The 56,525-nt window shown below is 65.4% G+C and carries 51 protein-coding genes (2 of these 51 cut by a window edge); 23 read left to right on the forward strand and 28 right to left on the reverse strand.

The window, feature by feature from the left end:
- The 3 genes in view from LXM55_RS23865 to LXM55_RS23875 are tightly spaced (at most 3 nt apart) and all read left to right on the forward strand, a layout consistent with a single transcriptional unit that may run on beyond the window.
- Positions 1–679, forward strand: the 3' portion of a protein-coding gene (locus LXM55_RS23865) for a circularly permuted type 2 ATP-grasp protein (RefSeq protein WP_233322627.1). The gene continues 731 nt to the left of window position 1, outside the view; 679 of the gene's 1,410 nt are visible here — the last part of the coding sequence; the start codon falls outside the window, past its left edge; the stop codon is at positions 677–679.
- A 3-nt stretch (positions 680–682) separates the two neighbouring features.
- On the forward strand, positions 683–1,633 hold the full coding sequence (locus LXM55_RS23870; protein ID WP_233322628.1) for an alpha-E domain-containing protein: 951 nt from the start codon (positions 683–685) through the stop codon (positions 1,631–1,633).
- A complete protein-coding gene (locus LXM55_RS23875) occupies positions 1,630–2,427 on the forward strand; it encodes a transglutaminase family protein (protein ID WP_233322629.1) in 798 nt (265 codons plus the stop codon). The genes LXM55_RS23870 and LXM55_RS23875 overlap by 4 nt, the downstream gene beginning before the upstream one ends.
- A gap of 14 nt (positions 2,428–2,441) precedes the next feature.
- On the opposite strand, the gene LXM55_RS23880 is transcribed toward LXM55_RS23875, so the two are convergent.
- Positions 2,442–3,239 (reverse strand): AraC family transcriptional regulator, encoded by a 798-nt coding sequence (locus LXM55_RS23880; RefSeq protein WP_060838838.1) that lies wholly within the window; start codon positions 3,237–3,239, stop codon positions 2,442–2,444.
- 111 nt (positions 3,240–3,350) lie between these two features.
- Between LXM55_RS23880 and LXM55_RS23885 the strand changes: the two genes are divergently transcribed.
- Together LXM55_RS23885 and LXM55_RS23890 are read left to right on the forward strand one after the other, a co-directional pair.
- On the forward strand, positions 3,351–4,322 hold the full coding sequence (locus tag LXM55_RS23885) for a DMT family transporter (RefSeq protein ID WP_233322630.1): 972 nt from the start codon (positions 3,351–3,353) through the stop codon (positions 4,320–4,322).
- A 192-nt stretch (positions 4,323–4,514) separates the two neighbouring features.
- Positions 4,515–5,681 (forward strand): DUF1624 domain-containing protein, encoded by a 1,167-nt coding sequence (locus LXM55_RS23890; RefSeq protein WP_233322631.1) that lies wholly within the window; start codon positions 4,515–4,517, stop codon positions 5,679–5,681.
- Between the two features lie 66 nt (positions 5,682–5,747).
- Here the strand turns inward: LXM55_RS23890 and LXM55_RS23895 are convergent, their stop codons facing one another.
- The gene (locus LXM55_RS23895) at positions 5,748–6,398 is read right to left on the reverse strand and encodes a sel1 repeat family protein (RefSeq protein ID WP_233322632.1); all 651 of its coding nucleotides are present in this window, start codon (positions 6,396–6,398) and stop codon (positions 5,748–5,750) included.
- 176 nt (positions 6,399–6,574) lie between these two features.
- Here LXM55_RS23895 and LXM55_RS23900 point away from each other — a divergent pair, with 176 nt between their 5' ends.
- Positions 6,575–7,795 (forward strand): putative DNA modification/repair radical SAM protein, encoded by a 1,221-nt coding sequence (locus LXM55_RS23900; protein WP_233322633.1) that lies wholly within the window; start codon positions 6,575–6,577, stop codon positions 7,793–7,795.
- A complete protein-coding gene (locus LXM55_RS23905; RefSeq protein ID WP_233322634.1) occupies positions 7,792–8,625 on the forward strand; it encodes a TIGR03915 family putative DNA repair protein in 834 nt (277 codons plus the stop codon). Before LXM55_RS23900 ends, LXM55_RS23905 begins: the two co-directional genes overlap by 4 nt.
- Positions 8,626–8,684: 59 nt before the next feature.
- Here LXM55_RS23905 and LXM55_RS23910 read toward each other — a convergent pair whose 3' ends face one another.
- The 5 genes from LXM55_RS23910 to LXM55_RS23930 form a co-directional block, all read right to left on the reverse strand.
- Positions 8,685–9,704: a branched-chain amino acid aminotransferase gene (locus LXM55_RS23910; protein ID WP_015635266.1), complete on the reverse strand. Its 1,020-nt coding sequence runs from the start codon at positions 9,702–9,704 to the stop codon at positions 8,685–8,687.
- Positions 9,705–9,901: 197 nt separating this feature from the next.
- Positions 9,902–11,293, reverse strand: coding sequence for a dihydrolipoyl dehydrogenase (lpdA, locus tag LXM55_RS23915; RefSeq protein WP_233322635.1), 1,392 nt, complete (start codon positions 11,291–11,293; stop codon positions 9,902–9,904).
- 17 nt (positions 11,294–11,310) lie between these two features.
- The gene (locus LXM55_RS23920; protein ID WP_233322636.1) at positions 11,311–12,609 is read right to left on the reverse strand and encodes a dihydrolipoamide acetyltransferase family protein; all 1,299 of its coding nucleotides are present in this window, start codon (positions 12,607–12,609) and stop codon (positions 11,311–11,313) included.
- The gene (locus LXM55_RS23925) at positions 12,610–13,668 is read right to left on the reverse strand and encodes an alpha-ketoacid dehydrogenase subunit beta (RefSeq protein ID WP_053157874.1); all 1,059 of its coding nucleotides are present in this window, start codon (positions 13,666–13,668) and stop codon (positions 12,610–12,612) included.
- Between the two features lies 1 nt (position 13,669).
- Complete coding sequence (locus tag LXM55_RS23930) at positions 13,670–14,905, reverse strand: 3-methyl-2-oxobutanoate dehydrogenase (2-methylpropanoyl-transferring) subunit alpha (protein ID WP_233322637.1); 1,236 nt, start codon at positions 14,903–14,905, stop codon at positions 13,670–13,672.
- 196 nt (positions 14,906–15,101) lie between these two features.
- Between LXM55_RS23930 and bkdR the strand changes: the two genes are divergently transcribed.
- The gene (bkdR, locus tag LXM55_RS23935; RefSeq protein ID WP_233322638.1) at positions 15,102–15,590 is read left to right on the forward strand and encodes a Bkd operon transcriptional regulator BkdR; all 489 of its coding nucleotides are present in this window, start codon (positions 15,102–15,104) and stop codon (positions 15,588–15,590) included.
- A gap of 3 nt (positions 15,591–15,593) precedes the next feature.
- Here bkdR and LXM55_RS23940 read toward each other — a convergent pair whose 3' ends face one another.
- Together LXM55_RS23940 and LXM55_RS23945 are read right to left on the reverse strand one after the other, a co-directional pair.
- Positions 15,594–16,802, reverse strand: a complete 1,209-nt coding sequence (locus LXM55_RS23940) for an HD-GYP domain-containing protein (protein ID WP_233322639.1) — start codon at positions 16,800–16,802, stop codon at positions 15,594–15,596.
- 124 nt (positions 16,803–16,926) lie between these two features.
- Positions 16,927–18,549, reverse strand: a complete 1,623-nt coding sequence (locus tag LXM55_RS23945) for a HAMP domain-containing methyl-accepting chemotaxis protein (protein ID WP_233322640.1) — start codon at positions 18,547–18,549, stop codon at positions 16,927–16,929.
- A 282-nt stretch (positions 18,550–18,831) separates the two neighbouring features.
- Between LXM55_RS23945 and LXM55_RS23950 the strand changes: the two genes are divergently transcribed.
- Positions 18,832–20,316, forward strand: a complete 1,485-nt coding sequence (locus tag LXM55_RS23950) for a DASS family sodium-coupled anion symporter (RefSeq protein WP_233322641.1) — start codon at positions 18,832–18,834, stop codon at positions 20,314–20,316.
- 15 nt (positions 20,317–20,331) lie between these two features.
- Here LXM55_RS23950 and dapF read toward each other — a convergent pair whose 3' ends face one another.
- Entirely contained in the window at positions 20,332–21,126 is a 795-nt protein-coding gene (dapF, locus tag LXM55_RS23955) for a diaminopimelate epimerase (protein WP_233322642.1), read from the reverse strand.
- A 207-nt stretch (positions 21,127–21,333) separates the two neighbouring features.
- On the opposite strand from dapF, the gene LXM55_RS23960 reads away from it, so the two are divergent.
- Both LXM55_RS23960 and LXM55_RS23965 read left to right on the forward strand, forming a co-directional pair.
- Positions 21,334–22,989: an MFS transporter gene (locus LXM55_RS23960; RefSeq protein WP_233322643.1), complete on the forward strand. Its 1,656-nt coding sequence runs from the start codon at positions 21,334–21,336 to the stop codon at positions 22,987–22,989.
- Positions 22,986–24,116, forward strand: coding sequence for an HlyD family secretion protein (locus LXM55_RS23965; RefSeq protein ID WP_233322644.1), 1,131 nt, complete (start codon positions 22,986–22,988; stop codon positions 24,114–24,116). Before LXM55_RS23960 ends, LXM55_RS23965 begins: the two co-directional genes overlap by 4 nt.
- 175 nt (positions 24,117–24,291) lie before the next feature.
- Here the strand turns inward: LXM55_RS23965 and copD are convergent, their stop codons facing one another.
- The 3 genes from copD to LXM55_RS23980 are packed head-to-tail and all read right to left on the reverse strand — an operon-like array spanning position 24,292 to position 26,006.
- Positions 24,292–25,167, reverse strand: a complete 876-nt coding sequence (gene copD / locus LXM55_RS23970) for a copper homeostasis membrane protein CopD (protein WP_233322645.1) — start codon at positions 25,165–25,167, stop codon at positions 24,292–24,294.
- Between the two features lie 3 nt (positions 25,168–25,170).
- Positions 25,171–25,539, reverse strand: coding sequence for a copper homeostasis periplasmic binding protein CopC (gene copC / locus LXM55_RS23975; RefSeq protein ID WP_233322646.1), 369 nt, complete (start codon positions 25,537–25,539; stop codon positions 25,171–25,173).
- A 32-nt stretch (positions 25,540–25,571) separates the two neighbouring features.
- Positions 25,572–26,006 carry a GNAT family N-acetyltransferase gene (locus tag LXM55_RS23980; protein ID WP_233322647.1) on the reverse strand — a complete coding sequence of 145 codons (435 nt, stop codon included), beginning with the start codon at positions 26,004–26,006 and terminating at the stop codon, positions 25,572–25,574.
- 264 nt (positions 26,007–26,270) lie between these two features.
- Here LXM55_RS23980 and LXM55_RS23985 point away from each other — a divergent pair, with 264 nt between their 5' ends.
- The gene (locus tag LXM55_RS23985; protein ID WP_233322648.1) at positions 26,271–26,891 is read left to right on the forward strand and encodes a TetR/AcrR family transcriptional regulator; all 621 of its coding nucleotides are present in this window, start codon (positions 26,271–26,273) and stop codon (positions 26,889–26,891) included.
- 83 nt (positions 26,892–26,974) lie between these two features.
- On the opposite strand, the gene preA is transcribed toward LXM55_RS23985, so the two are convergent.
- The 3 genes from preA to hydA form a co-directional block, all read right to left on the reverse strand.
- Entirely contained in the window at positions 26,975–28,264 is a 1,290-nt protein-coding gene (preA, locus tag LXM55_RS23990; RefSeq protein WP_233322649.1) for an NAD-dependent dihydropyrimidine dehydrogenase subunit PreA, read from the reverse strand.
- Positions 28,265–29,632: an NAD(P)-dependent oxidoreductase gene (locus LXM55_RS23995; protein ID WP_233322797.1), complete on the reverse strand. Its 1,368-nt coding sequence runs from the start codon at positions 29,630–29,632 to the stop codon at positions 28,265–28,267. It lies immediately after the preceding gene.
- A gap of 250 nt (positions 29,633–29,882) precedes the next feature.
- A complete protein-coding gene (gene hydA, locus LXM55_RS24000; protein WP_233322650.1) occupies positions 29,883–31,322 on the reverse strand; it encodes a dihydropyrimidinase in 1,440 nt (479 codons plus the stop codon).
- A 621-nt stretch (positions 31,323–31,943) separates the two neighbouring features.
- Here hydA and LXM55_RS24005 point away from each other — a divergent pair.
- The 7 genes from LXM55_RS24005 to msrA all read left to right on the forward strand — a co-directional run bounded on the left by LXM55_RS24005 (position 31,944) and on the right by msrA (position 40,375).
- Positions 31,944–33,434, forward strand: a complete 1,491-nt coding sequence (locus tag LXM55_RS24005) for an NCS1 family nucleobase:cation symporter-1 (protein WP_233322651.1) — start codon at positions 31,944–31,946, stop codon at positions 33,432–33,434.
- 174 nt (positions 33,435–33,608) lie between these two features.
- Positions 33,609–34,886 carry a Zn-dependent hydrolase gene (locus LXM55_RS24010; protein ID WP_233322652.1) on the forward strand — a complete coding sequence of 426 codons (1,278 nt, stop codon included), beginning with the start codon at positions 33,609–33,611 and terminating at the stop codon, positions 34,884–34,886.
- 121 nt (positions 34,887–35,007) lie between these two features.
- Positions 35,008–35,559, forward strand: coding sequence for a hypothetical protein (locus LXM55_RS24015; protein WP_233322653.1), 552 nt, complete (start codon positions 35,008–35,010; stop codon positions 35,557–35,559).
- A gap of 109 nt (positions 35,560–35,668) precedes the next feature.
- Entirely contained in the window at positions 35,669–36,637 is a 969-nt protein-coding gene (locus tag LXM55_RS24020; RefSeq protein WP_233322654.1) for an aliphatic sulfonate ABC transporter substrate-binding protein, read from the forward strand.
- A 149-nt stretch (positions 36,638–36,786) separates the two neighbouring features.
- Positions 36,787–38,862, forward strand: coding sequence for an ATP-binding cassette domain-containing protein (locus LXM55_RS24025; protein ID WP_233322655.1), 2,076 nt, complete (start codon positions 36,787–36,789; stop codon positions 38,860–38,862).
- Entirely contained in the window at positions 38,859–39,914 is a 1,056-nt protein-coding gene (locus LXM55_RS24030) for an ABC transporter substrate-binding protein (RefSeq protein ID WP_161758161.1), read from the forward strand. The genes LXM55_RS24025 and LXM55_RS24030 overlap by 4 nt, the downstream gene beginning before the upstream one ends.
- Complete coding sequence (msrA, locus tag LXM55_RS24035; protein ID WP_267924556.1) at positions 39,911–40,375, forward strand: peptide-methionine (S)-S-oxide reductase MsrA; 465 nt, start codon at positions 39,911–39,913, stop codon at positions 40,373–40,375. Before LXM55_RS24030 ends, msrA begins: the two co-directional genes overlap by 4 nt.
- Before the next feature lie 220 nt (positions 40,376–40,595).
- Here the strand turns inward: msrA and LXM55_RS24040 are convergent, their stop codons facing one another.
- The 6 genes from LXM55_RS24040 to LXM55_RS24065 all read right to left on the reverse strand — a co-directional run bounded on the left by LXM55_RS24040 (position 40,596) and on the right by LXM55_RS24065 (position 48,447).
- Positions 40,596–40,868, reverse strand: coding sequence for a hypothetical protein (locus tag LXM55_RS24040; RefSeq protein WP_232642397.1), 273 nt, complete (start codon positions 40,866–40,868; stop codon positions 40,596–40,598).
- Between the two features lie 1,037 nt (positions 40,869–41,905).
- Entirely contained in the window at positions 41,906–42,313 is a 408-nt protein-coding gene (locus LXM55_RS24045) for a type II toxin-antitoxin system HicB family antitoxin (protein WP_102864418.1), read from the reverse strand.
- Positions 42,314–42,356: 43 nt separating this feature from the next.
- Positions 42,357–42,536, reverse strand: a complete 180-nt coding sequence (locus tag LXM55_RS24050; protein WP_233322656.1) for a type II toxin-antitoxin system HicA family toxin — start codon at positions 42,534–42,536, stop codon at positions 42,357–42,359.
- A gap of 128 nt (positions 42,537–42,664) precedes the next feature.
- Complete coding sequence (locus tag LXM55_RS24055; RefSeq protein ID WP_233322657.1) at positions 42,665–44,086, reverse strand: efflux transporter outer membrane subunit; 1,422 nt, start codon at positions 44,084–44,086, stop codon at positions 42,665–42,667.
- Positions 44,070–45,236 carry an efflux RND transporter periplasmic adaptor subunit gene (locus LXM55_RS24060; RefSeq protein ID WP_233322658.1) on the reverse strand — a complete coding sequence of 389 codons (1,167 nt, stop codon included), beginning with the start codon at positions 45,234–45,236 and terminating at the stop codon, positions 44,070–44,072. Before LXM55_RS24060 ends, LXM55_RS24055 begins: the two co-directional genes overlap by 17 nt.
- Entirely contained in the window at positions 45,226–48,447 is a 3,222-nt protein-coding gene (locus tag LXM55_RS24065) for an efflux RND transporter permease subunit (protein WP_233322659.1), read from the reverse strand. Before LXM55_RS24065 ends, LXM55_RS24060 begins: the two co-directional genes overlap by 11 nt.
- A 230-nt stretch (positions 48,448–48,677) precedes the next feature.
- Between LXM55_RS24065 and LXM55_RS24070 the strand changes: the two genes are divergently transcribed.
- The 3 genes from LXM55_RS24070 to LXM55_RS24080 all read left to right on the forward strand — a co-directional run bounded on the left by LXM55_RS24070 (position 48,678) and on the right by LXM55_RS24080 (position 50,665).
- Positions 48,678–49,082 carry a PA0061/PA0062 family lipoprotein gene (locus LXM55_RS24070; RefSeq protein ID WP_233322660.1) on the forward strand — a complete coding sequence of 135 codons (405 nt, stop codon included), beginning with the start codon at positions 48,678–48,680 and terminating at the stop codon, positions 49,080–49,082.
- A 32-nt stretch (positions 49,083–49,114) separates the two neighbouring features.
- Positions 49,115–49,525, forward strand: a complete 411-nt coding sequence (locus LXM55_RS24075) for a PA0061/PA0062 family lipoprotein (RefSeq protein ID WP_233322661.1) — start codon at positions 49,115–49,117, stop codon at positions 49,523–49,525.
- Positions 49,526–49,648: 123 nt separating this feature from the next.
- A complete protein-coding gene (locus LXM55_RS24080; protein ID WP_233322662.1) occupies positions 49,649–50,665 on the forward strand; it encodes a PDDEXK nuclease domain-containing protein in 1,017 nt (338 codons plus the stop codon).
- A 73-nt stretch (positions 50,666–50,738) separates the two neighbouring features.
- Here LXM55_RS24080 and LXM55_RS24085 read toward each other — a convergent pair whose 3' ends face one another.
- The 6 genes from LXM55_RS24085 to LXM55_RS24110 all read right to left on the reverse strand — a co-directional run bounded on the left by LXM55_RS24085 (position 50,739) and on the right by LXM55_RS24110 (position 55,189).
- The gene (locus LXM55_RS24085) at positions 50,739–51,110 is read right to left on the reverse strand and encodes a YkvA family protein (protein WP_233322663.1); all 372 of its coding nucleotides are present in this window, start codon (positions 51,108–51,110) and stop codon (positions 50,739–50,741) included.
- Positions 51,111–51,180: 70 nt separating this feature from the next.
- A complete protein-coding gene (locus tag LXM55_RS24090; RefSeq protein WP_233322664.1) occupies positions 51,181–51,600 on the reverse strand; it encodes a DUF6691 family protein in 420 nt (139 codons plus the stop codon).
- Positions 51,597–52,037, reverse strand: a complete 441-nt coding sequence (locus LXM55_RS24095; protein ID WP_233322665.1) for a YeeE/YedE family protein — start codon at positions 52,035–52,037, stop codon at positions 51,597–51,599. Before LXM55_RS24095 ends, LXM55_RS24090 begins: the two co-directional genes overlap by 4 nt.
- Positions 52,038–52,172: 135 nt before the next feature.
- Entirely contained in the window at positions 52,173–53,000 is an 828-nt protein-coding gene (locus tag LXM55_RS24100; RefSeq protein WP_233322666.1) for a sulfite exporter TauE/SafE family protein, read from the reverse strand.
- On the reverse strand, positions 52,997–54,274 hold the full coding sequence (locus LXM55_RS24105; RefSeq protein ID WP_233322667.1) for an NAD(P)/FAD-dependent oxidoreductase: 1,278 nt from the start codon (positions 54,272–54,274) through the stop codon (positions 52,997–52,999). Before LXM55_RS24105 ends, LXM55_RS24100 begins: the two co-directional genes overlap by 4 nt.
- Before the next feature lie 30 nt (positions 54,275–54,304).
- Positions 54,305–55,189, reverse strand: coding sequence for an MBL fold metallo-hydrolase (locus LXM55_RS24110; protein WP_233322668.1), 885 nt, complete (start codon positions 55,187–55,189; stop codon positions 54,305–54,307).
- Between the two features lie 251 nt (positions 55,190–55,440).
- Here LXM55_RS24110 and LXM55_RS24115 point away from each other — a divergent pair, with 251 nt between their 5' ends.
- Positions 55,441–56,525 carry the 5' portion of a sigma-54 interaction domain-containing protein gene (locus LXM55_RS24115; protein ID WP_233322669.1) on the forward strand. 244 nt of this gene lie beyond the right edge of the window, so the window shows 1,085 of its 1,329 coding nt (coding positions 1–1,085); the start codon lies at positions 55,441–55,443; its stop codon lies off the right edge, out of view.

Here is a 56,525-nt window from a genome sequence, read left to right on the forward strand (position 1 = left end):
CGCCGACCTGTTCGTCCGTGACGACCGGGTGTACATGCGCACCACCGCCGGCGCCCAGGCGGTGGACGTGATCTACCGGCGCCTGGATGACGCCTACCTCGACCCGCTGTCGTTCAACCCCGATTCCATGCTCGGGGTGCCGGGGCTGATCGCCGCCTACCGCTGCGGCAACGTGGTGCTGGCCAACGCCGTGGGCACCGGGGTGGCCGACGACAAGTCGATCTACCCCTATGTGGACGAGATGATCCGCTTCTACCTGAGCGAAGAGCCGATCCTCAAGAACGTGCCTACCTGGCAGTGCCGCAAGCCCGCCGAGCTGTCCCATGTGCTGGCCAACCTGCCGGACCTGGTGGTCAAGGAGACCCAGGGCTCCGGCGGCTACGGCATGCTGGTGGGGCCGGCCGCCACGGCGGCGGAAATCGAGGACTTCCGCGCCCGGATCAAGGCCCGCCCGGAGGCCTATATCGCCCAGCCGACGCTGTCGCTGTCCACCTGCCCGACCTTTGTCGAAAGCGGCATCGCGCCGCGCCATATCGACCTGCGGCCGTTCGTGCTCTCGGGCCGGGAAACCCGCCTGGTGCCCGGCGGCCTGACCCGGGTCGCGTTGCGCGAAGGCTCGCTGGTGGTCAACTCGTCCCAGGGCGGCGGTACCAAAGACACATGGGTGGTGGAGGACTGAACCATGCTTTCAAGAACCGCAGCCGATCTGTACTGGATGTCCCGCTACCTGGAGCGCGCCGAGAACCTGGCGCGCATGCTCGAAGTCAGTTATTCGCTGTCGCTGATGCCCCAGGCCGGGCGCGGTGACGGCCAGGCCGAGCTGGCCATGTCGCTGCTGGCCGCCGGCACCCTGGACGACTATCAGCAGCGCCACGGCGCGCTCAACAGCGAGCGCATGCTGCATTTCTTCGCCCTCGACGAGAGCAACCCGGGCAGCATCTATTGCTGCCTGCGGGCGGCGCGCAGCAATGCCCACGCGGTGCGCGGGCGGATCACCGCCGACATGTGGGAAAACATCAACGCCACCTGGCTGGAGATGCGCAACATTGCCCGCAACGGCCTGGGGCGCTATGGCATCAGCCAGTTCTGCGAGTGGGTCAAGGAGCGCTCGCACCTGTTTCGCGGCGCCACCGCCGGCACCATCATGCGCAACGACGCCTACCGCTTCATTCGCCTGGGGACCTTTATCGAGCGCGCCGACAACACCCTGCGCCTGCTGGACGCGCGCTATGAAATGTTCGGCGAGGAATCCGAGGAAGTCAGCGACGACTCGGCCCGCGGCTACTACCAGTGGAGCGCCTTGCTCCGCGCCTTGTCGTCCTTCGAGGCGTTCAACGAGATCTATCGCAATGCCCCGGGAGCCGAACAGGTGTCCGAGATGCTGCTGTTGCGCGCCGATGTGCCGCGTTCGCTGCATGCCTGCGTCGAGGAACTGGACCAGATCCTCGGCGCACTGCCGGGGCACAACGGCCGCCCGGCGCAACGCCTGGCCGCCGAACTGAATGCACGGCTGCGCTACACCGGGATCAACGAGATTCTCGACTCCGGGCTGCACCAGTGGCTGACCGACTGCATCGGCCAGATCCGCCACCTGGGGCAGACCGTGCACGAATCCTATCTGGAGGTGGTATGAAACTGTCCATTCGTCACGACACGACCTACAGCTACGCCGATGAAGTCTGCACCAGCATCCAGTTCCTGCGCCTGACGCCCCAGGACAGCCCGCGTCAGCAGATTCTCCAATGGCGCCTGGAGCTGCCACGGCGGGTGCGCGCCCAGCGCGACCCCTACGGCAACATCCTCCACGTCATGACGCTGGACGAGCCCCACGGGGCGATTGTCCTCAGTGCCTTTGGCGAAGTGCAGATCGACCCGCAACGCGAAGTCGAGGGCGACAGCCAGTCACCCTTGCCGTTCCTGCGCAGCAGCCCCTTGAGCCAGGCCGACCCGGCGCTGAGCGACTTTGCCCGGCAGCACTGCGGCGCAGGCCGCGACCGCGCCGCGCTGACCGAGCTGATGCAGGCCCTGGCCGAGCACATGCCTTACCGCCCCGGCGCCACCGGGGTGGGCAGTACCGCCGCGCAGGCCTTTGCCGGCGGCGCCGGGGTCTGCCAGGACCATACCCACGCGTTCCTGGCCTGCGCCCGCAGCCTGGGGATTCCCGCGCGCTATGTGTCGGGCTACCTGTGCACCGAGGACGCCAGCCATCTGGCCAGTCATGCCTGGGCCGAAGCCTGGCTCGACGACGGCTGGTACAGCTTCGACGTGACCAACCGCCTGACCCGCCCCGAACGCCACCTGAAACTGGCGGTGGGCCTGGATTACCTGGATGCCTGCCCGGTGCGTGGCATGCGCCGCGGCGGCGGGGCGGAACAGATGCACGCGCAGGTGCAGGTCAGCTCCATGGTGCAGTTCCAGCATCAATAGGCGGCTGTCCGGGGTCAGTCGCGGCCCATGCACTGGCGACGGTATTCGTCCGGGGTGGTGCCCATCATTCGCCGGAACATGCTGATGAAGGCCGAGGCGCTGCTGTAGCCCAGGTCCAAGCCGATGCTTTCCACGGTCTGGCCCTGTTCCAGCAGGGCCAGGGCCTGCACCACCTTGAGCCGCTGGCGCCACTCGATCAGCGACATGCCCAGCTCGCGCTGGCTGCGGCGCATCAGCGTGCGTTCGCTGGTGTTGGCGGCGTGGGCCAGTTGCGGCAATGAGCGCGGGTCGCCGGGGTTGGCCTTGAGGGTACGCAGCACCGGTCCCAGCAACGGGTCGTCGGAAGAGGGCAGGTAGCTGCCGGCGCAGGAGGCGTGCCCCAGCTTGTCCACCAGCACTTGCAGCAGGCGCTGTTGTTCGGCGCTCTGGGGCAGCCCCGGCGGCGCCTGGCGCAGGTCGTCGAGCAAGGCCAGGACCAGCGGGCTGAGGCTCAGGGCGCAGTGCCGGGCGGGCAGGGCGGTGCACAGCTCGGGCGCCAGGTACAGCGAGCAGTGGCAGGCTTCGTGGCGGTTGAAGCCCATGTGCTCGACATCCGGTGGCAGCCAGATGCCGTACTGCGGCGGCGCCAGGTAATGGTGGTCGCCCAGCTCGATTTCCATCACCCCGCTGTAGGCATAGACGAACTCGCCCCAGGGGTGGCGGTGGCGCGGGTAGGTGGCATGGGCCGGCAGGTTGGCCGCGCGAAAGAAGATCGGCGCCGGCAGGGCTTCGCTGAACGGCGGCAGGTGCAGTTGTTGCGCGGCTTTGTTCACGGCAGGCACCGGTTGGCGGATAAGTGTTATGGGCTGGCGGAATAGAACTATATCTAGGAAAACTGTCAGGCGGACAATCCTTCATCACTTTTGCTCGATGAAGGATTCGCCATGGCCACTCGCCAACCCCTGGACGCCACCGCCGCTGGCCTGATGCTCGGCCTGTGCGCGATCTGGGGCCTGCAGCAGGTGGCGCTCAAGGCCACCGCCGAGGACATCGCGCCGATCCTGCAGATCGCCCTGCGTTCCGGCGGCGCGGCGTTGCTGGTGGGCCTGCTGATGCGCTGGCGTGGCGAACGCCTGGGGCTGGGCGATGGTCACTGGCGCCCGGGCCTGCTGGTGGGCGGGCTGTTTGCCCTGGAATTTCTTCTGGTGGGCGAAGGCCTGCGTCACACCACGGCCTCGCACATGGCGATCTTCCTCTACACCGCGCCGATCTTCGCCGCCCTCGGGCTGCACTGGCTCATGCCTTCCGAGCGCCTAAAGCCCGCGCAATGGCTGGGTATTGGCGTGGCCTTTGGCGGCATTGTCGTGGCCTTCAGCGGTCCATCCCCGGCCGGCCAAGGCGGCGGCAGCAATGTGCTGCTGGGGGATTTTCTCGGGGTGCTCGGCGGGGTTGCCTGGGGCGCCACCACGGTGGTGGTGCGCTGTTCGCGGCTGGCCTCCAGCCCCACCACCCGGACCCTGCAATATCAGCTGCTGGGGGCCTTTGTCTGGCTCGGCCTGGCGGCGTTGCTGTTCGGCCAGACCCGTATCCATTTCACCCCGTTGGTGATCGCCAGCCTGGGGTTCCAGGTGCTGGTGGTGTCGTTTGCCAGCTTCCTGATCTGGTTCACCCTGTTGCGTCGCTACCAGGCCTCGCGGCTCGGGGTGCTGTCGTTCATGACCCCGCTGTTCGGCATCGGCTTCGGCGTCTGGCTGTTGCATGAACCCCTGGAGGCGAACTTCATCGTTGGCGCGCTGCTGGTGCTGGCGGGCATCGTCATGGTCAGCGGCTACGAGTGGCTGCGCCAGCGGCTCAAGCGCAACGCCCAGGTCGCTGCCGCGCCGGCGAGCCTGCCCGGGAGCGGGCCACGCGCCTGAGGCTAGGCCCACTGGCCGCGGCTGGCGTCGGGTCGCCCGCGGTCTTGAGCGTGTCGTGCCCGTGGCAGTAGCTGCGAACAAGGTTTCGGACAAGGTTTCGGATCAAACATGGATGTTATAAGGTAACGTCCGATTGTCCCGCTTAGCCAAGCTGACGCCCACTCTCTGAACCTGACGCTGCGATCCCTCCCTATGACCTCTTCAGCCCATCCTCCCGTGCGCCTCGGCGCGCGCTTGCTGAGCATCGATGCGCTGCGCGGCCTGGTGATGCTGTTCATGCTCCTGGACCACGTCCGCGAAACCTTCTTCCTTCACCGGCAGGTCAGCGACCCCATGGACGTGGCCACCACCGAGCCCGGGCTGTTTTTCAGCCGTACCCTGGCGCACCTGTGCGCGCCGGTCTTCGTGCTGCTGACCGGGCTCTCGGCCAGCCTGTTCGCCCACAAGCACGGCCATCGGGGCGAGGCCAGCGCCTTTCTGTTCAAGCGCGGGCTGTTCCTGGTGCTGCTGGAACTGACCCTGGTGAACTTCGCCTGGACCGGGCAGATCCCGCCGAGCGTGATCTACCTGCAGGTGATCTGGGTCATCGGCCTGAGCATGCTGGCGCTGTCGGCGCTGCTGTGGTTGCCGCGCGCGGTGCTGCTGGTGCTGAGCCTGCTGCTGATCGGCGGGCACAACCTGCTCGATGGCGTGCATTTCGCCGCGGGTGAGGCGCTGCACGTGCCTTGGGCGATCCTGCATGACCGGGGCTGGATCGAGTTCGGCGATGCCTTGCGCCTGCGCACCTCCTATCCGCTGTTGCCGTGGATCGGCGTCATTGGCCTGGGCTATGGGCTGGGGCCGTGGTTCATCGCCGAGGCCGATAGCGAGCGGCGCCAGCGGCGGTTGCTGCTGTGCGGGCTGGCGGCGCTGGCGGGGTTTGTCCTGCTGCGCCTGCTCAATGGATACGGCGAGCGGCCCTGGGCCAGTGGCGACAGCGGCCTGCAAACGCTGATGAGCTTTTTCAACATCACCAAGTACCCACCGTCGCTGCTGTTCATCGCCCTGACGCTGGGCGTGGGGCTGTTGGTGCTGCGCGCCCTGGAGCGTTGCCAGGCACGCCGCTGGGTCGCGGTGCTCGGGGTGTTTGGTGGCGCGCCGATGTTCTTCTACCTGCTGCACCTGTATGTGCTCAAGGGCCTGTACCTGCTGGCCGTGGCGCTGCTGGGACGCAACCAGGGGGCCTATTTCGGCTTCGACTCGCTGGGCTGGCTGTGGCTGATCACGCCGCTGCTGGCGGTGCTGCTCTACCCGCCGGTGCGGGCCTTTGCCCGGCTCAAGGCACGGCGTCGCGACCTGGGGTGGCTGAAGTACTTTTGAGGGAGGGTTCGCCGGCACGCGTTGCGCAGCAGCCGGCTGGCCGGCGAAAGCATCCCCCGAACGCTGTCAGGGCCGCGCCGCGCGAATGGCCTCGCGGATTTCTTCCTGCAACTGGCGAGCGCCGCTGCAGGCCGGGTCGGTGGGGCCGTACTTGCAGGATTTATCCAGCACCTTCAGCGCCAGGTCGGCGTCGGGCGCTACGCCGATGCCCCGGCTCAGGTGGAAGCCGTACAGGGTGCAGGCCCAGGGATCATTCAGCTCACAGGCCTTGTTGAAGGTCTGCACCGCACAGTGCCGGATGGCCTGGTTGTCGGCGTCGGCGGTGAGCATGCCGGCGGCGCGGTTGGTGCAGCCGGAGACCAGGCCCAGGCTGCAAGCGCGCTGGTACAGCGGTTCATAGCCTGCGGCGGGCCCTTTGGCCTGTTGCAGGGTGGTTGCCAGCCAGTAGCAATCGTTGCCGTCGCCGGCTTCGCAGCGCTGCAGGCAGGCCCCCAGCTGCTCCGGGGTTTCGCAGCGGTTGGCCTGCGTGGCCCGTGTCGCGGTCCTGGCCGGCATGTTGTCGCTGGGGCATTGCCTGGCCTGGGCCTGCCAGTCCTGCCGGGCCTGGACTTTGGCGTACAGGGCGTCGATCAGTTCCTGGTCGGTGGGCGCGGCATTGGCGGCAAGGCTCGACAGCAGGGCCATGCCGAACAGGCAGAAACGGTAGAGACGAGGCATGGAGCAGAGTCCTTTCCAGAGGTCATGGGCGCGGGCGTATCTTAAGGATTTTCACCAATAGCTCCAGGCTGCCGATGGGGTGGCGAGAGGTTTTTTTCATTTTGCCTCTGGCCACTCTCTTGTGGTTCCGGGGTTTTACTCTGTACTGTATATAAAAACAGTATTCGGGCCTCGCCATGCAATTGATCGACAAGCTGAGCATCCTCGCCGACGCCGCCAAGTACGACGCTTCCTGCGCCAGCAGCGGCGCGCCCAAGCGCAGCTCGGAAGGCAGAAGCGGGCTGGGTTCGAGCAATGGCATGGGCATCTGCCACAGCTATACGCCGGACGGGCGCTGTGTCTCGTTGCTCAAGGTGCTGCTGACCAATTTCTGCCTCTATGACTGCCAGTACTGCGTCAACCGCCGCTCCAGCGATGTGCCCCGGGCACGCTTCAGCCCCGAGGAAGTGGTGCGCCTGACCCTGGATTTCTACCGGCGCAATTGCGTCAGCGGGCTGTTCCTCAGCTCCGGCATCATCCGCTCGGCGGACTACACCATGGAGCAACTGGTGCGGGTGGCCCGGCTGCTGCGCGAGGAGCACGAGTTCCGCGGCTACATCCACCTCAAGACCATCCCCGACGCCGACCCGCTGCTGATCGAGGAAGCCGGGCGCTATGCCGACCGCCTCAGCGTCAATGTCGAATTGCCCACCGATCAGGGCCTGCAGGCCCTGGCCCCGGAAAAACACCTGGGCTCGATCAAGCAGGCCATGCGCACCATCTATACCGGCGAGCAGACCGTGCTCAACGAACCCCGGGCGCCGCGTTTCGCCCCGGCCGGGCAGAGCACCCAGATGATTGTCGGTGCCGACGACACCGATGACAGCACCATCCTCCACAGTGCCGAGTCGCTGTACGGCAATTTCCGCCTGCGCCGGGTCTATTACTCGGCGTTCAGCCCGATTCCCGACAGCCCGAAAAGCGTTCCCCTGGCCGCGCCGCCGCTGATGCGCGAGCACCGCCTGTACCAGGCCGATTTCCTCTTGCGCAGCTACGGCTTCAGTGCCAACGAACTCTTCAAGGGGCCGGGGCACCTGGCCCTGGATATCGACCCCAAACTGGCCTGGGCGCTGGACAACCGCAGCCTGTTTCCGCTGGACCTGAACCGCGCCGAACCGGCGCTGATCTCGCGTATTCCGGGGATCGGCCTGCGCACCACCCAGCGCCTGGTGGAGCTGCGCCGCGAGCGGCGCATCCGCTTCGAGGACCTGGCGCGCATGCGTTGCGTGCTGAGCAAGGCCAAGCCGTTTTTCATCACCAGCGACTATCACCCGCAGCAGGCGGAAACCAGCAGCGCGCTGCTCTATCAGCAACTGCGGGACCGGCCGCAACCGCAGCAGATGGGGCTCTGGGGATGATCAGCCTGGATTGCGACGACCTGTTCGACACTTGGCGCCAGCAGGCGCGCTGGCTGCTCAGCCATTCCATCGATCCGAGCCGGGTCAGCTGGGCCGGGGGGCGGGAAGCCGACCTGTTCGCCAGCGACGAGAACTGCCCCGAACAGCCCGGCCCCTTTCGCGCGCGCATTCCCCAGGCCCTGCTGGAGCTGTTGCAGCGAGCCGCCTGCTATCGCGGCGAGCAGCGCTGGAGCCTGCTCTACGAGGTGCTGTGGCGGGTCAGCCATGGCGACCGCACGGCCATGCTCAGCGGCGATCAACTGGGCAGCGAGTTGCAGCGGCGGATCAAGCAAGTCGACCGCGAGGCCCATCACCTGCATGCCTTTGTGCGTTTCGTCAGGCTGCCCGAGGGCCGCTCACGCCTGGCCGAGCAACCTGAATACGTGGCCTGGCACGAGCCGGCCCACGACATCCTGGCCCACGCCAGCCGGCATTTCATCGGGCGCATGGGGCGCCACCGCTGGATGATCGCCACGCCCCGGGACGGGGTGTATTTCGACGGCGAGCAACTGCACCACCAGCGCCAGTGCCCCCTTGGCTGGCAACAACTGGCCCAGGCCGGCGACGACCCCGGGGGCGAGCTGTGGCTGGCCTATTACAGCCACATCTTCAACCCGGCGCGGCTCAACCCCAAGGTCATGCAGGGGCATTTGCCGGCGCGGTTCTGGAAGCACCTGCCGGAGGGGCCGCTGATTCCGGCGCTGATCAGCGAAGCGCGCCACGGCAAGCAGCGCGACGGCCAGGCCAGCCAGGTGGCCGCGCGGCCAGGCAAGCGGATTGCCGGAGGCTGAGCAATGAAAAAGCCCGCCCCTGGCAAGCAGGGGCGGGCTTGGGTGCAGCTAATGGCGAATCAGACCTTGACGATCCAGCCCGCTGGCGCTTCAACGTCGCCGGTCTGCACGCCGGTCAGCTCTTTGTAGAGCTTCTGGGTGATCGGGCCGACGTCTTTTTCGCTGTAGAACACGTGCAGCTTGTCCTGGTACTGGATGCCGCCGATCGGCGTGATCACCGCGGCGGTGCCGCAGGCGCCGGCTTCCTTGAAGTCCGAGAGCTTGTCGATGAACACGTCGCCTTCGACCACTTCCAGGCCCAGGCGGGTCTTGGCCAGCTCGATCAGCGACAGGCGGGTGATACCCGGCAGCACCGAGGGCGAGTTGGGGGTGACGAATTTGTCATCGTGAGTGATGCCGAAGAAGTTCGCCGAACCGACTTCCTCGATCTTGCTGTGGGTCAGCGGGTCGAGGTAGATGCAGTCGGCGAAGCTGGCTTTCTTGGCCTGGGAGCCGGGCATCAGGCTGGCGGCATAGTTGCCACCGACCTTGGCCGCGCCGGTGCCTTGCGGGGCTGCGCGGTCGTAGCTGGAGATCAGGAAGTTGTGCGGGGTCAGGCCGCCCTTGAAGTAGGCGCCGACCGGGATGGCGAAGATCGAGAAGATGAACTCCGGCGCGGTACGCACGCCGATGTTGTCGCCGACGCCGATCACGAACGGACGCAGGTACAGCGCACCACCGGTGCCGTACGGCGGAATGAAGCGCTCGTTGGCCTTGACCACGGCCTTGCAGGCTTCGATGAACTGTTCGGTGGACACCTGCGGCATCAGCAGGCGGGCGCAGCTGCGCTGCATGCGCGCGGCGTTCTGGTCTGGGCGGAACAGGTTGATCGAGCCGTCCTTGCAGCGGTAGGCCTTCAGGCCTTCGAAGCATTGCTGACCGTAGTGCAGGGCGGTGGAGCCCTCGCTGATGTGCAGCACGTTGTCTTCAGTCAGGGTGCCTGCGTCCCACTCGCCGTTACGCCAGTGCGACAGATAGCGCTTGTCTGTCTTGATGTAGTCAAAACCCAGCTTGTCCCAATTGATGCTTTCGTTACCCATGACACCCTCTATCACTTGACCACCGCCGGAACGGCTCAAGGTTTCTGACGTTTTTTTGGATGGGCACAACAATACTGCATTCCGGGGGCGGATCGCATCCCGGACTAAGGGCGGGTGAGCAAAAAAACTTAGCCAGCTCATGAAACGCTCTCGATACAGCCATGTGCACCTACTGTGGCTTCTATAACTGGGGGCTTCTATAAATGCAGGGCGTGGCCCAGTGCCCGCAGCGCCGCTTCCTGGACCGCTTCACCCAGGGTCGGGTGGGCGTGGATGGTGCCGCCGATGTCTTCCAGGCGCGCGCCCATTTCCAGGGATTGGCCAAACGCCGTGGACAATTCGGACACCCCGACCCCCACCGCCTGCCAGCCGACAATCAGGTGATTGTCCCGCCGCGCCACCACCCGCACGAAACCGCTTTTCGATTCCAGGGTCATGGCCCGGCCATTGGCCGCGAACGGGAAGCTGCTGACGATGCAATCCAGGCCGGCCGACTTGGCTTCGTCCGGGGTCTTGCCCACCACCACCAGTTCCGGGTCGGTGAAGCACACCGCCGGGATCGCCGCCGGGTTGAACTCGCGGTGCTTGCCGGCGATCAGTTCGGCGACCATCTCGCCCTGGGCCATGGCGCGGTGCGCGAGCATCGGTTCGCCGCTGAGGTCGCCGATGGCCCAGACGTTGCGCATGCTGGTCTGGCAGCGGTGGTCGATCTTGATCGCCGCGCCGTTCATGTCCAGGTTCAGGCTTTCCAGGTTCCAGCCCTGGGTGTTGGGCTTGCGGCCCACCGCCACCAGCACCTGGTCGGTGGCCAGGTTCAGGGTGTCGCCATTGGGCTCGCGCACCTGCAGGCTGCTGCTGGCGGCATCGAAGCCCAGCACGCTGTGCTTGAGGTAGAGCGTGATCCCCAGTTGTTTCACCGACTCCAGCACCGGCTGGGTCAGTTCCGCGTCATAGGCCGGCAGGATGCGTTCCTGGGCCTCGACCACGCTGACCTCGACCCCGAGCTTGCGGTAGGCAATGCCCAGTTCCAGGCCGATGTAGCCGCCGCCGACCACGGTCAGGCGCTTGGGCAGGGTCTTGGGCGCCAGGGCCTCGGTGGAGGAGATGATCGGCCCGCCGATGGGCAGCATCGGCAGGTTGACGCTTTTCGAACCGGTGGCCAGCAGCAGGTGCTCGCACTGGATGCGGGTCTCGGTGCCTTCGATCTCCACGGTCTTGCCGTCGATGATCTTGGCCCAGCCCTGAATCACCTGGACCTTGTTTTTCTTCAACAGCGCGGCGACCCCGGTGGTCAGGCGGTCGACGATGCCGTCCTTCCATTCCACGCTCTTGCCGATGTTCAGGGTCGGCGCCGCCACTTCGATGCCCAGGGCCGAGCCCTGGCTGTGGTGGCGGGTCTGGTGGAACTGCTCGGCGACATGAATCAGCGCCTTGGACGGGATGCAGCCGATGTTCAGGCAGGTGCCGCCCAGGGCCTGGCCTTCCACCAGGATGGTGGAAATGCCCAGCTGGCCGGCACGGATCGCCGCCACGTAACCGCCAGGCCCGCCGCCGATGATCAGCAGTTGGGTGTTGAGAGTCTGTTGCATGCCTGCTCCTCTGAAAGTCAGTCCACAAACAGCGTGGCGGGTTGTTCGAGCAGGCCGCGAATGGCCTGGATGAATTGCGCAGCGTCCATGCCATCGACCACTCGGTGATCGAAGGAGCTGGAGAGGTTCATCATCTTGCGGATCACGATCTGGCCCTTGATCACCATCGGCCGCTCGACGATGCGGTTGACCCCGACAATCGCCACTTCCGGCAGGTTCAGCACCGGGGTGCTGACGATCCCGCCCAGGGCGCCGAGGCTGGTGAGGGTGATGGTGGAACCGGACAGTTCATCGCGGGCCGCCTTGCCGCTGCGGGCGGCCTTGGCCAGGCGTGAGATTTCCTCGGCGTTGCCCCACAGGCTGCGGGCTTCGGCGTGACGCACCACCGGCACCATCAGGCCGACGTCGCTCTGGGTGGCGACCCCGACATGCACCGCGCCGAGGCGGGTGATGACCTGGGCTTCGTCGTCGTAGCGCGCGTTGATCTGCGGGAAGTCGCGCAGGGCGACGACCATGGCCCGCACCAGGAACGGCAGCAGGGTCAGCTTGCCGCGGGTGGCGCCGTGCTTTTCATTGAGGTGCAGGCGCAGCTCTTCCAGGGCGGTAACGTCCACTTCCTCGACATAGCTGAAGTGCGCGGCGCGGTGCTTGGATTCCTGCATGCGCTGGGCGATCTTGCGGCGCATGCCGATCACCTGGATCTGCTCTTCGTCGTGGCGTTCGGCATAACCGGCGCCCGGGGCCGAGTAGCCCTTGAGCGGCTGGCTGTCCTGGGCCAGGTAGGCCTCCAGGTCTTCGTGCAGGATGCGCCCGGCCGGGCCGCTGCCTTGCACCAGACGCAGCTGGATGCCCAGGTCCAGGGCGTGCTTGCGCACGGCGGGCGAGGCCAGGGGGCGTTCGTCGGCCTCCCGGGCCACGGGCGCCTGGGGCGCGGGGCGGCAGGCTGCTTGGCTGACGACGGGTTTTTCCGCCTTGGGTGCTTCGGCCACCGGCGCGGCAGCCGGCTTATTAATAGCGTCCGGCGCTTTTGCCGCCGGCGCGGCGGCCTGGGCGGACTCCTTGAGGTTGCCCGCGCCTTCGACTTCGATGCTGATGAGGATGCTGCCCACCGCCATCACTTCACCGGGTTCGCCACCCAGGGAAATGACCGTGCCGTGCACCGGGGAGGGGATGTCGACCATCGCCTTGTCGGTCATCACGTCTGCCAGGACCTGGTCTTCCACCACCTGGTCGCCGACTTTTACGTGCCACTGCGCCAGTTCCACTTCTGCGATGCCTTCGCCGATGTCCGGCATCTTGATAACGTGCGTGCCCATTCAGACCTCCATGACCCGTTGCAGCGCCGCGCCCACTCGGGACGGCCCTGGGAAATATGCCCACTCCTGCGCGTGGGGATACGGCGTATCCCAACCGGTGACGCGCTCGATCGGGGCTTCCAGGTGGTGGAAGCAGTGTTCCTGCACCAGCGACACCAGCTCGGCGCCGAACCCGCAGGTACGGGTGGCTTCGTGCACCACCACGCAACGGCCGGTCTTCTTCACCGACTTGACGATGGTGTCCAGGTCCAGGGGCCACAGGCTGCGCAGGTCGATGACCTCGGCGTCGATGCCGGTTTCCTCGGCCGCCACTTGCGACACATAGACGGTGGTGCCGTAGGTGAGCACGGTGACGTCCTTGCCCGGGCGGGTGATGGCCGCCACGTCCAGCGGCACCTTGTAGTAGCCGTCCGGCACCTGGGCCGCCGGGTGTTTCGACCACGGGGTCACCGGGCGGTCGTGATGGCCATCGAACGGGCCGTTATACAGGCGCTTGGGTTCGAGGAAGATCACCGGGTCATCGTTTTCGATGGAGGCGATCAGCAGGCCCTTGGCGTCGTAGGGGTTGGAGGGCATCACGGTGCGCAGGCCGCAGACCTGGGTGAACATCGCCTCGATGCTCTGGCTGTGGGTCTGGCCGCCATAGATGCCGCCGCCGCAAGGCATGCGCAGGGTCATCGGCGCGGTGAACTGGCCGGCGGAGCGATAACGCAGGCGCGCGGCTTCGGAAATGATCTGGTCGGAAGCCGGGTAGACGTAGTCGGCGAACTGGATTTCCGCCACCGGGCGCAGGCCGTAGGCGCCCATGCCGATGGCGGCGCCGACGATGCCGCTTTCCGAGATCGGCGCGTCGAACACCCGCGAGGTGCCGTACTTGGCCTGCAGGCCCTCGGTGCAGCGGAACACGCCGCCGAAGTAGCCGACGTCCTGGCCGAACACCACGACGTTGTCGTCACGCTCGAGCATCACATCCATGGCCGAGCGCAGGGCCTGGATCATGGTCATGGTGGTGGTGGTCATGGCGGTGTCCAGCTGGATATTGTTGTTGTGATCGTTCATTTCAGACCCCCAGTTCCTGGCGTTGGCGTTTCAAGTGCTCGGGCATGTCCTTGTAGACGTCCTCGAACATGGTCGCGGCGCTGGGGATCTGGCCGCCGGCGAGGGTGCCGTACTGCTCGGCTTCCTTCTGCGCGGCAATGACCTGGGCTTCGAGCTCGGCGCTGACCGCGGCGTGTTCCTCTTCGGACCACTGGCCGATCTTGATCAGGTGCTGCTTGAGGCGGGCAATCGGATCGCCCAGGGGGAAGTGGCTCCAGTCGTCGGCCGGACGGTACTTCGACGGGTCGTCGGAGGTGGAGTGCGGGCCGGCGCGGTAGGTGACCCACTCGATCAGGGTCGGCCCGAGGTTGCGGCGGGCGCGTTCGGCGGCCCAGCGCGAGGCGGCGTAGACCGCGATGAAGTCGTTGCCGTCGACCCGCAGGGAGGCGATGCCGCAACCCACGCCGCGTCCGGCGAAGGTGGTGGCCTCACCGCCAGCGATGGCCTGGAAGGTGGAGATCGCCCACTGGTTGTTGACCACGTTGAGGATCACCGGCGCGCGGTACACGTGGGCGAAGGTCAGCGCGGTGTGGAAGTCCGACTCGGCGGTGGCGCCGTCGCCGATCCAGGCCGAGGCGATCTTGGTATCGCCCTTGATCGCCGAGGCCATGCCCCAGCCCACGCCCTGCACGAACTGGGTCGCCAGGTTGCCGGAAATGGTGAAGAACCCGGATTCCTTCACCGAGTACATGATTGGCAACTGGCGCCCCTTGAGCGGATCGCGCTCGTTGGACAGCAGTTGGCAGATCATCTCCACCAGCGGCACTTCCCGGGCCATCAGGATGCTCTGCTGGCGGTAGGTGGGGAAGCACATGTCGTCGATGTTCAGGGCCAGGGCCTGGGCGCTGCCAATGGCTTCCTCGCCCAGGCTCTGCATGTAGAAGGACATCTTCTTCTGGCGTTGGGCGACCACCATGCGGTTGTCGAAGATCCGCGTCTTGAGCATGGCGCGCATGCCCTGGCGAAGGATCTCCAGCGGCACGTCCGCGGCCCAGTCGCCGAGGGCGTTGCCCTGGTCGTCGAGCACGCGAATCAGGCCTCGGGCCAGGTCGGCGCTGTCGGCGGGTTCGATATCGATAGGGGGTTTGCGGGCCAGCCCGGCATCGTTCAGACGCAGGTAGGTGAAGTCGGTCTTGCAGCCGGGACGGCCCGAGGGTTCGGGAACGTGCAGGCGTAGCGGTTCATACGCGGTGGTCATGGCTTTCTACGCTCGATCTTGTGGATTTCTTGTAATTGGGCGCGCTAGCTGACAGTCATTCCCTGGGTAAGGGAAATCTTGTCCTACAAACATCATAGGCCGGGCGTAGAAGAATATTTATCTCTGTTTCATTGCGCTGGAAGTTATTTGCAGATAAAAAAACTGCATAAACATAAAAAACAGGTTGTTTTATCTCATGCGCAAACTCGACCGTACCGACATCGGCATTCTCAACAGTCTTCAGGAGAATGCCCGCATCACCAACGCCGACCTGGCCCGTTCGGTGAATCTTTCGCCCACGCCGTGTTTCAACCGGGTCAAGGCCATGGAGGAGCTGGGGCTGATCCGCGAGCAGGTGACCCTGCTGGATGCCGACCTGTTGGGGCTGCACGTCAACGTGTTCATTCACGTCAGCCTGGAGAAGCAGGTGGAAGAGGCCTTGCAGCACTTCGAAGAGGCCATCGCCGATCGTCCGGAAGTCATGGAGTGCTACCTGATGGCCGGCGACCCGGACTACCTGATCCGCGTGCTGGTGCCGACCATCCAGGCCCTGGAGCGTTTCATGATGGACTTTCTGACCAAGGTGCCTGGGGTGGCCAATATCCGTTCCAGCTTTGCCCTCAAGCAGGTGCGCTACAAGACCGCCTTGCCGCTGCCGGCCAACGGCCTGACCCTGGGCGCCTGAGGTTCAGGCCGGGCCCCTGTTCCAGAGCCGCTCCAGGTTCTTGAATTCCCAGTCTTCCGGGGCTTCGCGGGCGACGATGCGATCCTGGCCCTGGACCTTGGCCAGGTCGACCACGTTCTGTTCCAGGGGCAGGTTGGAGCGGGTGGAGAAAAACACCCTGACCTTGGGCGTCAGCAACGATTTGGGGTTCTGTTCGATCACCACCGCCAGGCGCCCGCTTTCCAGGCGCACCAGCGCGCCCACCGGGTAGATGCCCACGCTCTTGACGAAGGCCTGGAACACCCGTTGGTCGAAGTGACCTTTCCAGGTGGACATGCGCTGGATCGCCTCGGCCGGGTCCCAGCCTCGGTTGTAGGGGCGGTTGGAGGTCACCGCGTCGTACACGTCGCACACCGCGCCCATCTGCGCGAACAGGCTGATCTGATTGCCCGCCAGCCGGTGCGGATAGCCCGAGCCGTCGGCCTTTTCGTGGTGGTGCAGGCACACGTCCAGCACCAGCGCATCCACGTCAGGACTTTGCCGCAGGATCACGCCGCCGGCTTCGGGGTGCAGCTTGACCTGTTCGAATTCGCTGTCCGAGAGCTTTTGCGGTTTGTTGAGGATGCTGTCGGGGATGGTCAGCTTGCCCACGTCATGCAGCAGCCCGGCAATCCCCGCCAGGCGGATGTAGTCCTCCGACAAGCCCAGTTGGCGGGCGGTGGCCAGCATCAGCGCGCAGACCGCCACCGAGTGCATGTAGGTGTAGTCATCGGCGCTCTTCAGGCGTGCCAGGCTGATCAGTGCATCGGGATGGCGCAGCAGCGACTGGCGCATCTGCAGCACCAGTTCCTCGGCTTGATGCATGTGCAGGGCCTGCCCCATGCGCACTTCCTGGAACATTGCCATCACCGCCTTGCGCGAGTCGGCGCAGAGCTTGAGGGCGCGTTGGACTTCTTCGTCCATGCTCACCCGGGGCGTGGTCGTGCTGGCTGGTTGTAGCGGTGGCGGTGGCGGGGCGCTTGGTGTTGGCGCCGGACTGGCTTCGGGCAGGTCGCGTCCCTTGGCGGTGTCGATCCACAGTGTGCTGAGGTTGGAGCGTTGCAGGCGTTGCAGGTCGTCACGGCTGTCGAGGACAAAGCCGGCCTTCCAGAACGAGTGGTCCAGCCAGGAACCACAGAATTGATGGATGTACATGCCCATTTGCAGCTGGTGGATGGAGATGTGTTTCAACATGGCCAGCACTCCATTTCAGGGCGGTGGAGCATCGCCGGCCAACCGGCTCCTTGCAGGAACCGGCTGGCCGGTGAACAGCGCCAGCGCGTGTTCTACCTGACGTCTATCCGGGCCTGGGCCCGGTTCACAGGGAGAAGCGGGCCACCAGCTTGTTCAGGCCCACCGCCAGGTTCGACAACTCGCTGCTGGCGATGGAGGTCTGGCTGGCGGCGGACGAGCTCTGCACCGACAGGTCGCGGATGCTCATCAGGTTCTGGTCCACCGAGCGCGCCACCTGGGCCTGTTCCTCCGAGGCCGTGGCGATCATCAGGTTGCGTTCATTGATGTGGCTGATGGCCTGGGTAATGTGGCCGATGGCCGAGCCGGCTTCATGGGCGATGGCCAGGGTCTGGCTGGCGTCCTCGCTGCTTTGTTGCATGGACAGCATGGCCTTGTTCGAACCGCTCTGGATGCCCTGGATCATCTGCTCGATTTCCTGGGTCGAGAGCTGGGTGCGGTGGGCCAGGGCGCGCACTTCATCGGCCACCACGGCAAAGCCGCGGCCTTGTTCGCCGGCGCGGGCGGCTTCGATGGCGGCGTTGAGCGCCAGCAGGTTGGTCTGTTCGGCAATGGCGCGAATCACATCCAGGACCTTGGTGATGTCCTGGGCCTGTTGCGCCAGCCCGGCCATTTCCACCCGGGTGTTTTCCACCGTGCCGGTGAGTTTCTCGATGGAGTGGATGGTCTGTTCGACCCGCTCCTTGCCCAGCCCGGCGGATCGCTCGGATTCCTGGGTCGATTGCGAGGCGGACACCGCGTTGCGCGCCACTTCTTCGACGGCGGCGGTCATTTCGTTGACGGCCGTGGCGGCCTGTTCGGTCTCCATGCTCTGCTGCTGGATGCCGGCGTTGGACTCGCGGGTGATGGCGCTCATTTCCTCGGCGGCCGACGCCAGTTGGGTGGAGGAATCGGCGATGTGGCGGATGGTCGACTTCAGGCTGTCGAGCATGGCCCGGGTGGCGGTCTGCAGCTCGGTGAGTTCGTCCTGGCCGCTGACTTCAACCTGGGTACGCAGGTCGCCCTCGGCGATTTTTCGCGTGGTCGCCAGCAGGGTCTGCACTGGCAGGATGATGCTGCGGGTGAAGAACACCGCGATCAGCGCGGTCAGCAGGATCGCCACGACAATGATCACGCCGGTCACGGTCAGCCCGGAGCTGAACTGGGCGCCAGCGTCCTTGCCTGATTGGGCGGCGCCACGCTCGTTGAGCTTGATCAGCTCATCGATGCTGGTTTGCAGCGTGTTGGCCAGGGGCACCGTGACCTGGTTGGCATAGTTGACCGCTTCCTCCGAACTGCTGGTCTTGCTGCTTTCCATCAGCACGGCGAACTTGTCCAGGTAGGCCTGGGCGCCACTGCGCACTTGATCGTAGATCGTTTGTTCCGACGGGCTGGAGACCAGTGGCGCATAGTCCTTGATGGCCTGGTTCAGGTTGTCCCTGAGGGTGTCGAGGCGGGTCCGCGAAGCGCCTTTTTCGCTGGTGTTCTCGGTAATGAAGTGCAGGGTCTCAAGGCGCAGGCGCAGGGTGTTGGATTCGATCAGGGTGGCTTGCCGCACGCTGGGCAGCCAGTTGGTTTGCAGGTCCACCGCGGCATCATGGATCTGCCCCATCTTCCACAGGGACAGTCCTCCCAGGCCTACCAATAAAACGCAGATCGAGCCGAAGCTGAGCAGCGCTCGTAAGGTCAATTTGATGTTTCTTGTCACCATAAGGCACCTGCTTGTTTGGAGTGGTACTGCTGAGACTTCGACTCCCTGTCGCCCTAATGCCAATTTGATCTCATTGAAGTGAAAAATCTGTAGAAATGTAAAAAAGTGTTTCTTTTTTTATTTTCTCAGGCAATCGATCAGGCCGGACGAGGTTATTGCGCAGGCGTCTTTGTCGCAGTCTAAAAGAGCCCCGGCCCGCCTGCCTTGACCTTCATCAAGGCCCTCGAATGGATCCCCTGGCATGCTAGGCACGCCTAACCGGAGAAGAAGGAATACCCCCACATGACCCCCCCTGTCAGTCAAGCCTCCGAGGCGCGGGCACGCTTGCCCATCGGGTTATTGATCGGCGTACTGGCGCTGGTCGCCGTACTGCTCCTGCCGTTGCCCGCCGACCTGCCGGTCGCGGGGCATCGGATGCTGGCGATCCTCGCCTTCGCGGTGGTGGTGTGGATCAGCGAAGCGGTGTCCTACGAGGCCAGCGCGATCATGATCACCGCGTTGATGGCGTTCCTGATCGGCACCGCGCCGACCCTGCAGGACCCGACCCAGCTCTATGGCAGCTCGGCGGCCATCAGCCTGGCCCTCACCGGGTTTTCCAACTCGGCCCTGGCCCTGGTGGCCGGCGCCTTGTTCATTGCCGCGGCCATGACCCACACCGGCCTCGACCGGCGCATCGCCCTGGTGACCCTGACCCGGGTCGGCACCAGCACCCGGCGCATCCTCCTCGGCGCCATCGCCGTGACCATTCTGCTCAGCCTGCTGGTGCCCAGCGCCACGGCGCGCAGCGCCTGCGTGGTGCCGATCATGATGGGGGTGATTGCCGCCTTCGGCGTCGACAAGCGCTCCAATATCGCCGCCGGGCTGATGATCGTCGTGGCCCAGGGCACCAGCATCTGGAACGTCGGGATCCAGACCGCCGCGGCGCAGAACCTGCTGACCGTGGGCTTCATGGACAAGATGCTCGGCCAGCGCGTGGCCTGGCTCGACTGGTTGATCGCCGGCGCGCCCTGGGCGGTGATCATGTCCCTGGTGCTGCTGTGGCTGGTGCTGAAACTGCTGCCGCCGGAAACCGACAGCATTCCCGGCGGCAAGGAAGCGGTGGCCCAGTCCCTGGCGGACATCGGGCCCATGACCGGGCCGCAGAAGCGCCTGCTGGCGGTGTCGGTGCTGCTGCTCCTGGCCTGGTCCACCGAAGGCAAGCTGCATCCCTTCGACACCACGACCACCACCTACGCCGGGCTGGTGATCCTGCTGCTGCCGCGGGTCGGCATCATGACCTGGAAGGACGTGCAGTCGCGCATTCCCTGGGGCACGGTGATTGTCTTCGGGGTCGGCATCAGCCTCGGCTCGGCGCTGCTCAGCACCCACGCCGGGCAATGGCTGGGCGGGCAGGTGGTGGCCCATACCGGCCTGGACCAGGTCGGGCCGTTGGCGGTGTTCGCCATTCTCGCGGCGTTCCTGATCCTCATTCACCTGGGGTTCGCCAGCGCCACGGCACTGACTTCGGCGCTGCTGCCGATCCTCATCGCCGTGCTGCAGACCCTGCCGGGCGAGTTCAGCCGCCTGGGCATGACCATGCTCCTGGGCTTTGTCGTCAGCTATGGCTTCATCCTGCCGATCAACGCGCCGCAGAACATGGTCTGCCTGGGCACCGAGACCTTCAATGCCCGGCAGTTCGCCAAGGTCGGGCTGCTGGTGACGCTGATCGGCTACCTGCTGATGCTGGTGTTCGCCATGACCTGGTGGAAATGGCTGGGCTGGATGTAGGAAAGGTTCATCCCTTCACCATGACCCGCTGAACACCCGGGTCACGCTGCCGGCCAGGTGCACCTGGCCCTGGCCGTCCCAGCTCACCGTCACCGGCCCGCCGTCGCACAGCACTCGCACCGGGCTGTCCAGCAAGCCACGGCGGATACCGTTGACCGCCGCCGCGCAGGAGCAGGAGCCGGAGCCCAGGGGGATTGCGCCGTGGCGCTCCCAGATGCGCAAGCGGATGGTCTGGCGGTCGATCACCTGAATGAAATGCACGTTGGTCCGCTGCGGGAACATGGGGTGCTTCTCGATCTGCGGGCCCAGCGTGGCAATGTCCAGCCGTTCCAGGTCGTCGACAAAAAGGCTGCAATGGGGATTGCCCATGCTGCACGCCGCCGGCTGCCCCGGCAGCGGCAGGCTCAGGCTGTCCAGGGCCTGGGCCAGGGGAATCGCCTGCCAGGCAAACGCCGGCAAGCCCATCTCCACCGACACCGACTGATCGTCCAGGCGCTGGCAGTGCAGCAGGCCCCGGGCGGTCCGCACCTGCACCGAGCGGGTCGCGCCTTCCTCCATCAGCAGGTCGGCGGCGCCACGGGTGGCGCTGCCGCAGGTAGCCAGACTGGAACCATCGGCGTTGTAGAAGGTCAGTAGCGCCGCGCTCTCGCGGCAATCGCCGAGGACCACCAACTGATTGAAACCAATGCCGCGCCGGCGATCGCCCAGGGCCCGGGCCCGTTCGGCGGTGATCGGGTTGTCGCGGCCACGGGCATCGATCAGCACGAAGTCGTCGCCATTGGCGTGCATCTTCAAAAAGTTCAGGGGCATTCGGGCTCCGACAGGCGAGGGCGGGAAACGACAGGTGCCAGCGAATCAGGATTCCGAAAAAAAGCCACCAGCGCCAGCGCCTTAAAATAAAATTCATCCTGCGGGCGGCGGTGCTGCCTGAAGGACGGGATTTTCCGGCACACTGCCGGACCACCGGGAACATCGCCCAGCGCTGCAACAGCGGTCGGCACAGCACAAGGTCACGGCATGGATCACTACGCCCCGCGCAACTGGCAGCCCCACGAAAAGCCCAGCTTGCCCGGTTCCCCCTCGACACCGCTGCACCCCGGCCACAAGCGCCTGGCCTATGCGCTGGTGGGCTTGCTGGTGGCGATTACCGGCGGCCTGGGCAACTCGCTGGTGATCGCCAACCTGCCGTACCTGCAAGGGGCGCTGGGCGCGACCACCGCGGAAATGGCCTGGCTGCCGGCGGCCTATGTGATGACCAACGTGTCGATGAACCTGTTGCTGGTGAAGTTTCGCCAGCAGTTCGGCCTGCGCGCCTTCACCGAAGTGTTCCTGGTGCTCTACGCCCTGGTGACCTTCGGCCACCTGTTCGTCAACGACCTGAGCTCGGCCATCGCCGTGCGCGCGGCCCATGGCATGGTCGGTGCGGCGCTGAGCTCCCTGGGCCTGTACTACATGGTCCAGGCCTTCCCGGCGAAATGGCGGCTCAAGGCCCTGGTGCTGGGGCTCGGCACTTCGCAGCTGGCCTTGCCCCTGGCCCGGCTGTTTTCCGAGGACCTGCTGCAGATCGCCGAATGGCGCGGCCTGTACCTGTTCGAACTGGGCCTGGCGCTGACCTCCCTGGGCTGCGTGTTCATGCTCAAGCTGCCGCCGGGGGACCGCTTTCGCACCTTCGAGAAACTCGACTTCCTGACCTTTGCCTTGCTGGCCAGCGGTGTCGCGCTGCTGTGCGCGGTGCTGTCCCTGGGGCGCATCGACTGGTGGCTGGAGGCACCGTGGATCGGCTACGCCAGTGCCGGCTCCATCGTGCTGATCCTGGCCGGGCTGTGCATTGAACATAACCGCAGCAACCCGATGCTGATGACCCGCTGGCTGGGCAGCGGGGCGATGATCCGCCTGGCCCTGGCAGTGATACTGATTCGCATGGTGCTGTCGGAACAGTCCACCGGCGCCGTAGGGTTTCTCCAGGCACTGAACATGAGCAGCCAGCAGATGCGCCTGCTCTACGGGGTGATGCTGCTGGGCAGCATTGCCGGGCTGGCCACCAGCGCGCTGACCATCAACCCGGCGCACCTGCTGATGCCGCTGGTGATTTCCCTGGCGCTGATGGCCGTGGGTTCGGTGATGGACAGCTTCTCGAGCAACCTCACGCGTCCGGCCAACATGTACCTGAGCCAGTTCCTGCTGGCCTTCGGCGGCACCTTCTTTCTCGGCCCGACCATGGTCCTGGGCACCCGCAACGTGTTGACCAACCCGCGCAACCTGGTGAGTTTCTCAGTGCTGTTCGGCATCTGCCAGAACCTCGGCGGGCTGATCGGCTCGGCCTTGCTCGGGACCTTCCAGATCGTGCGCGAGAAGTACCATTCCAGCCATATCGTCGAGCAGTTGACCCTGCTCGATCCCCAGGTCCTGGCCCGGGTGCAGAGCGGCGGCGCGGCCTACGGCAAGGTCATCGCCGACCCGGACCTGCGCACCCTGCAAGGCATTCGCAGCCTGGCCAGCGCCGCTACCCGCGAGGCCAATGTGCTGGCCTATAACGATGTATTCATGCTGATCGCGGTGATTGCCGTACTGACCATGCTCTGGATATTCATCCGCAGCCTGTGGCTGATGAGCACGACCCGAGCGGTCGCGCCCACGGCTCCCGTTCAACAAAGTGGTGCCCCAACTTCATGAGCGAAACCGTCAACCCCACCACCAACGCCATTGCCTCGACCCCGGAGCCCGGCGGCCCGCCGAGCATGCCCGCCACCGAGCCACGACCGCTGGCGGTGCGTATCCTCTCGTCCCTGGGCTTTGCCGCCATTGCCATCGTCGGCGTGCTGATCGTGCTCTATGCCTGGCAGTTGCCGCCGTTTTCCAGCGCCATCGAAAGCACCGAGAACGCACTGGTGCGCGGCCAGGTGACCATCATCGGCCCGCAGATGAGTGGTTATGTGTTCGAAGTGCCGGTGCAGGACTTCCAGCAGGTCAAGGCCGGCGACCTGCTGGTGCGCCTCGACGACCGCATCTATCGCCAGCGCCTGGACCAGTCCCTGGCGCAACTGGCGGTGCAGAAAGCCGCCCTGGCCAATGCCCTGCAACAGCGCAACAGCGCCGAAGCCACGATCAAGCTGCGCCAGGCCGCCCTGGTCGACAGCCAGGCCCAGGCGCGCAAGAGCACGGCCGACCTGCAACGCAACCAGGCGCTGATCGCCGACGGTTCGGTGTCCCAGCGTGAGCTGGACGTGACCCGCGCGGCCAATGCCCAGACCGTGGCCGCCGTGGCCCAGGCCCAGGCGCAACTGGACATTGCCCGCCAGGACCTGCAGAGCGTGATCGTCAACCGCGGCTCCCTGGAAGCGGCGGTGGCCAGCGCCGAAGCCGCGGTGGAGCTGGCGCGCATCGACCTGTCCAACACCCGCATCCTCGCCCCGCGGGACGGCCAGCTGGGGCAGATCGGCGTGCGCCTGGGGGCCTACGTCAACTCCGGCGCGCAACTGATGGCCCTGGTGCCGAACCAGCTGTGGGTGATTGCCAACATGAAGGAAACCCAGATGGACAATGTCCGGGTTGGGCAGCCGGTGAGCTTCACCGTGGACGCCCTGAACCACCGCAGATTCACCGGCAAGGTGCAGCGGATTTCCCCGGCCACCGGTTCCGAATTCGCCTTGCTGCAGGCCGACAACGCCACCGGCAACTTCGTCAAGATTGCCCAGCGGGTGCCGGTGCGGATCAGCGTCGACCCGGATCAGCCGGAGTTGGAGCGGTTGCGGCCGGGGCTGTCGGTGGTGGTCAGCATCGACACCTCCGTCACGCCTTGAAGCCTCTTGCCGCGGAGCCGCTGCCGCAGGCTGCGACCGGCTGCGTAGCAGACGCCAAGGATGGCGCCGCAGCGCAATGCTCAAGATCAGGGGGGGAGGCCTTGAGATCGCTGAAGGTCCTGCGGACCTTTTCGCAGCCTGCGGCAGCGGCTACAGGGGCGCGGTGCGCGGGAGGTTATGCCGCCTGCATCGGCGGCAAGGTGCCCAATAACGAGACGGCGGCCACTGCGGCCACGCCCAGCAGCCATTCCAGCTGCACGCTGTTGCGCAGGCTCGACAGGCGCTGGTCGCAGCCGCGGATTCGCAGGCGGTTGAACAGCGCCAGCCCGAGCATGCCGACCACCAGCAGTCCCTTGATCAGCAGGATCAGGGCAAAGCCGCTGAACAAGGGCGTCGGCCACCATTGCCCGGTGAGCACTCGCACGTTGATCAGGCCGGTTAGCAGCAAGCCGCTTACCAGGCCATAACCCACGCCGCTGAAGCGCTTCAACAAGGGCTCGACAGACAGCCCCGCGGGTTGCCGCAACACCAGCAACAACACCAGCAAGCCCCCCAACCAGATGGCGACACAGCTTAAGTGCACGATCTGATTGAGGATCAGCATCTGCCCCGCCAGCCCATCGAGCATGGCGCCGTGGCCCACGGGCGCCAGGGTCGCCAGCAGCAGGGCGCCCAGCCCCAGTTGCAAAGGCAGGCGCCGGCCCAGCGGGGTCAGCAGCAGCCCCAGCAACAGCAGGTTGAGCAGCAGGTGCCAGGTCCAGACCTGGCCGAAGAAGGTCTTGCCCAGCACCAACTGCACCGTCGCCGGGTCCAGCGCCGCCGACCAGGAGCCGGCCATGCTGGCGGTGATCAACAGTAGCCAGCACAGGCCGCTGCCCAGGCCGATCAGCGCCAGCCAGCGGCTGAGCCTATCGAGCTGTCGATGCACCGCGCCGTGGCCGTTCTGTGCTGAATCACGGCCCAGCAACAGCGGGCGAAACACCCAGGCACCCACCAGGGTCAGGAACACCGCAAAGTGCACGAAGCGGCACAGCACCAGCCATGACGCCATGGCTTACGGGCTCACCTTGAAGCTGTAGCTGCCTTCGCTCTTGTGGGTGTCCACCGACACCGCGTGCCATTGCACCTTGTATTCACCGGCGCGCAGCGGCGTGGCGGCCGGGATGACGATCAGGGTCTTCTTGTCCGCGCCTTCGGTGGCGAGGCTTTTCACGTCCAGGGGCGCACCGTCCTTGCTGATCTTCACTTGGGTGAAGGCCGCTTCCACGCCTTCGGTGAACACCAGGCGCAGTTCATTGGGCGCGACCACGCTGCTGTCGGCCGCCGGGGTCGAGCTTTTCAGGTGGGCGTGGGCGAAGACCGAGGAGGCCCCCAGCAGCGAGGCGAGCAAGGCGGTGGTGGTGAAGAGGCTTTTCAGTGACATGGGAGGGTTACCTTTAATCAAGAGGGCAGAGTTCAATGATCGTGCAACTGCAGGTGGATGATCGGAAACGGTCGGCCTTCGCCGTCGGTTTCCGAGCGGCCGCAATCGACGAAACCGTAGTGGCGATAGAAACCGTGGGCCTGGGGGTTCTGTTCATTGACGTCGACCTTGAGGCCGGGACGGCGAACGTGATCCAGAAGCGTTCGACCGATGCCCTGGCCGCGTTGGGCCGGCTCGATGAACAGCATCTGTACGGTGTCGTCGCTGGTGGCGATAAAGCCTGCGGGGCTGGCGTCGGGGTTCTCCCAGACCCAGGTCTCAAGGGCTGGCAGGTAGCTGTCGCGTACCAGCGGGTACAGGCGCTGGATGTCGTCTTCAGCAATAAAGTCATGGGTGGCGCGTACCGAACGCTCCCAGAGAGCGGTCAGCAGGGCGTCGTCCGCAGCGACGCGAGGGCGAATCGTCATGGGTGTGTTCCATCGGTAACAGGACAGATGGCCGGCGGTGGGGCAGGGCCGGCATTCGGGCAGAGACCTGTATGCCCGTGTCGCGAGTTAACGCCTGGACGGAGCACCGCAGTGGCTGCTGCAAATGAGCGGGAGGCCGATCCTACCCAATACCGCCGGGTGGCGAAAGACCCATGCAGGCCCGCAATGTCGCAGGCCTGACAGCTCCCCGCGGTGCGCGGGCGGATGCTAGTCTTGCCGCAGACTGTTTTCGTAGGAGCCCTCATGGGCAATCACAAGATCGAGATTCGTCGCAGCAACGTGGAAAAAATCCTCCTGGGTGCCGAGAAAATCTTCGCTGAAAAGGGTTATGCCGGCACCGCCATGGCCGACATCGCCGAAGAAGTGCAACTGCCGCGTTCCAACCTGCATTACTACTTCAGCACCAAGAACGAGCTGTACAGCGCCGTGCTCATGGACCTGCTGGACGTGTGGAAGCAGGACGCCCTGTGCTTCGAGATGTTCGACGACCCGCGCGTAGTGCTCAGCAGCTACATCCGCGCCAAGATGCAGCATTCGCGCAGCCGGCCCTATGGCTCCAAGGTCTGGGCCAACGAAATCATCCATGGCGCGCCGACCCTGGGCGCGGCGCTGGATGCCAGCCTGTACGACTGGGCGAAGATGAAGGAAGCGAAGATCCGCCAATGGGTCGAAGACGGGCGGATCCTGGCGGTGGAACCCTCCAGCCTGCTGTACATGATCTGGGCCTCGACCCAGCACTACGCCGACTTCGACCACCAGGTGATGATCCTCAACGACCACCAGCCGCTGTCGGACCTGCAATTCGAACGCGCGGTGCAGACCGTCACCCGCGTCATCCTGCGCGGCATTGGCCTCGAACCATAGAAGCAGCTGCAAGCTGCAAGCTGCAAGTAGAAGCAAGCAGAGGCAAGCTTCAAGCCAGGAGCTTGAAGCTTGCAACTTGCGGCTTAAAACTTGCCGCTTGCAGCTGCTTCTCCATAGGGATTGCGCGGGTCGTGCTGCCAGTCGAGGAACGGCTTGCCGGTGTCCTGGGGCATCATCTCGATGCAGTCCTGCACCGGGCAGGTGATCTGGCACAGGTTACAACCCACGCATTCGTCGTCGATCACCTCATATTTATGGGTGCCGTCGGCCTGGCGGATGCTGGCAATCGCCTGATGGGAAGTGTCTTCGCAGGCAATATGACAACGGCCGCAACCGATGCACGCCTCTTGGTCAATTTTCGCGATCACCTGGTAGTTGATGTCCAGGTACTTCCAGTCGGTGGTGTTGCCCACCGCGCGCCCGGAGAAGTCCTGCAGGCTGTGGTAGCCCTGGCTGTCCATCCACCGCGACAGGCCGTCCTTCATCTCGTCGACGATGCGAAAGCCATGCAGCATCGCCGCCGTGCACACCTGCACCGCGCCGCAGCCCAGAGCCACGAACTCGGCGGCGTCGCGCCAGTTGCCGATGCCGCCAATGCCGCAGATCGGCAGGCCGCGGGTCTGCGGGTCGCGGGCGATCTCGGCCACCATGTTCAGGGCAATCGGCTTGACCGCCGAACCGCAGTAGCCGCCGTGGGTGCTCTGGCTGCCCACCATCGGGTGGGCCACCATGCGCTCCAGGTCGACGCTGGTGATGGAGTTGATGGTGTTGATCAGCGATACCGCATCCGCGCCACCGCGATGGGCGGCGCGGGCCGCCATGCGGATATCGGTGATGTTCGGCGTCAGCTTGACGATCACTGGCAGCGAGCAGTAGGTCTTGCACCAGCGGGTCACCTGCTCGACGTATTCCGGCACTTGGCCCACCGCCGCGCCCATGCCGCGTTCCGGCATGCCGTGGGGGCAGCCGAAATTCAGCTCGATGCCGTCGGCGCCGGTGGCTTCCACCCGGGGCAGGATGGCTTTCCACGACTCTTCGACGCAGGGCACCATCAGCGACACGATCAGCGCCCGGTCCGGCCAGTCCTTCTTCACCTGGGTGATTTCCTGGAGGTTGATCTCCAGGGAGCGGTCGGTGATCAGCTCGATATTGTTGATGCCCATGACCTCGCGGTTGGGCCCGAAGTGCGCCGAATAGCGCGACGACACGTTGACCGCCGCCGGGTCTTCCCCGAGGGTTTTCCAGACCACGCCGCCCCAGCCGGCCTCGAAGGCGCGGACCACGTTGTAGGCCTTGTCGGTTGGCGGCGCGGAGGCCAGCCAGAAGGGGTTGGGGGCCTTGATACCGGCAAACACAATCGATAGATCGGCCATTTACGCAGCCTCCTGGTTGAGCATCAGTCGGGCATGCATGGCTTCTGCGGCCAGCTTGCCGTGTTGTACCGCCTGCACGGTCAGGTCCTGGCCGAGGCTGACGCAGTCGCCACCGGCGTAGACCCCGGGAATGCTGGTGCGCAGCTGTTCGTCCACCTGGATGCGCTCGCCGCAGCGTTGCAGCTCGCGGGCCAGCGGATCGCTCAGCGCGGCGCCGTCGAAGCCCTGGCCGATGGCCTTGAAGATCGCATCGGCGGCCAGTTCGAAGGTGTCGCCGGTGGTTTGCAGGCGGCCTTCCACCAGCCGGGTACGGGCAAAGCGCATGCCGCGCACCCGGCCCTGGTCATCCAGCAGCACCTGCTCGGGGGCGGCCCAGGTCAGCAGGCGCACCTGATTGGCCTTGGCGATCTCCTGTTCGTGCTCGGTGGCGCCCATGTCCTCGACGCCCCGGCGGTACACCAGGTTGACATCGCTGGCCCCCAGGCGCGCCATCTGCACCGCCATGTCGATGGCGGTGTTGCCGGCGCCGAGGACAATGCAGCGATTGGCCAGGGGCAACTGGCTGAGGTCGTCGGCCTGGCGCAGTTCACGGATGTAGTCGGTGGCGGCCAGCAGCCCGGGGGCTTGTTCATGCTCCAGCCCAAGCTGCTTGCTGGCGGCCAGCCCGAGGCCGAGGAACACCGCGTCGTACTCCTGATGCAGTTGGGTCAGGCTCAGGTTGTCGCCGAGCTTCTGCCCATGGCGGATCTCGATGCCGCCCACCCCGAGGAGAAATTCCAGCTCCTGCTGGGCGAAGTCGTCCACCAGCTTGTACTTGGCGATCCCGTATTCGTTGAGGCCGCCGGCCTTGTCCCGGGCTTCGAAAATCACCACCTCATGGCCATGCAGGGCGCAGCGGTGGGCGCAGGACAAACCCGCCGGGCCGGCACCGACCACGGCGATGCGCTTGCCGGTGGGCGCGGCGCGCTGGAACGGGTGCTGGGTGAAGTGCGCGTTGTCCAGGGCATAGCGCTGCAGCAGGCCGATCAGCACCGGCGCGCACTCCTGGGCGTTGTTGCGCACGCAGGCCTGCTGGCAGAGGATTTCCGTGGGGCAGACCCGGGCGCAGCTGCCGCCGAGGATATTGGCCGAGAGAATCTTCTGCGCCGCGCCCTGGACGTTGTCGGTGTGGATATTGCGGATGAACGAAGGAATATCGATCTCGCTGGGGCACGCATTGACGCAGGGCGCGTCGTAGCAATACAGGCAGCGCGAGGCTTCCAGGTGGGCCTGGCGGGCATTGAGCGGCGGCGCCAGATCGCTGAAATGGCCGGCGAGGGTGGCGCCGTCCAGGGTCGGGTGGGGCAAGTGGTTCAAGGTCTTGATCACGGTTTTGGCCTCACGGTTCTTCATCTGCCTCTGACGGGCATGGGTGTTCACGAAACTGCGAGCTGTCCTGCCGTCCTGCCGTCCTGTAGCCGCTGCCGAGCCTGCGAGGCTGCGAAAAGGCCCGCTGGGCCTTGCTTGACGGTCTCCCGCCAACCCTCTAGTGGCCGCAAGAACGCCGCGAGCGTGCCGCTCGTTCGCAGCCTGCGGCAGCGGCTACACAGAGCGTGGATTGCATTGGGGCATTCCGGGGTCAGCGTTTGACGGCGGTCGGCTTGTGCCGCTCGGCGCGCTTGCTCAAGAGGTCGAACACCGCCGGGTAGGCCGGGCGTTCGATGTAGCGCCCGGCGCCGCGTTCGGCCCGCAGGTCGCCGTCGGCCCACACCAGCTTGCCCTGGCTGATGGTGTGGCTGGGCACGCCGCGCACGGTCTTGCCTTCGAAGATGTTGAAGTCCACCTGCTGGTGGTGGGTCTTGGCGGAGATGGTGCGGCTGCCTTGCGGGTCCCAGAGCACCAGGTCGGCATCGGCGCCGACACGGATCGCGCCCTTGCGCGGGTAGAGGTTGAAGATCTTCGCGGTGTTGGTGGAGGTCAGGGCGACGAACGCCTGCATCGACAGGCGCCCGCTGTTCACCCCTTCATCCCACAGCACGGCCATGCGGTCTTCGATGCCGGCGGTGCCGTTGGGGATCTTGCTGAAATCGTCGCGGCCGGCGGCCTTCTGCTCGGCGCAGAAGCAGCAGTGGTCGGTGGCGGTGGTGTGCAGGTTGCCCGATTGCAGGCCGCGCCACAGCGCTTCCTGATGGCCGCGTGGGCGGAACGGCGGGCTCATCACGTAGCCGGCGGCGGTCTGCCAGTCCGGGTCGCGGTACACGCTGTCGTCCAGCAGCAGGTGCCCGGCCAGGACCTCGCCATACACCGGCTGGCCCTTGCCCCGGGCGTAGCTGATTTCGTCCAGGGCTTCCTGGGTCGACACGTGCACCAGGTACAGCGGCGTGCCCAGGGTTTCGGCGATACGGATCGCCCGGCTGGCGGCTTCGCCTTCCACTTGCGAGGGCCGTGACAGCGGGTGGGCCTCTGGCCCGGTGATGCCCTGGGCCAGCAGCTTGCGTTGCAGGTGATACACCAGCTCGCCGTTTTCCGCGTGCACCGTGGGCACCGCCCCCAGTTCCAGGCAGCGCTCGAAGCTGGCCACCAGGGTGTCGTCGGCGGCCATGATGGCGTTCTTGTAGGCCATGAAGTGCTTGAAGCTGTTGATGCCGTGGTGCTGCACCAGCTCGGCCATTTCCTCGCGCACCTGTTCGCTCCACCAGGTGATGGCCACGTGGAAACCGTAATCGCTGGCGGACTTTTCGGCCCAGCCGCGCCACTGGTGGAAGGCCTCCAGCAGCGACTGCTGCGGGTTGGGAATCACGAAATCGATGATCGAGGTGGTGCCGCCTGCGAGACCTGCCGCGGTGCCGCTGAAGAAGTCTTCGCTGGCCACGGTGCCCATGAAGGGCAGTTGCATGTGGGTATGGGGGTCGATGCCGCCGGGCATCAGGTATTGGCCGCTGCCATCGAGCACTTCACAGCCGGCGGGAATATCCAGATGGTTGCCGATGGCGCGAATCACGCCGTCTGCGCAGAGTACATCGGCTTTATAACTTTCATCATGGGTAATAACGGTGGCGCCACGGATCAACAGAGACATTCCGAGTTCCTCGCAGGCATGACCGGCTGTTGCCGGTTCTAACTTTTTTATTGAACGCACTGACAACTTAATAATCCTGCCAGTGGTGTCAGGAATAGAAGCTAGCCGCAGTTCAAAGAAACAGCAAGAATATTTTTTATAAGCATATATCTAATCTAAGCCATTGAAATTAAACGAATAAAAATCAAATTCCGCAAAATGGTGCGCGCCATCACCATTTTGACGCACTTGACAGGATCGAAAAATAGTCGAGATTTCCTATGTCAAATCAGCTGCTTGAGGAGGCGCTGCGAAGAGCGGAAGACAACTAATAAAATAACCGTGCACTGCTTTGGGTCCTGACCGAACGGACAACTTGCCAAACCCCCGGCCTGAGTGAACTGGCAACTAACCGAAGGCTTCAAAGTTGACTGAATAAAACTGAATCACATCAGTTGTTTACATGGATTCCGCACACCGTGCAGATGCGTATCCGGCAGTAGTTGGCATCGTTATTGAGTGCCGCCGCAGATCGCTGGCCAGGGGGGCGGAAGTCGTAAGTTCTCCGGCCATCGTCCGGCGCGCTGTTCCTGGGTGCGCTGGCCTGATGAGCAAAATAATCAAAAGAACAGTGGAGCGGCCATGCAACAGATCAGATCACAGGTGACCGAGCGCGCCGGCTTGTACGAGCTGGACGCCGGCAGCGACGTACTCGACAGCCCCCGTTACAACCACGACATCGCACCGACCCAGGTCCAGGAACGCACCTGGAACAAATGGCATATCACCGCACTGTGGATCGGCATGTCGATCTGCGTGCCCACCTACACCCTGGGCGGGGTGCTCACCGCTTACTTCGGCCTCAGCGTCGGCGAGGCGCTGCTGGCGATCCTCCTGGCCAATATCGTGGTGCTGATTCCCCTGACCCTCAACGCCTTCGCCGGCACCAAGTACGGCATTCCGTTCCCGGTATTGCTGCGCTCGTCGTTCGGCATCATCGGCTCCAACGTGCCGTGCCTGATCCGCGCCTTGGTGGCCTGCGGCTGGTTCGGCATCCAGACGATGTTCGGCGGGCTGGCGATCCACCTGTTCCTGGGTTCGATCTTCGAGGGCTGGAAGGCCCTGGGCGGCACCGGCGAAGTGATTGGTTTCATGATCTTCTGGACCCTCAACCTGTGGGTGGTGCTGCGCGGCGCCGAGTCGATCAAGTGGCTGGAAACCCTCTCCGCACCGCTGCTGGTGGCAGTGGGCATCGGCCTGCTGGTGTGGGCCTTGCCCAGCGTGTCGCTGACTGAGTTGCTGGCGATCCCGCCCAAGCGTCCTGAGGGCGCTAGCGTCACCGGTTACTTCATGGCCGGGCTCACCGCCATGGTCGGCTTCTGGGCCACCTTGTCGCTGAACATTCCCGACTTCAGCCGCTACGCGAAGAGCCAGAAGGACCAGATCCTCGGGCAGATCTTCGGCCTGCCGCTGACCATGTTCCTGTTCGCCGCCCTGGGGGTGGTGATGACCGCTGCCTCGGTGAAACTGGTGGGGGTCACGGTGTCCGACCCGGTGAGCCTGATCGGCCACATCCAGAGCCCGGGCTGGGTGGCCCTGGCCATGGCGCTGATCATCATCGCCACCTTGTCCACCAACACCGCGGCCAACATCGTCTCGCCCACCAACGACTTCCAGAACCTGGCGCCGAAGCTGATCGGCCGCACCACCGCAGTGATCCTCACCGGCCTGGTGGGGCTGGCGCTGATGGGCCACGAATTGCTGAAAAAGCTCGGCCTGTTGATTTCCGACGTCAGCCTGGAGACCGTGTATTCCAACTGGCTGCTGGGCTACTCCAGCCTGCTGGGGCCGATTGCCGGGATCATGGTGGTGGACTATTTCATCATCAAGAAACAGCGCCTGGACCTGGCCGGCCTGTACCGCGATGACGTCTACCCGGCGTGGAACTGGTACGGCTTCATCGCCTTCGGTGTCCCGGTGGCCCTGACCCTGATGTCCCTGGGCAGCAGCGCCTTCAACTGGTTCTACAGCTACGGCTGGTTCACCGGCTCGGCCCTGGGCGGCTTGATCTACTACGGCCTATGCAGCCTGCGCAGCCCGCAGAGCCTGGCCGCCAAGACCCCGACCCTGTAGGAGCGAGCTTGCTCGCGATGAACGTACAAACAACGCGGTCTCTCTGGGGATTGCGTAACGTCTGCTGGCTAATCGCGAGCAAGCTCGCTCCTACAGGTGAGCACCGAAAACCGCGACACTCAAGACGAGCCCGATCTCGTCAACCACAACCAGAAAAAGCCCGAGGGGATCACCATGAACGCTGCCGTCGAGGTTCTGCAATCCAGTCATCAGCACATCAACCGCGACCGCCTCTGGCAGTCGCTCATGGAGTTGGCCCGGCTCGGCGCCACGGTCAAGGGTGGGGTTTGTCGCCTGGCCCTGACCGACCTCGACCGCCAGGCCCGGGATCTGTTCGTGCAATGGTGCGAAGCGGCCGGCTGCACGGTCACGGTGGACGGCATCGGCAACATCTTCGCCCGCCGCCCCGGGCGCAATCCGCAGTTGCCGCCAGTGATGACCGGCAGCCACATTGACACCCAGCCCACCGGCGGCAAGTTCGACGGCTGCTTCGGCGTGCTGGCCGGAGTGGAAGTGCTGCGCACCCTCAATGACCTCAAGCTGGAGACCGAGGCGCCCCTGGAAGTGGTGGTGTGGACCAACGAAGAAGGCTCGCGCTTCCCGCCGTGCATGATGGGTTCCGGGGTGTTCGCCGAGAAGTTCACCCTGCAAGACACCCTGGCCAAGACCGACGCCGAGGGCGTCAGCGTCGGCGAGGCGCTGAACGCCATCGGCTATGCCGGCACGCGCCCGGTCAGTGGCCATCCGGTGGGCGCCTATTTCGAAGCGCATATCGAGCAGGGGCCGATCCTGGAAGACGAGCGCAAGACCATTGGCGTGGTGCTCGGCGCCCTGGGCCAGAAGTGGTTCGACCTCAAGCTGCGGGGCGTCGAAGCCCACGCCGGCCCGACCCCCATGCACCTGCGCAAGGACGCCCTGGTGGGCGCCGCCGCCGTGGTCGCGGCGGTCAACCGCGCCGCCCTCGGTCACCAGCCTCACGCCTGCGGCACCGTCGGCTGCCTGCAAGCCTATCCAGGATCGCGCAATGTGATCCCGGGGGAGGTGCGCATGACCCTGGACTTCCGCCACCTGGAGCCGGCGCGCCTGGACTCGATGATTACCGAGGTGCGCCAGGTGATCGACAACACCTGCGAAGAGCACGGCCTGAGCTTCGAACTGACCCCCACCGCGGACTTCCCGCCGCTGTACTTCGACCCGGTGTGCGTCGATGCGGTGCGCGGCGCCGCACAAGGGTTGGGCCTGTCCCACATGGACATCGTCAGCGGCGCCGGGCACGACGCGATCTTTGTCGCCGAGCTGGGCCCGGCGGGGATGATCTTCGTGCCCTGCGAAGGCGGCATCAGCCACAACGAAATCGAGAACGCCGACCCCGACGACCTGGCGGCCGGCTGCGCCGTGCTGCTGCGCGCCATGCTCGCCGCCTCCCAATCCATCGCCCAACGCCAACCGTAGGAGCCGGCCTGCCGGCGAAGGGGCCCGCCAGATGTGCGCCGCCGACACCTTCGCCGGCAAGGGGCATCGTCAGGTGCTTGGCTGGCGTACACTGGCGAACTTTTCGCACGGGATGCCGACTATGCACAGGATGGCGCTTTGTCTGGCCCTGGCTCTGAGCCTGGGTGGCTGTATCGATTACAAATGGGGCCACGACTGGAAGGCCGACAGCCTCGGCGGTTGGCAGGACGCCAGCCAGGGAAAATATGACCAGGGCACCGCGTTCAAGCTGGCCTGCGGGCCGGAACCGCTGTATGTGAAGCTGACCTCCGCGCCGTCCCACCATCTGATGTCGCTGCTGTTCATCCCCCTGGTCCCGGCGGCCACCGGCGATGACAACCATCTGAGCATCAACGCCCGCCACCCCAGCCTCTCGGCCTGTTCGGCGGCGCAGAACCCCCTGGTGATCAAGCTGGACAACCGGGTGATCAGCCATATCGGCTACTCAGCCGGCAACCAGGCGGGCAGTTGCGAGCTGCGGCTGGACGAGCGCGAGTTGCAGGGCGAGCGGGTGTCGATTGAGGTCAATCAGGCCGTGCTGCCTTGTGCCGTGGCGCCGCTGACCCTGAAGAAAAACGGCTTCTTCTGCCTGCGCAAAACCGAGTTCGGCGGTTCCAAGCCTTGTGACCGTTAGGGGCGGTCGCTCGCACGAACCTAAGCTAATTCCTAAAAAGTATTTATTTTCGATTTATTAGATCGATTAGCTTTTAGCGACTTTCCTGTCTCCGAGAAGGTTCGCTCCCATGCGCCTGCCCTTTGCTTTGCGTCGTAGCTTGTCGATCACCGCCCTGGCCGGTCTGGCGCTGGGCATGGCCCTCAATGCCCAGGCCGACACCGACCTGCGCATCGGCTACCAGAAATCCTCGACCCTGCTGGCCTTGCTCAAGGCCCAGGGCACCCTGGAAAAACAGCTGGCGGGGCAGGGGGTGAAGATCACCTGGCACGAATTCACCAGTGGCTTGCCGCTGGCGGAATCGTTGAATGTGGGCAATGTCGATATCAGCGCCGATGTCGCCGACACGGTGCCGGTCTTCGCCCAGGCCGCCGGGGCCAAGCTGACCTATTTCGCCACCGAAACCCCATCGCCCGCCGCCCAGTCCATCGTCATTGCCAAGGACTCGCCGCTCAAGTCCCTGGCCGACCTCAAGGGCAAGCGCATCGCCGTGACCAAGGCCGCCGGCAGCCATTACCTGCTGATCGCTGCCTTGCGCGAAGCGGGTTTGAGTTTTGCCGATATCCAGCCGGTGTACCTGACCCCGGCCGACGGCCGCGCGGCGCTGGAAACCGCCAAGGTCGATGCCTGGGTCACCTGGGAACCCTTCGTCGCCAGCGCCCAGCGCCAGCAGGGCGCGCGGGTGCTGCACGACGGCCAGGGGCTGGCCAGCTATCGCCGTTACTACCTGGCATCCGGCGACTACGCCAAGGCCCATCCCGAGGTGCTGAACCAGGTGTTTGCCGAGCTGCAGAAGACCGGCGCCTGGGTCAAGGCGCATCCGGCCGAGGCGGCGAAACTGCTGGGCCCGCTGTGGGGCAACCTGGATGTACCGACCGTGGAACTGGCCAACAGCCGCCGCACCTACCAGGTCGAAGCGGTCAAGCCGGACGCCCTGGGCGAGCAGCAGAAAATCGCCGATGCCTTCTACCAGGAAAAGCTCTTGCCCAAGCCAGTGGATGCCCGGGCGGTGCAGTTGTGGAGCCCCAAGAAGTTGTGATCGCTGGTTAGATTGCCTTCGCTGGCAAGCCAGCTCCTACATGCACCACGCGATGCCGTTGTAGGAGCCGGCTTGCCGGCGAACAGGCCCCCTCTTTTTTCTTGTTCACCGCCGGCTACGCCATCCCGCGCCCGGCGTCAGGAGTTCCCGTGTCTGCCGTTCACCCCCAAGAGGCCTTTGCCGTCCCAGCCTGGTCCAGCCCGCCCGCGGCTAACGCCGACGTGGTGCTGGAGTTGCGCCACCTGACCAAGCACTACGCCCGCCGCCGTGGCCAGTCCGCTCCGCCTGCGGTGCAGCAGGTCAGCCTCAAGGTGCGCCGTGGCGAAGTGCTGTGCCTGATGGGCACTTCCGGCAGTGGCAAATCCACCTTGCTGCGGCATATCAACCGGCTGATCGAGCCCAGCAGCGGCGAGGTGCTGATCGACGGTGCGGCCATCAGCCAACTCTCGGCCGAGGAACTGCGCACCCTGCGTTCCCGGCGCATCGGCATGGTGTTCCAGCATTTCGGCCTGTTGCCCCATCGCAGCGTGCGCGACAACGTCGCCTTGCCCTTGGAACTGCGTGGCGAGCCCGAGGCCCAGCGCCACGCCGCGGCCGATCTGCAACTGCAAGCCATGGGCCTGGACGGCTGGGGCGAGCATTACCCCCATGAACTGTCCGGCGGCATGCAGCAGCGGGTCGGCCTGGCCCGGGCCCTGGTCAGCGAACCGGACATCCTGCTGATGGACGAACCCTTCAGTGCCCTCGACCCGACCATCCGCCGCGACCTGCAAAGCCACTTTCTGCGGGTGGTGCGTGAGCGCGGCATCACCACTTTGCTGGTGACCCACGACCCGGCAGAAGCCTTGCGCCTGGCGGACCGCATCGCCGTGCTGCGCCACGGCCAACTGATCCAGCTGGGCACCCCCAGCGAGTTGCTGGAGCAACCGGCGGATGCCGAAGTGGCGGACTTCTTTCAGGACCACGGGGCCCGCAGCGACACGCCGGTGACGGTCTTGCCGACCCCGGTCAAGCGTGGGGTAGCGCCGGCTCCAGCCAGCCCTGGATTGTCCTTGGCCCAGACCCTGCTGCTGGGGCCGGCGGCCCTGGCTGCCAGCGGTCGTGGTGGCCTGTATTGGCTGTGCTTCGCCCTGGAGCTGGGCGCCGCCGCGGCCCTGGGCCAGGGGCTGGCCACGGCCAGCCTTGCCTGGGGCGTCCTGGCGCTGCTCGGCCTGCTGTGCAGCCGCCTGTTGAGCCTGACCCTGGCCCGGCGCCCCAGCCGCCAGGGCCGTTCCGACTGGCGCCTGCCGTGGCTGGTATTGCTGCTGTGCCAGGCCCTGGTGCTGTGGCGGGTACTGGCCGCCGATGCCTCTGGTCCCTGGCTGCAGTTTCCCGCCGACCGCCAAGTGCTGCTGGGCACCGCGGCGGCCATCGACCAGTTGATCGGCTGGTCCCAGGTCACCTTTGAGAGCACCTTCGTCGGCGTGATAGTGGCCGTGCGCACGGTGATCGAAAGCATCGAAAGCCTGCTGGGCTGGCTGCCCTGGCCGGTGCCGGCCCTGGCCCTGGTGCTGCTGGCCTGGCGCAGCGCCGGCGCCGCCCTGGCCCTGACCAGCGCCGCGGCCTTGGTTTACATCGGCCTGTTCGGCTTCTGGGAGCGGACCATCGCCACCTTGGCCCTGGTGGGTTCCTCGGTGTTGATCTCGCTGTTGATCGGCGTGCCCGCCGGCATCCTCCTGGCCAAGCGCGCCCTGGCCCGGCGCCTGATCACCCCCTTGCTGGACGTGATGCAGACCCTGCCGACCTTCGTGTACCTGATCCCGGCGGTGGCGTTCTTCTCGGTGGGCAAGACCCCGGCGGTGATCGCCACGGTGATCTTCGCCCTGGCGCCGATGATCCGCCTTACCGCCCTGGGGATTCAGGAAGTGCCCAAGACCGCCGTCGAAGCGGCCCTGGCCCACGGCGCCACACCGTGGCAGATCCTGACCAAGGTCGAGCTGCCCCTGGCCGCCGGCTCCTTGCTGCTGGGGATCAACCAGACCCTAGTGATGAGCCTGTCGATGGTGGTGGTGGCGGCGCTGATCGGCGCCGGCGGGCTGGGCTACGACGTGATGACCGCGCTGCGCAACATCAAGGGCGGCGAGGGCATGTTGGCCGGCGCCGCGATCGTGTTCTGCGCGTTGATTCCCGACCGCATCATTCAAGCGACCCTGCGCCAGCGGGATCGCACATTGCATCAATCATGAGGTGTCCCTTGAACAAGTCGTTTACCCGTACCCTTGGCGCCGCCGCGCTGTTGTTGGGTCTGTCCCTGCCGGTGCTGGCCAAGGACAAGATCGTTATCGGCGAACAGAACTGGACCGGCGCCATCGCCATCCAGAACATCCTCGGCGAAGTGATCAAGAGCCGCCTCGATGGCGACGTTTCCTACCTGGCCGGTGACGTGCCGGTGCTGTTTGCCGCCGCTGCCAAGGGCGATGGCTCGGTGGACGTGCTGACCGATATCTGGCTGCCCAACCAGTCTGCCGCCTGGGCCAAATATGTCACCGGCGGCACCCGCTCCCTGGTGCCCAACAAGCAGCCGTACCTCGGGGTGCAGGGCTTCTATATCCCCGGCTACCTGCAAGATAAATACGGCGTGAAATCGGTCTACGACCTGCAAAAGCCTGAAGTGGCGAAACTCTTCGAACCCCTGGGCGGCGGCAAGGCGCAACTGCTGGTGGGCCCGGCGGGCTGGGAGTCCACCTACATCGGCGAGATCAAGGCCAAGGACTTCGGCTTTGCCGACAAATTCGAATCGGTGTCCACCGAAGCCTCGGTGACCTACGCCAAGCTCGCCGCGGCCTACAAGGCCCAGCGCGGCGTGGTGTTCTACGCCTACACCCCGGACTGGATCTTCTCCGCCTTCGACCTGCGCCGCCTGGATGAACCGGCGTTCGACGGCTATGCCCAGGACAACAAGAAGGGCGACCCGCTGTACAAGGCCGATGGCTGCTGGAAATTCATCAGCCCGACAGTGGATGCCGACTGGCTGAGCAAGAGCAAGATCACCTGCGCCTACCCGGATGCCCGGGTGTATGTCCTGGCCTCCAGCGCCCTGCAAAAACGCGCACCGCGAATTGCCGCGTTCCTGGAGAACTTCAGCATCGAGCCTCAGGCCCTGAATGACCTGATCCTCAAGATTGAAAAAGAACAGCAACCGGCGGCGCAGGCGGCCAAGGAATGGGTCGCGGCGCACCCGCAGATCGTCGATGGCTGGCTGGGTGCCAGCGGTGAAAAAGTGGGAGTGGCGCAATGAGTGGGGCGCCGGTGAACAGCCTCGAACAGGCGACCTTTGGCGCCGGGTGTTTCTGGGGCGCGGAAGCCGCGTTCAGGGCCTTGCCTGGAGTAGTGGACAGCCGCGTCGGCTACGCCGTGGAAGCGGCGGACGAAGCCTTGCAGATAGAAGTGGTGCAGGTGGATTTTGACCCGCAGGTGTTGGCTTATACCCGCCTGATCGAGCACTTCTGGGGCCTGCACGATCCCACCTCGGTGGATCGCCAGGGCGAGCATGGCGGGGTGAAATATCGCTCGGCGATCTTCCACACCAACGCCGTGCAGGCCGAACAGGCGAGGGCGGCCAAGACCGCCCTACAAGACTCCGGACGCCTCAACAAACCCGTGGCCACGGTGATCGTGCCCCTGGGCCGCTTCGAACTGGCGGATGAAGCGCACCAGCGCTACCTGGAAAAGAATGGCCTGAGCACTTGCCACATCTAGAAGCTGCAAGCTGCAAGCTGCAAGCCGCAAGCCGCAAGCCGCAAGCCGCAAGCTTGGAGCTTGGAGTCTTAGTTGCTGCCTGCTCTTCGTGGCGAGGGAGCTTGCTCCCGCTGGGCTGCGCAGCGGCCCCAAACCCTGATGCACGCGGTGCATCAGGTGGCATGGAGTTGAGGCCCAATCGGGAGCAAGCTCCCTCGCCACAGGTCCGCGAACAAGGCTCCTACGCGACCCGCCACTGAATCACTTCCAACACCGCGCAGCCTTCTCGTGTCAGCAGGTGCACGCCACGGGTGATGCGGGTCAGATCGCAATCGCTGATGTCTTTCAGCTCCAAGGTGGACAGGCTGTCCATCAGGTCGCGGACCACGGTGAAACGGTGGGCGGCGCTGCTGGCCAGGTCGCTCAAGGGGGCTTGGGTGTCGAGGTAGAACACCGGGTGTTCGGTGTCGTGGGTGTCGATGGGGGTGAAGCGGGGGAGGTGATGGTCAGTCATCGGTGTAGCTCCTATAAATTGAGCTGCCACCTTCCGCGGCCAAGCGAATTAGGGTGGCAGCTGTACGCGGGTTGGCCGACCGGCTATAGGAAACCGGCACACCCGAAGGTGTCCCACGCACAGCCGCCATGAGACAAAATCACAGGCACAAAAAAAGCGCCTGCAATGATGTTTTGGACGCTGATGCGTTCCTATATTCGACCGGCCAAGGTCGCTCGCGGATTTTGCCGCGAGGGCGAACTATAGGGGGGATGCCAGAGCGGTGCAACCGAGCATTGAAGGCGATGTTTGAGTGGTTGTGTCGACTATTGGTTGCTGGTTTTGATGGAGTACATATCCATTGCTGCGGTCACGGCCACTTAGGGTTTCGCCCTTACGGCGACTCACTTTGGAAAAGCCGGAATGCCGGCCCAGCCCAAAGTAACCAAAGGGCTCCTGCCCCCGCATCCGGCGCCTCGCTCCGGCATTGCTCCGGGGGGCACGCCGCCACAGGCCATCCATGGCCTGATGGCGGCTAGCTCGGCATCCTTGCCGAGCTGCCCCCTGCGCAACGCCTGCGTTCGGCCTCCTGAAGGGGCAGGAAGATCAAGATCAAAAGCCAAAGCCCTGAGGCGCGGGCTGGCTCCTTGTAGCCGCTGCCGAAGGCTGCGAACGAGCGCTCGCGCTCGCAAAACCAGGCGGCGCGGCATGCCAGGAGCATTGGGGATGCAGGTTTAGCGTCTCCTACGACGGAGTGCCGCCCAGAGCGTTCGCAGCCTGCGGCAGCGGCTACAGAGTATGTGCGTTCTGTAGCCGCTGCTGAGCCTGCGAAGCTGCGAAGCTGCGAAAAGGTCCGCAGGACCTTCGACCATCCCAAGAGCAGCATCGCCCTGTGAAGGACAAATGAAACAAGGCCGGCCGGCAGGCCGCCGTCAGATGTTGATCTTGCTCTGGCTTTTGATCTTGATCTGCTTGCCCCTGCATCCGGCGCCTCGCTCCGGCCTCCTGAAGGGAGAGCAAAGCCAAAGCCTGGACCCTCAGCCTTTCAATCAAAATCCTCAAACGCCCTGCAAGACCCTCAACGCGGCCTGAGCCAAAAAGCCCGATCGGCTTTTCTGTTCTGGATGATGTTTCACATATTCATCAATTCGATTCAGCAAATAGCCCGGCAGCGTGATGTTGAGTTTTTCCGCCTTGCCCATGTAGCGAGTGATGTCGATATCAATCACGGCCCAAGTGCAGCCTTGATATTGGGGGTTAGCGGCGTGGAGGGTCACTGTGCGGGCTGTGGGAATGGCTGCTCCTTCTTCGGCCAGTAATTCCAGGTGGCCTTCGATGGCTTCGCGGGCCATGGCCATGGCGTCGTCGAGGTCGTCGCCAGCGGAGAAGCAGCCTGGAATATCGGGTACTTCCACACCCCATGCGTGTTGGTCGTCACCGGGAAGAATGGCAATGGGATAGAGCATGGACTGATCCTCCTTCGGACCTGGGAGCCTTGAGCCTGGGTGGTTAGAGCCGGGCTTGTTTCAATATGCTGCTTACCGTTTTGGCCAGTAGATCTTTTTTGGGATGGGGGATGGTGACCAGGCCTGGCTTAGACGGATGTTTGAAGTGGTGGTGACTGCCCTTGACCCTGACCAGATACCAACCATCTGCTTCGATTTGAGCGATGAGTTGCCGGCTATTCACATCACTTTCAACTCCCTGTTGTGGCGGTGGGTATGATAACTACTCTTTGCCGCTCAACACTATCAGCAACGGTTGGCGACTCATAGGGCGAGGCGGCAAACCTCAAGCTTTTAGCTTGCCGCTTGCCGCTACAAACTTGCCGCTGATTCTCCTCCTCCCAAGGCCACCACCAACCCCACGCTCGCCTGCAACTGCCTCGTCTGCAGTGCCTGCAACCCCCGCTGCGCCTGCAGCGCTGCAGTCTGCGCCGTCACCACATCCAGATAACTCACCGCCCCGGCCTGATAGCTGTTCATGGCCAAGGTCTGGGTGTGCTGCGCTGCATTCACCGCTGCCTGCTGATCCAGCGCTTCCTGGCGCAGATCCCGCAGTTGCCCCAGGTTGTCCTCCACCTCGCGCACCGCCCGCAGCACTTGCCCACGGTAATGGGCGGCGGCTTCTTCGAACTCGGCATGGGCCTGGCGTTCATTGGCGCTTAGCCGCCCGCCATCAAAGATCGGCAGGTTCATCAGGGGGCCCAAGGCCCAATAGCGATTGCCCGCCGCCAGCAGGTTGCCCACGCCCTGGGTCTGCCCACCGAGCATTCCGGTCAGGCTGAAATCCGGGTACCAGGCGGCGCGGGCCACGCCGATGCCGGCATTGGCGGCGTACACCCGGCGTTCGGCGGCGGCAATGTCCGGCCGGCGTTGCAGCAGGGTGCTGGGCAGTTGCTGGGGAATACTCGGCAGGCTCAGCAGTCGCGAAGAGGGCGCCAGGCTGAAGCGGCTGGCGGGTTCGCCCACCAGTTCGCCAATGGCGTGTTCGCTGAGGTTGCGCTGGGCCCGCACTTCGTCCAGTTCCGCCTCGGCGCTGGCCAGTTGGCTCTGGGCCCGGGTCAGGTCCAGTTCCGAGGCGATCTGCCCTTGATAACGGTCGCGGGTCAGTTGCAGGGCCTGGGCGTAATCCTCCAGGGAGTGGCTCAAGATCCGGCTCTGGGCATCCAGGCCAGTGAGTTGCACATACAGGCTCGCCAACTGTTTTTGCAGGCTCAGGCGCGCTGCTTCCAGGTCATCCCCGGAGGCTTGGGCCTGGGCGTCGCCGGCTGCCGCTTGATTGCGGATGCGCCCCCACAGGTCGAGGTCGAAACTCAGGGCAAAACCGGCGCTGTTGCTGTTGTAGATCGACGGTTGCGTGCTGCCCCGCAGCGGCCGGCTGTCCGACTGGCGCTGGCGCAAGGGCTGGGCGCTGGCGCTGATCTGCGGGAACAGCCCGGCGTGCAGTTGGCTGGCGTAGGCCTGGGCGCTGTCGTAGTGGGCCAGGGCTGCCGCCAGGTCGGGGTTGGCGCGGAGCAGGCGCTGTTGCAGGTCGTCCAGACGCGGGTCCTGGAACAGTAGCCACCAGTGCTCGGCGAGCCCCTGGGGCGTGGCGGCCGGGTGCCAGGGGCCATCGCTGCTCTGTTCGCGGTATTGCGCCGGCAGGTCGATGGCCGGCACCTGGTAGCGGGGCGCCAGGGAGCAGCCGTGCAGGGCCAGCACCAGCAGGGCGGCGAGGGGCTTAAGCCTTGGGCGCATGCTCACCTCCGGCGTCGGCCAGTTGCACCAGGTCACCTTCGCGCAGGGCGTCCGGTGGGTTGTCGATGACTTGATCCGTGGCTTGCAGGCCCTGGTCGATCACCAGTCGCTCGCCCAGGTCGAGGCCGATATGGATGCTGCGCAGGTGCACGTGCCGGGAGCCGTCGATCAATGCCACTTGGGTGCCCTGGGCACGGAAGATCAGGGCGCTGGCGGGGATGCTCACGCCGTGGGTGTCGGCAGGGATGGCCAGGGTGGCTTCGGCATAGTCGCCGGGCATCAGGGCGCTGTCGGGGTTGGCGGCGACGAACTGCGCCAGCAGGGTGCCGGAGCGCGGGTCGATGGCGGTGGAGTCGCCCACCAGTTGCGCGCTGAAGTGCTGGCCCGGGTGCTCGGGCACGGTCAGCTGCGCTTGCAGGCCGGGGCGGATGACGCTGGCGTAGTTCTGCGGAATCGGCACGTAGAGCCGCAGTTTGTGGGTGTCCGCCAGGTCGAACAGCTCGGGGTCGCTGTCGTTGTCGGCCTTGATCAACTGGCCGATGTCGGTGTGGCGGGCGGTGAGGGTGCCGGCGAATGGCGCGCGAATGGTCTTGTAGTCTTCCAGCGCCGTGAGCCGTGCGTAGTCGGCGGCGGCTGCCTGGGCATTGGCCTTGGCAGCGGCGGCGTTGGAGCTTTTTTCATCGGCTTCCTGGCGCGACACCGAGTGGCTGGCCAACAGGTGCTGCCAGCGCTCGGCGGTGGTCTGCGCCAGCCTTGCATTGGCCTGCTGCTGGATCATCCGCGCCCGGGCCTGGGCCACTTGCTGATCCAGGTCGGGGCTGTCGATATGGGCCAGTACCTGCCCGGCGGCCACCTTGGCGCCTATGTCCTGGCTCCAGTCCTTGAGGTAGCCGCTGACCCGGGCGTGGATCGGCGCCTTGCTCCAGGCTTCCAGGTGCGCCGGCAGGCGCAGGGTGTCGCCCAGTAGGTTGTGCTGCGGCTGGAACACCAGCACCTGCGGCACGGCGGCGGTTTCGGTCCAGGCGACCACGGCCCGTTCATGCCGGATGCGCGCCGCCAGGCCGCTGGCCACCAGCAAGGCGGCCAGGCTCAGACTGCCTATGCCCAGCAGCATCAGGCGTTTGCGCGAAGGGGTGTGATCAGGCGACATGGGTGTTTTCTCCAGCAACAGCGGATTGGGGACGGCGGCCGTGGACCAGGCTGAAGACCACGGGGACAAAAATCAGGGTGGCGACGGTGGCGAGCAGCAGCCCGCCGATCACCGCGCGGCCCAGGGGCGCGTTCTGTTCTTCGGACAGGGCCAGGGGCAGCATGCCGATGATCATCGCCAGGGCGGTCATGCACACTGGGCGAAAGCGTGTGTAGCCGGCCTCCAGCGCGGCCTTGAGGGCGTCGCCGTGCTCCGCCAGGCGCTCGCGGCAAAAACTCACCACCAGGATCGAGTTGGCGGTGGCCACCCCCATGCACAGGATGGCCCCGGTCAGCGCCGGCACCGACAGCGCGGTGCCACTCAAGAACAGCATCCAGACGATTCCGGCCAGGGCCGCCGGCAGGGCGGTGATGATCACGAACGGATCGACCCAGGACTGGAAGTTGACCACGATCAGCAGGTAGATCAGCACCACCGCCCCCAGCAGGCCCAGGCTCAGGCCGCTGAAGGCCTGGTGCAGGGCGTCGATCTGCCCGTGCAGGCTGACCGTGGCGCCCTTGGGCCGCAGGGCTGCGGCGTCGTCCAGGACCTTTTGCATGTCGTGGGCCACGGCGCCCAGATCGCGCCCCTGGACGTTGGCGTACAGGTCCAGGGTGGGCTGGATGTTGTAGTGGCTGACCACCGCCGGGCTCTCGACCCGGGAAATATCTGCCAGGCCGCCGAGGATCTGCGACTGGCCGTTGCTGCCGGTGACCGGCAGCGCTTCCAGGGCCGGCAGGCTGTCCAGGCGGTACTGCGGGGTGGCGGCGACGATGGAGTAGGACACGCCGTTCTTCGGGTTGAGCCAGAAGGTCGGCGCCACCTGGGAGCTGCCGGCCAGGGAGGCGACCATGCTGTTGGTCACGTCGCGCTCGGTGATCCCCAGGCCATTGGCCCGCAGGCGATCGACCTTGACCTGCAAGGACGGGTAGCCGGTGGACTGCTGGATGCGCAGGTCGGCGATGCCCGGCACATGCTGCAGGCGCCGTTGCAGTTCCAGGGCGAAGGCGCGGTTGGCTTCGGTGTCGGGCCCGGAGATTTTCACGTCCAGCGGGGCCGGGGCGCCGAAGTTGAGGATCTGGCTGCTGATGTCCGCCGGCAAAAAGGCGAACTGGCTGCCGGGGAAGCTTTCCGGCAGGGCTTGGCGCAGTTGCTTCACGTAGTCGGCGCTGGGGGCGTGGCCGGGTTTCAGGGTGACCTGGATATCGCCGTCCTGCGGGCCGATGGTGCCGCTGTTGCTGTAGGCCATGTCGATGCCGCTCAGGGGGATGCCGATGTTGTCGATGATGCTGTCCAGCTGCTCCGGCGGGATCACCTCGCGGATGCGCGCTTCGATGCGGTCGAAGGCCGCCGCGCTTTCCTCGATCCGCGTGCCCAGGGGCAGGCGCACATGCAGGGCCAGGGCGCCGGCGTCGGTGGCGGGGAAGAAGTCCTGGCCCAGGCTTGGCAGCAGGGCGAAGGACGCCAGCACGCAGGCGAGGAAGCCGAGGATGAAGCTCTTGCGCCGGCCCAGGGCCAGCTGCAGCAGGCCGTGGTAGGTGTCGCGAATGTTGGAAAAACGCGCCTCGAAACCTTGTTGGAAGGCCAGTAGCCCGCGCACTAGAGCGCTACGTGGCTGGGCGTGCTGTTCGCCTTCGTGGTGGTTGATGAAGGCATCTTCCGGGTGATGCCCGGGCCCGGCTTCCGGCGCGTGGGGCTTGAGCAGGTACATGGCCAGTGTGGGCACCAGGGTCCGCGAGAGGATAAACGAGCTGGCCATGGCAAAGATCACCGCCAGGGCCATGGGCCGGAACAGATAGCCGGCGATGCCCTGCAGCAGGAACATCGGCACGAAGACGATGCAGATGCACAGCAGCGAGACGAAGGCCGGGCCGACGATCTGTTTGGCGCCGTCGAGGATCGCGTCCTGCACCGCCTTGCCCTGTTCCAGGTGCCAGTTGATGTTCTCGATGGTCACCGTGGCGTCGTCCACCAGGATCCCCACCGCCAGGGCCAGGCCGCCCAGGGTCATGACGTTGAGGGTCTGGCCGCTGACCGCCAGCAGGGCAATCGCGGAAAGCACCGCCAGGGGAATCGAGGCGGCAATGATCAGGGTCGAGCGCCAACTGCCGAGGAACAGCAGGATCATCGCGCTGGTCAGCAGGGCGGCGATGATGCCCTCACGGGCCACGCTGCCCACCGACTGCTTGACGAACACCGAGGCGTCCCCCAGCAGCGAAGTCTTCAGCGCCGGCGGCAGGGTTTCGTTGATTCGCGGCAGCATCTGGCGGATGCCGTCGACGATGGACAGAGTGGAGATATTGCCGTTCTTCAGCGCCGGCATCAGCACCGCCCGGCGTCCGTCGACCCGCACGATATTGGTCTGCGGTGGCGAACCGTCGCGCACGTGGGCCACCTGGCCGATGGTGATCAGCGCGCCGTCCACGGTCTTGATCGGCAGGTCGTTGAGCTCCTCGATGGCGGTCGGGCTGTTGTTCAGCAGCACCGTGTATTCATCGCTGCCGAGCTTGGCGGTGCCCACCGGGATGATCTGGTTCTGCGCCGCCAGGGCATTGCCCACGTCCTGGGCCGACAGGCCCTTGGCGGCCAGGGCTTGCGGGTCCAGGTCGAGGGTGATTTGGCGCTGCTTGCCGCCCATGGGGGTGGGCATGGCCAGGCCGGGCAGGGCGCTCAGGGGCAGGCGGATGTTGTTCTGCACCAGGTCGCGAATCTTCGCCTCCGACAGGGTCGGGCTGGAGAAGGCCATCTGCAGGATTGGCACCGTCGAGGCGCTGTAGTTGAGGATCAGCGGCGGGGTGATGCCCGGCGGCATCTGCTTGAGCACGGTTTGTGAAACGGCGGTCACCTGGGCGTTGGCGGTGCGGATATCGACCCCGGGCTGGAAGAAGATCTTGACGATGCCCATGCCCGGCAGCGACTGCGATTCGATGTGCTCGATGTCGTTGACCGTGGTGCTCAGGGAGCGCTCGTAGGTGTAGATCACCCGCCCGGCCATGGCGTCCGGCGACAGGCCGTTGTACTGCCAGACCACCGCCACCACCGGAATGCCGATGTCGGGGAATACATCGGTGGGGGTACGCAGGGCCGTCAGGGGCCCGATGATGCAGATGAATATCGCCAGCACGATAAACGTGTAGGGCTTGAGCAGTGCGGTCTTGACCAGCCCGAGCATGCCGAAAACCTCCGAGGGAGTGGGATTGCAAACCTCGGCAGCCTGCAGCGACCCACCTAACACGCGGCTTTCAGCCAGGTGAAGGAAGTTTTAGCTAAGGCCTGTATTTCCTTTCATGTGGATTCATTTGTTCTCGCGCCGGGGCCTCTACAAGCTTGATGGCCATCGACGCAGCCGATTTTTTTCCGGCCGGCGTCGCACCTGTTTCTGTCACTTGCGAGGTTTTTTTCATGTCCCTCAAACCGCTGTTGCTGCTGCCGGGCCTGGGCCTGGCGTGCCTGCTCTCGGCCTGTGCCGGGCCCGTGCCCAAGGCCGATCCGCAGCAGGCCTGGATCGATCTTTCCGAAGAATCCCCCAACGACTTGCTGGCCGACAGCGTCGACGGCCAGCGCTTGAGCGACGGCCGTTATTTCCAGGTCAGCCCGGGCCAGCACCGCTTGCAGATGGCCCTGTTGCAAGGGGCCAACGGCAACTCGGCGCAGCCCGAGTGCCTGGGACGCCTGGACTACACAGGGTTCCAGGCGGGCGGGCATTACCGGTTGGTGGAGTCGAGCCAGGGCCAGGACGTGAGCGCGGCGCTGCTGGATGACCAGGGCCGGCCAGTGGCCCGGAGCCAGCCTTTCAATTGCCTGTAACCCCCTTTTTTTGACTGCCGAGGTACTGCGTCATGACATTTAAACCGCTGCTGCTGATTCCTGCCCTGGGCCTGGTGGCCCTGCTCTCTGCTTGTGCTGGCCCCATGCCCCAGCCCGACCCCGGCGAGGCCTGGATCGGCCTGCAGGAAGAGGCGCCCAACGACCTGATGGCCGAACGGGTGGACGGGCACAAGGTCGATGATGGGCGTTATTTCCAGGTCAAGCCCGGTGCTCACCGCCTGGACGTGACCCTGTTTGAAGAGAACGTCGGTGATGCCAACCAGCAAGATTGCAATGGCCATCTCAGCTACGGCGGCTTCAAGGCCGGTGAGCATTACAGACTGGTGGAGTCGAGCCTGGGGACCGCGGTATCGGCGCGTTTGTATGACGCCCAGGGCAGGCAGGTGGCCAGTACCCACGACTTCAATTGCATGCCCGGCTGACAGGCCTGTTTGCGTCGCTGAAATCAGGACATTTCGCTCAAGGGAAAGAGACCGGGCTGACTACAGGTTCAAGGTGAGCCACGGGATGATAGAGGCCTGTCTCCAGCCAACCGAGCGTTCTCTATGAAGCCTGATGCGCAAGCGGCAATCACCTCCACCGATGTGGCATTCAGCGAAGTGGCGCACATGATCAGCACTGCGCGCCAGCGGGCGGTGCGAGCGGTGAATAGCCAATTGGTGGAACTGTATTGGCAGGTCGGGGCCTATATCAGCCGCAAGATCGAGGCGGCGGAGTGGGGCGATGGCGTGGTCCAGCAATTGGCGGATTACCTGGCGCGGCAGCAGCCGGGGCTGCGGGGGTTTACCCGGCGTAACCTGTTCCGCATGCGTCAGTTCTATGAGGTCTATCGAGGGGAGGAGAAAGTGTCAGCAGTGCTGACACAATTACCCTGGACCCAGAACCTGATCATTCTTGCGCAAGGTAAATGCGCGCAAGAGCGCGAGTTTTATCTGCGCATGGCCATTCAGGAGCAGTGGTCGACCCGCGAGTTGGAACGGCAGATCAAATCCGCCCTGTTCGAACGCACGCTGACCCACCCGGCCAATGCCACGGCCACCTTGAAACAGGCCCGTCCCGAGGCCCTGAAGGTCTTCAAGGATGCCTACATGGTGGAGTTTCTCGACCTGCCCCCGGGGCATGACGAGGCCGACCTGCATCAGGGGCTGGTGCGTCAACTCAAGGATTTTCTGATCGAGATGGGCCGCGACTTCTGCTTTGTCGCTTCGGGCTACCCCTTGCAGGTTGGCGGGCGCGATTTCGTTCTGGATCTGCTGCTGTTCCATCGCGGGTTGAATTGCCTGGTGGCCGTTGAACTCAAGGTGGGGCGCTTCGAGCCGGAGTACCTGGGCAAGCTGGACTTCTACCTGGAGGCCCTGGATCGCCAGGTGCGCAAACCCCACGAAAACCCGGCCCTGGGCGTGTTGCTCTGTGCCAGCAAGGATGACGAGGTGGTGGAATATGCCCTCAACCGTTCACTGTCACCGGCGTTGATCGCCGAGTACCGGACCCAGTTGCCGGACAAGCAACTGCTGCAGGCCAAGCTGCAGGAGTTCTATGCCCTGGACACGCAGGCGCGGTGAGTCGGGCGGCCATTGTGTCCGGGGCTGCACCGCCCTGGTGAGTCGAATGCGCACTCAGGCGCGGCCCCCAGGCTTATTCCGGTTCGCTGCCGAACCAGTCGGCCAGGCGTGCGCTGGCTTGCTCCTTGACTTCGGCGTTGATGTGGGCGGCCACGGCCACCACCGAGCCGGCCAGCAGCCCAAGGTCATCCGCGTACCCGACCCCGGGGATCAGGTCGGGGATGATGTCCACGGGCAGCACGAAGTAGCCCAGGGCAGCGTAGATGGTGGTCTTGGCCCAGATCGGGGTTTGCGGTCGTTGCGCGGCGTAGTAGAGCCACAGGGATTTCTGGATCAAGGCCCGGCCGATGCGTGAGGCGCAGCGGCCGATCTTGCGCCAGAGGCAGAGTTCAAGGGACTGGGTGGTGGACATGGCGCACTCCTGGGGGATACAGGTCCAGGTCATGGTCGCCACCCGCGCGGTGGACCGGCAGAGGTCAATGTTTCCCCGGTGGTTTCCCTCGTAGCAGTGCCGCTCAGGGCTGCCGACGGGCCTCCAGGCGCTGGAACAGCAGCATGCCCAGGAGCATGGCCAGGACGAACACCCAGGCTTGCCAGTGGCCGCCCGGCAACAGCACCAGGGCCGGTCCCGGGCAGATCCCGGCAATGCCCCAGCCGATGCCGAACAGCAGGCTGCCGCCGATCAGGCGTCGATCGACGCTGCGCTTGGCGGGGATCTGCATGGGCGCTCCGAGCACTGAGCGCGAGCGGCCCATGGCCCAATGGAAGGGCCACCAGGCCACCGCGATGGCGCCGAGCATCACCAGCGCCAGGGACGGGTCCCAGGTGCCGGCCAGGTCGAGAAAACCCAGGACCTTGGCCGGGTTGGCCATGCCTGCCAGCAGCAGGCCGATGCCGAACAGCAGGCCGGCAAAAAATGCGCTGAGTTTTCTCATGGCAGCAGCCCCAGTCCGTGGCGCAATACCCAGACCGTGGCGAAGCCGGTGCCCATGAAGCACAGGGTGGCGACGAGTGAACGTGGCGACAGCCGGGAAATGCCGCAGACCCCGTGGCCGCTGGTGCAACCGGCGCCATAGCGGGTGCCGATGCCCACCAGCAGGCCGGCGCTGATCAGGCCGAGCAGGCCGCCCTGGAACTCGGCGACGGGCAGGGCGTGAAACAGGCCCCAGAGCAGGGGCGCCAGCAACAGCCCGAGGATGAACAGGGCTTTTTCGCCCCAACCTTCGCTGCCCGGTTGCAGCAGGCTGCCGAGCAGGCCGCTGATTCCGGCGATGCGCCCGTTGGCGACGATCAGCAGCCCGGCCGCGAGGCCGATCAACGCGCCTCCGGCCAGGGCCGAGCCCGGGGTGAAATGTACGGCATCAAAGAGCATATCGATTTCCTCTGCATGGCCCTGTTATTCCACCTTGGAAGCGCAGCGTCGGTGGCGACGTCTTCGCTGGCAAGCCAGCGGCTAAAGGTGCTGTGTACCCGTTGTTGTGGGAGCCGGCTGACCGGCGAAAGGGCCTCAATGGGACAGCCAGCCCAGGGCCCCGCCCGCCAGCAGCAGCGCCGCGAGCATGCCGGTGACGGCGAACAGTTGTTGCAGGCGCGGCCCGGCCAGGTGGCTGGCCACCTGCCGGCCCAGCACCAGGCCCACTACCGCGCCCAGGGCAAAGGGCGCGCCCACCGCCCAGTGCATCACCCCGCTGAGGCTGGCGGTGATCACGCTGCCCAGGGACACCAGGGCAATCACCGCCAATGAGGTGGCGACGATGCTCTTGCTGTCCAGGTTGGTGTAGCGGCTCAGGGCCGGGATGATCACGAAGCCGCCGCCCACGCCGAGCAACCCCGACAGCAGCCCCGAGAGCATGCCGGTGAAGGTCAATGCCCGGGCGCAGGGCAGGGTCCAGCGCAGGCGACCCTGGGCCGGGTTGAGCACGCAGGGCAGGAACGCCGGACGCGGCGCCGCCTGGCCCTGTTTCAATTCCAGGCTGGCCTTGCGCAGGATGCGCCCGCAGGCATACAGCAGCACCAGGGAAAACAGCAGCGCCAGGGGCAGGTTGGGCAGGCGGTGGGCCAGCCACAGCCCCAGCGGCGCCATGAGGATGCCGATGCTGGCGACGAACCCCGCCGCGCGGTAGCGCACGATGCCCTGGCGCAAGCCCAGCACCGCGCCGACGCTGGCGGCCAGGCCCACCGCCAGCAGGCCGATAGGGGCAGCCTCGACCATGCTCAGGCCCAGGCCGAAGACCAGCAGCGGCACCGCGAGAATGCCGCCGCCGGCTCCAGTCAGCGCCAGGATCGCGCCAATGACCGCCCCCAGCCCGGCGCCCAAAAGACTGTGTTCGTTCATGCTTTCGGGGTGTCCGTGGCCAGGGTCGGTTGCGCCAGCCATTCATGGCCCTTGAGCATGCCGCGCCAGTACAGCGGCGGCAGAATCCGTTCCTTCAGCCACCAGGCGCGGCGGGTCGGCTGGCGGCCGTCCAGCAGCCAGCGCGGAAAGCTCGGCGCCAGCTTGCCACCGTAGGTGAATTCGGCGAGGACGATCTTGCCCCGTTCCACGGTCAGCGGGCAGGAACCGTAGCCGTCATAGGCGGCCAGCCGGGTCAGGCGCTTGAGGGCCACCAGCACGTTGTTGGCCACCACCGGCGCCTGCTTGCGCGCCGCGGCGGCGGTCTTGGCGTTGCTGGTGTTGGTGGCGTCGCCCAGGCCGTGGATGTTGACGAACCGCGTGTGGCGCAGGCTGTGGGGATCGACGTCGATCCAGCCGGCGGCGTCCGCCAGCGGGCTGTGGCGGATGAAGTCCGGAGCGCATTGCGGTGGCACCACGTGCAGCAGGTCGAAGGCGCGCTCCAGGGTTTCCTGGCGGCCGTCGGCCAGGGTGCGAACGAAGGTCGCGCGCTGCGCCGGGCCGTTCACCGCCACCAGGTTGTGGCCGAAATCCAGCTCGATGGCGTACTTCTTCACGTATTCCATCAGCGCCGGCACATAGTCGGCCACGCCGAACAGCACGCCGCCGGCATTCAGGAAGCGCGGCTTGATCGCCCCCAGGCGCCCGTGGCGCAGCCAGTGGTCGCAGGACAGGTACATGGCCTTCTGCGGCGCCCCGGCGCACTTGATCGGCATGGGCGGCTGGCTGAACAGCGCCTCGCCCTGTTGCAGCTGCTGCACCCGTTGCCAGGTGTAGGGCGCCAGGTCGTAGCGGTAGTTGGAGGTTACGCCGTGGTTGCCCAGGGCCTGGGGCAGGCCGTCGATGGCCGCCCAGTCGAGCTTGAGCCCGGGGCAGACGATCAACTGGTCGTAGGCCAGCACGTGGCCGTTGTCCAGTACCAGGGCATTGTGTTGCGGCTCGAACTGGCTGACCGCGTGCTGGATCCATTTGACGCCCTGGGGAATCAGCTCGGCCATGGTCCGCTCGGTGGACGCGGCGCTGAATACCCCTGCGCCCACCAGGGTCCAGCCGGGTTGGTAGTAGTGGTGCTTGGCGGGGTCGATGAGGGCCACGTCCAGGTGCGGATCGCGGGTCAAGAGGCTGGCGGCAACGGCGATGCCGGCGGCACCGCCACCGACGATCAGCACCTGGTGGCTGCCGTCGACGGGGCGCAGGGCCGGGTTGAAGGGACGCATGGCAAGGTCTCCGTGTGGAGTCAGTAATAGTTATAGGGTGTTCAGGGGAATCTTCAGGTAGCTCACGCCGTTGTCTTCGGGCTCGGGAAAGTGCCCGCTGCGCATGTTGACCTGCACCGAAGGCAGGATCAGCACCGGCATGTCGAGGGTCGCGTCGCGGGCTTCGCGCATCTTCACGAAGCTGTCTTCGTCGATGCCCTGATGGATGTGGATGTTGTTGGCGCGCTGCTCGGCGACGGTGGTCATGTATTGCAGTTCGCGGCCGTTGGGCAGGTAGTCGTGGCACATGAACAGCCGGGTCTGCGGGGGCAGGGCGAGGATCTTGCCGATCGAGCGATACAGGGTCCGCGCATCGGCTCCGGGGAAGTCGCAGCGGGCGGTGCCGTAGTCGGGCATGAACAGGGTATCGCCGACAAAGGCCACGCACTCGTCGCCGACCTGCACCAGGTAGGTCATGCAGGCCGGGGTGTGCCCCGGGGTGTGCAGGGCGCGGGCGCCGAGGCCGCCGATGGCGAACTCGGCGCCGTCTTCCAGCAGCACGTCGAACTGACTGCCGTCGCGGGCAAAGGCCGGGGCCTCGTTGAACAGCGCGGCAAAGACTTTCTGCACCCGGGTGATCTGATTGCCGATGGCCACCTGGGCCCCCAGCTGGTCCTTGAGGTAGGCCGCGGCGGACAGGTGGTCGGCGTGCACGTGGGTTTCCAGGATCCAGTCGACCCGGGCTTCCAGCTCGCGCACCCGAGCGATCAGGCGGTCGGCGGAGTCGGTGCGGGTGCGGCCGGATTTCGGGTCGTAGTCCAGCACGCTGTCGATCAGCGCGCAGCGGCGGCTGGCCTGGTCCATCACCAGGTAGCTGATGGTCCAGGTCTGACTGTCGAAAAAAGCTTCTACACGCAGCGTGTCGCTGATGATCATGGGGCACTCCAGGCAATGAAGGTGAGGGCAGTCTGCGCTGTCGCTCGTCCCTTGGACTGTCAATAAACGTGCCAACCTCAAATACCCGGATTGGCCACCTGTTCATTGAAGTAGAAGGCCGCAGAGGTTGCCATCAGGCGTTTTCTGCCGCGACTGCCAGCGTCATTTGGCAGTGGTATGGCAGCCTGTGGCAGAAAATGGCAGAAAGCCGCGGCGTGCTTTAAGCTGCCGCCACTGCCCCGGAGTTGCCCATGTCCCTGATCGCCACCGACCTTGCCCAGCCGTCCATGTCTGCCCTGGTGTCCTACCTCGAACACGACCCGCAACCGACCATCGTGCTCGACACCGACTACAACATCATCGCTGCCAACACCGCCTACCAGCGTCAGTTCGGCGTGGCCGGCAAGCCCCACGTCGGCGCCAAGTGCTACCGCGTCTCCCACCAGTTCGCCGTGCCCTGCGATCAGGCCGGCGAGCATTGCCCGATGCGCAAGGCCCATGACAGCCAGGTGCCGGAGCGCATGCTGCACATCCACCACACGCCTCGTGGCCCGGAGCACGTGGACGTGGAGTTGCGGCCGATCATCGGCGAGGCCGGTACCGTGGTGGCCTACGTCGAACGCCTGAGTTCGGTGGCGGTGGCTTCGGTGCAGCCCCAGCAGAAAGGCCTGGTGGGACGCTCGTCGGCCTTCAACGAAGCCTTGAGCGCCTTGCAGCGGGCGGCTCCGGCGCCGATTCCGGTGTTGCTGCAGGGCGAGTCCGGCACCGGCAAGGAGTTGTTCGCCCGGGCCCTGCACGATGGCAGCCCCAGGGCCAGCGGGCCGCTGGTGGTGGTGGACTGCACCGGGCTCACCGAAACCCTGCTGGAAAGCGAATTGTTCGGCTATGAAAAGGGCGCCTTTACCGGCGCCCTGCAACGCAAGATCGGCCTGGCGGAAGCGGCCCACGGCGGCACCCTGTTTCTTGACGAAATCGGCGAGGTGCCCCTGGCCATGCAGGTCAAGCTGCTGCGCCTGATCGAGTCCGGCAGCTTCCGCCCAGTGGGCAGCCTGCGCACCGTGCACTCGGATTTCCGCCTGGTGGCGGCCACCCACAAGCCGCTCAAGGAAATGGTCGCCGCCGGCAGCTTCCGCCAGGACCTGTACTACCGCATCAGCGCCTTCCCGATCCGCCTGCCGGCGCTGCGCGAACGCAGCGACGACCTGCCGCTGCTGATTGACAGCCTGCTGCGCCGCCTCGATCCCGGGGTGGTGCCGCGGGTCGATCCCCAGGCCCTGGAACAACTGCGGCTGTACACCTACCCAGGGAACATTCGCGAGCTGCGCAACATCCTTGA

Origin of the sequence: Pseudomonas sp. Au-Pse12 (assembly GCF_021341665.1) — a bacterium.
In the GTDB taxonomy this organism is placed as follows: domain Bacteria; phylum Pseudomonadota; class Gammaproteobacteria; order Pseudomonadales; family Pseudomonadaceae; genus Aquipseudomonas.

Coding starts and splice junctions, on each gene's coding strand:
- LXM55_RS23960 (WP_233322643.1), top strand. CDS start 21,334: ATGGATCACTACGCCCCGCGCAACTGGCAGCCCCACGAAAAGCCCAGC.
- LXM55_RS23945 (WP_233322640.1), bottom strand. CDS start 18,549: ATGGTGACAAGAAACATCAAATTGACCTTACGAGCGCTGCTCAGCTTC.
- dapF (WP_233322642.1), bottom strand. CDS start 21,126: ATGCCCCTGAACTTTTTGAAGATGCACGCCAATGGCGACGACTTCGTG.
- preA (WP_233322649.1), bottom strand. CDS start 28,264: ATGGCCGATCTATCGATTGTGTTTGCCGGTATCAAGGCCCCCAACCCC.
- LXM55_RS24020 (WP_233322654.1), top strand. CDS start 35,669: ATGCGCCTGCCCTTTGCTTTGCGTCGTAGCTTGTCGATCACCGCCCTG.
- LXM55_RS24100 (WP_233322666.1), bottom strand. CDS start 53,000: ATGAACGAACACAGTCTTTTGGGCGCCGGGCTGGGGGCGGTCATTGGC.
- LXM55_RS24015 (WP_233322653.1), top strand. CDS start 35,008: ATGCACAGGATGGCGCTTTGTCTGGCCCTGGCTCTGAGCCTGGGTGGC.
- LXM55_RS24080 (WP_233322662.1), top strand. CDS start 49,649: ATGAAGCCTGATGCGCAAGCGGCAATCACCTCCACCGATGTGGCATTC.
- LXM55_RS24070 (WP_233322660.1), top strand. CDS start 48,678: ATGTCCCTCAAACCGCTGTTGCTGCTGCCGGGCCTGGGCCTGGCGTGC.
- hydA (WP_233322650.1), bottom strand. CDS start 31,322: ATGTCTCTGTTGATCCGTGGCGCCACCGTTATTACCCATGATGAAAGT.
- LXM55_RS24005 (WP_233322651.1), top strand. CDS start 31,944: ATGCAACAGATCAGATCACAGGTGACCGAGCGCGCCGGCTTGTACGAG.
- bkdR (WP_233322638.1), top strand. CDS start 15,102: ATGCGCAAACTCGACCGTACCGACATCGGCATTCTCAACAGTCTTCAG.
- LXM55_RS23900 (WP_233322633.1), top strand. CDS start 6,575: ATGCAATTGATCGACAAGCTGAGCATCCTCGCCGACGCCGCCAAGTAC.
- LXM55_RS23905 (WP_233322634.1), top strand. CDS start 7,792: ATGATCAGCCTGGATTGCGACGACCTGTTCGACACTTGGCGCCAGCAG.
- LXM55_RS23895 (WP_233322632.1), bottom strand. CDS start 6,398: ATGCCTCGTCTCTACCGTTTCTGCCTGTTCGGCATGGCCCTGCTGTCG.
- LXM55_RS23870 (WP_233322628.1), top strand. CDS start 683: ATGCTTTCAAGAACCGCAGCCGATCTGTACTGGATGTCCCGCTACCTG.
- LXM55_RS24090 (WP_233322664.1), bottom strand. CDS start 51,600: ATGAGAAAACTCAGCGCATTTTTTGCCGGCCTGCTGTTCGGCATCGGC.
- LXM55_RS24055 (WP_233322657.1), bottom strand. CDS start 44,086: ATGCGCCCAAGGCTTAAGCCCCTCGCCGCCCTGCTGGTGCTGGCCCTG.
- copD (WP_233322645.1), bottom strand. CDS start 25,167: ATGGCGTCATGGCTGGTGCTGTGCCGCTTCGTGCACTTTGCGGTGTTC.
- LXM55_RS24065 (WP_233322659.1), bottom strand. CDS start 48,447: ATGCTCGGGCTGGTCAAGACCGCACTGCTCAAGCCCTACACGTTTATC.
- LXM55_RS24045 (WP_102864418.1), bottom strand. CDS start 42,313: ATGCTCTATCCCATTGCCATTCTTCCCGGTGACGACCAACACGCATGG.
- msrA (WP_267924556.1), top strand. CDS start 39,911: ATGAGTGGGGCGCCGGTGAACAGCCTCGAACAGGCGACCTTTGGCGCC.
- LXM55_RS23910 (WP_015635266.1), bottom strand. CDS start 9,704: ATGGGTAACGAAAGCATCAATTGGGACAAGCTGGGTTTTGACTACATC.
- LXM55_RS23930 (WP_233322637.1), bottom strand. CDS start 14,905: ATGACCACCGCGTATGAACCGCTACGCCTGCACGTTCCCGAACCCTCG.
- lpdA (WP_233322635.1), bottom strand. CDS start 11,293: ATGCAACAGACTCTCAACACCCAACTGCTGATCATCGGCGGCGGGCCT.
- LXM55_RS24110 (WP_233322668.1), bottom strand. CDS start 55,189: ATGATCATCAGCGACACGCTGCGTGTAGAAGCTTTTTTCGACAGTCAG.
- LXM55_RS23920 (WP_233322636.1), bottom strand. CDS start 12,609: ATGGGCACGCACGTTATCAAGATGCCGGACATCGGCGAAGGCATCGCA.
- LXM55_RS23980 (WP_233322647.1), bottom strand. CDS start 26,006: ATGACGATTCGCCCTCGCGTCGCTGCGGACGACGCCCTGCTGACCGCT.
- LXM55_RS23940 (WP_233322639.1), bottom strand. CDS start 16,802: ATGTTGAAACACATCTCCATCCACCAGCTGCAAATGGGCATGTACATC.
- LXM55_RS23985 (WP_233322648.1), top strand. CDS start 26,271: ATGGGCAATCACAAGATCGAGATTCGTCGCAGCAACGTGGAAAAAATC.
- LXM55_RS23875 (WP_233322629.1), top strand. CDS start 1,630: ATGAAACTGTCCATTCGTCACGACACGACCTACAGCTACGCCGATGAA.
- LXM55_RS23925 (WP_053157874.1), bottom strand. CDS start 13,668: ATGAACGATCACAACAACAATATCCAGCTGGACACCGCCATGACCACC.
- LXM55_RS23890 (WP_233322631.1), top strand. CDS start 4,515: ATGACCTCTTCAGCCCATCCTCCCGTGCGCCTCGGCGCGCGCTTGCTG.
- LXM55_RS23950 (WP_233322641.1), top strand. CDS start 18,832: ATGACCCCCCCTGTCAGTCAAGCCTCCGAGGCGCGGGCACGCTTGCCC.
- LXM55_RS23965 (WP_233322644.1), top strand. CDS start 22,986: ATGAGCGAAACCGTCAACCCCACCACCAACGCCATTGCCTCGACCCCG.
- LXM55_RS23885 (WP_233322630.1), top strand. CDS start 3,351: ATGGCCACTCGCCAACCCCTGGACGCCACCGCCGCTGGCCTGATGCTC.
- LXM55_RS24105 (WP_233322667.1), bottom strand. CDS start 54,274: ATGCGTCCCTTCAACCCGGCCCTGCGCCCCGTCGACGGCAGCCACCAG.
- LXM55_RS24060 (WP_233322658.1), bottom strand. CDS start 45,236: ATGTCGCCTGATCACACCCCTTCGCGCAAACGCCTGATGCTGCTGGGC.
- LXM55_RS24030 (WP_161758161.1), top strand. CDS start 38,859: ATGAGGTGTCCCTTGAACAAGTCGTTTACCCGTACCCTTGGCGCCGCC.
- LXM55_RS24075 (WP_233322661.1), top strand. CDS start 49,115: ATGACATTTAAACCGCTGCTGCTGATTCCTGCCCTGGGCCTGGTGGCC.
- copC (WP_233322646.1), bottom strand. CDS start 25,539: ATGTCACTGAAAAGCCTCTTCACCACCACCGCCTTGCTCGCCTCGCTG.
- LXM55_RS24040 (WP_232642397.1), bottom strand. CDS start 40,868: ATGACTGACCATCACCTCCCCCGCTTCACCCCCATCGACACCCACGAC.
- LXM55_RS24095 (WP_233322665.1), bottom strand. CDS start 52,037: ATGCTCTTTGATGCCGTACATTTCACCCCGGGCTCGGCCCTGGCCGGA.
- LXM55_RS24010 (WP_233322652.1), top strand. CDS start 33,609: ATGAACGCTGCCGTCGAGGTTCTGCAATCCAGTCATCAGCACATCAAC.
- LXM55_RS24085 (WP_233322663.1), bottom strand. CDS start 51,110: ATGACCTGGACCTGTATCCCCCAGGAGTGCGCCATGTCCACCACCCAG.